This is a genomic window from Arthrobacter sp. NPDC097144, from assembly GCF_044762205.1.
Lineage (GTDB): Bacteria > Actinomycetota > Actinomycetes > Actinomycetales > Micrococcaceae > Arthrobacter_B.
The window spans coordinates 1-56,173 of the sequence record NZ_JBIWDW010000006.1 but is presented as its reverse complement, the minus strand read 5'-3'; the positions used below and the strand labels follow the sequence as shown (position 1 = coordinate 56,173).

Sequence of the window (56,173 nt, the reverse complement as noted above, 5' to 3'; positions counted from 1 at the left end):
GGCACCGCCCCCGGGCCCGGGCAGGTACTTGTCCAGGAACTCGTTGGACAGCATGCTCAGCTCCCGGCGCGGCAGCAGCGACAGTGCCCGCCAGGCCCGGTCCATGGTTTCCTCGAAGGTCCGCAGCTCGTCCCGGCCCTGATTCAGCAGGTCGTGCTCCACCACGTTGCGGAACTCGATGTAGGCATTGTCGGTTTCACTCAGTGCTGCCGTTCCCACCAGCTCGGCCAGTTCCGCTGCGGACCGTGCGCGGGCCATGGCGGAGAGGATCTGCGCCGCGACGTCCAGATGGTCTTCCCGGGTGCGGCCCTTTCCGGCGCCGCTGCGCATCAGGCGGGACAGAGAGGAGAGCTCATCGACCGGAGGATAGATGCCGCGCGCGTCGATATCCGGTTCCAGGACAATCTGCCCTTCGGTGATGTATCCGGTGAGGTCCGGAACGGGATGAGTGATGTCCCCGGCAGGCATGGTGAGCACCGGGACAATGGTGACGGAACCTTCCCTGCCCTGCACCCGGCCGCAGCGCTCATACAGCGTAGCCAGGTCGCTGTAGAGATAACCCGGATAACCCCGGCGGGCAGGGATTTCCCGGCGGGCGGCGGAGACTTCGCGGACGGCTTCGGCGTAGCTGGTCATGTCCGACATGATCACCAGCACGTCGGAGTCATGGTCATAGGCCAGGGATTCGGCCACGGTCAGGGCAATCCGGGGAGTCAGGATGCGCTCGATCACCGGATCATCCGCCGCATTCAGCAACAGCACCAGCTCCCCGGCAGCGGAGCGTTCCTCCAGCCGGTCGCGGATGAAGGCGATGTCCGCGTGCGTCATTCCCATGGCCGCGAACACCACGCGGAACGCCCGGCCCGCGGAGGTGGCCGCCTGGGCTGCGATCTGGGTAGCCAGGGTCAGGTGCGGCAGGCCCGGTACGGAGAAGATGGGGAGCTTTTGTCCGCGCACCAGCGTGGTCAGGGCATCGATCGCGGAGATCCCCGTGATGACCGGATCCTTGGGCGGTTCACGGAAGACCGGGTTCAACGGCCAGCCGCCCACGGGGGCCGAGGTTTCCGCGGTAACCGGCGGACCGCCGTCGAGCGGCTCACCGCGTCCGTTGCACACCCTGCCCAGCCAGCCGGTGCCGGTGGGAACTGCCAGCGGCCGCCCGGAGAAACGGACCTCGATGCCGCCCAGGGACATGCCCTCGGTGCCTTCCAGGATCTGCAGCGTGGTCTCATCCCCGTCCACTTCCAGCACCAGCCCGTGGCGGTCCGGCTGCCCTGCCACGGAAACGGCGGCGAACTCGTCCCAGCCCACTCCGGCGGCGTCGCCCAGGACCAGCAGGGGCCCGCGCAGTTCCCGCACACCGCTGTGGCCCACCCGGGGGACTGCAGTGCCGTCAGGTTCCGCCATGTGCGCCTCCAGGTGTGTTTGCGGCCGTTTCTGCCGGCCCGTCCAGCTGCTGCAGTTCACTCAGGAATGCGCGTCCCCGGGCCACGACGCCGTCGGCATCGGTGGGACCGGTGTCCTCGCGCAGCCTCAAAATCGGCGTGAAGTCAACGCGTTCGACGTCGGCGGGCGGCACCCCGCGCGCCACCAGGGCCTGGCAGACGTCCACCACCTCCAGCACAATCTGCAGCAGGGCGGAGCCCTTTTCGGCGGAGGAGTAGCCGTCATTGGGGCTGAGTGCGTTCTGCAGCAGGACACCGTCGCGGATCAGCCGCCCGCCCAGCAGCACCATCTGCTCATGCCCGGGCAGGGAAGCGGTGCCGATGATGTCCGCCAGCGCGGTCAGCCGGTCCGCTTCGGATAGCAGCAGGGTGGCAGAGGCACGCCGCTGGGCCCAGAGCGGATCCCCGTGTGCTGCGTGCCAGAGGGCCAGCGCCTCCGCATCCCGGGAGAAGGAACCGCGCCAGCTGACGGCAGGGTAATGCCGGGAATAGGCCAGATCACGGTCCAGCACCCAGAGGGAACGCACAAAACGCTGGGTGTCGGTGGTCACCGGTTCGCTCATGTCTCCGCCGGGAGGGGAGACCGCACCAATGATGGTGACCGACGCCGTCGCCCCGCCCAGGGTGCGCACCCGCGCCGCCCGCTCGTAGAACGCCGCAAGCTCACTGGCCAGGGAAGCGGGATAGCCTTCTTCGGCGGGGAGGTCTCCGTTGCGGTTGGCGAATTCGCGCAGGGCTTCGGCCCAGCGGGAGGTGGAGTCGGCAATGACCACGGCGTCGTACCCCATGTCCCGGAAGAACTCGGCCACCGTGACCCCGGTGGCAATGGAGGCTTCGCGCGCCATCATGGGCATGTTGGACGTGTTGGCAATGATCACTGTCCGGTCTATGAGCTTGCCGCCGGTCCGGGGGTCCTCCAGATCGGAGAGCCCGTCCAGCACATCCGCCATCTCGTTGCCGCGCTCCCCGCAGCCCACGTAGACAATGACATCGGCGTCGGACCATTTGGCGATCTGCTGCAGGGTCAGGGTCTTGCCCGTTCCAAAGCCGCCCGGCACAGCTGCTGCGGAACCGCGGGGGAGGGGAAAGAGCAGATCGAGCACGCGCTGGCCCGTCTGCAGCGGCACGGCCTCACTCAGGCGCTCGCCGAAGGGCCGCGGGCTGTGCACGGGCCACTGCTGCGCGAGCGGCACGTCCACTCCGCCTACCCTGGCTACGGGATCCAGCGGACGCACCGGGCCGTCGGCCAGCCACTGGACTTCCCCGCCAAGGCTGGGCGGCAGCAGGACCCGGAACTCCACCGTGCCCGCGGACGGCACCGTGCCCAGGACCTGCCCCGGCTGTACAGTGTCACCCACGGAGACCGACGGCGTGAACCCCCACTCGGTTCCCAGTACGGTTGGGTCTTCTGCTGATGCCTGACGATCCTGGGTCAGCCACAGGGGTGCGGAGGACAGCGGCCGGAGCAAACCGTCAAACACCGTCCCCAGCAGCCCCGGCCCCAGCAAACCGGAGAGCTGGCGGCCGGTGCGTTCCACGGCATCACCGGCTTTGAGCCCGCCGGTGTACTCGTACGCCTGAAGGGTTGCATCCGCACCGTTGATGGCAACGGCCTGGGCGGAAATCCGCTCAGGCCCCACGGCAACAACTTCCAGCATGGAAAGCCCCGGCAGCCCGGTAACCTCCACGAGGGGACCGCTGACCCGCGTGATCGTCCCCGCCGCGGCCGCGGAGCTGCTGCCCGAAGCGCTCACTCCTCGGTCCATAACCGGCTCACCTCCCCGGCACGGTTCTCCAAGGCCTGTTCGGCCAGCGCCGGCAGCGACAAATCCACATGCCGGGAACCGGCCGATCCGGTCACACCGCCTTTGTAGCTCTCCGTCACCGAAGCCAGCGGCCCCAGGATTGCGTCCGCCCGCTCGGTCAGGAGCCGGAGCATCCGGGGATAGCGGGGGTCGCTGCGCAGCTGGCTTGCTTGTTCCATGACGCTGCGGATGAGTTCGGTGCGCAGCGCTTCCTGCTGTGCCAGGACCGTGCGGCGTGCCTGCCGGCGGACGCGTGCCGATCGTCCGGCTGCTTCAGTGCGTGCTGCCTCGCTGCCCTGGCGCACGGCTTCCTGCCGGATGTGTTCTGCCTCTGCCCGGGCCGAGGCGAGAATGTCGGCGCTTTGCCGCCGGGCGTCATCGGCCTCGCCCCGGGCCTGCTTTTCGGCACCGCGGCGCAGGGCGTAACGCACCGGTTCCAAAGCGGCATCAGATCCCGCCGGCAACCGGCTCATCAGGGCAGCACCGCTGACAGGGGTGCTGCCGGGTCATCGCGTTCCAACGCCAACACGTCTGCAGCCGCCGGTGTCAGGATGACGACCGCCACCGTGTCCGGCAGGCTGCTCCACGCGGCGTGCACCTGGACAGCATCCGACGCCGGATACAGGACGGCGCCGGCCAGCTGAAAGCCCTGAAGCAGCGCCGGTTCCCCGAGCGCGGCCACCGTGCCGGGGCTGGTCACGCCTGCCCAATCAGGATGATGGAAATGATCAGGCCGTAGATGGCGATGCCTTCGGCCAGGCCCACCACCACCATCGCCCGCCCGAAGATCTCAGGGCGTTCACTCATGGCGGCCAGGGCAGCGGAGCCGGTGTAGGCCACGGCAATGGCAGCACCAATCGAGGAGCCGGCGACGGCGATCGCGGCCCCGATCAGCGCGGCACCGCTGCTGTCGCTTCCCTCAGTGGCCGCAGCGACGGCGGTGGACGCGGCGCCGCCGTCGCCCACCCCTGCGGAGGCCGGGGCGGCATTCAACGCGGCGGCGAACAGGGCCAGGGCTCCGGCCATGAGCAGCGCGTTCACGCCGAGCAGCGCCTTGATGCCGGTGCGCCGGTTGCGGCGCATCAGCATCACTGCTCCGGCCATCAGCGCTATGACGAGGACGAGGACCAGCGGAAGGCCGGCAAACCAGGGATTCATGGGAGGTGCCTTTCAGCCGGAGACGGGGAAGCTTGCGGTGCCTGTACTGGTGGGGCGGAGCCCGCCGGGGAGGACGCCCCCGGCTGTTCGCCGGTGTCGGGATGCCACGGCTGGAAACGTCGGCCCTCGTCCTGGAAGACACGGGAGAAGAGCTCGTAGTACTCCAGCCGCAGGGCCTGGATGCCGGCCACCAGCCCTTCCAGCGCGAAGGTCAGAATGTTGCCGAAGATGAACACCAGGATGGCCAAAACCGCCCGCCAGTCCGGTGCCCAGAGAGCTGTGGTTGCCTGCCACACCACCATCAGGAGGGCGGCGTGGGTGAGGCCAAAGGCCGCCAGGCGGGCGAAGGACACCAGGTTGGAGCCGAGCTGCACCACGGTGTCCACCAGCTCGACGCTGGCCTGCAGCCCGCCCGTCGCTCCGCCTCCGGACTCGGTGAAGAGGCCAATGAACATGAGCACCAGGGCAATCAGTGCGGCCACGGCCGCAATGACGAGGATGCCCGGATTGGAGGCCAGCAGCCCCCACGCCAGCAGGCCGACTGCAGCGAACAACAGTGCTCCGGCCAGTCCGGAGCGGGCGTACAGTGCATAGGCCCAGCCGCCCTCACGCACCCGGTTGATGGTGCCCAGGGTGTAGGAGCCGGCCAGCAGGACTGCGCCCAGCACCACGGCCGCGATCATCAGCGGGATCGGTTCTTCCAGGGGCTCCAGCCAGAGCACCGGGATCACGCCGGTGGGTCCGAAAAACTCGCCGTAGAGGAAGCCGAAGAAGACGGCGGCTGCCCCGGCCCCGGTAATGAACAGCCAGGTCCGGCGGAACCGTTCCAGCCACGGCACCTTCAGGAACCGGATCAGCAGTCCGGCAATCACCAGCAGGGCGCCCTGCCCGGCGTCGCCGAACATCACGCCGAACATCACCACGTAGGCGACTCCGGCGATGCGGGCCGGGTCGAGGTCTGCGTACGGAACGGTGGTGTAGGTGTCCACGAGCAGGCGGGACAGCACCGGCACCTGGCGGCGTTTTCTGTCGTCGCCGGTCAGGAGGGTGGGCGGCTGCACGCCGCGCGGGCGCCGGAGCACGACGGCGGAGGCTCCGTGCGGTTCCAGCGCCGCCTGCAGTCCCGGCAGTTCGCGGGACGGCGACCAGCCCACCAGGGCCGCTACCGGGCCGTGGATGACGGCGGCTTCCGCTGCCCGGTCGATCTCCTCCGGGCCTGTTCCTGCCTCGTAGGGCAGGTCGAGTTCCACTGCATCGGTGCGCGCCACATCCGCCAGCATGCTGCGCCGTGCCTCCAGCGGCGCCACCAGGGCAACGCGCTCCATCCGCACAGGGCTAAGGGTTTCACGCCACGGCATTGAGCACCTCACTGGATCCGGCATTCACGGCGGCGGCAGCGAGCGCGGCCCTCACCCGCCAGGCGTCCACTGCCAGCACGGCCATGGCGCCCAGCACGACGTCCGGCCCCGGCAGCCCGGCACGGAGCAGGTGAAAACCGTCCGCTTCAACGCGCGTGGCCAGAGCCGCCTCAGCCCGCCACAGGTCCATGGGCTCTGCCACTGGTTCCAGCACCCGGGCAGCTGCCGGCGGCAGGGAAGCGCGCAGGGCCTCGGGGGTATCGGCACCCGTCCATCCGGTTCCGGTCAGCGGGCGCAGCAGAGTCAGCAGCCGCTGGTCCGGGGAAGTCCCGTTCACCAGGACCAGACGGGCACAGAGCAGCGCTCCGGCCGAGGCTGCCCACGGCCGGACTTCAGCGGCTTCGGCGGCCAGCCGCCGGAGCCAGACAACGGTCAGCACGTCTGCCAGGGCGGATTCGGTCCCGGGATCACCCCAGGGCGAAGCAGAGAGGATCAGCCGAAGTTCCTGCTCGGAGCCCGCCGTCCGGAGCCGCGGCCACGCCGTGGCCAGCCCGCCGAGATCAAAGAACTGCTGGTCCCGATTCCCTGCGGCAGCGTTCCGGTCGCCGCCGGGCATGGTTACGGGCGTTGTATCGCCGTCGTGCCGGCCCCCGGCAGGTGCACCCGCACCCGGCACCGCCTGCCCGCGGCGCCGGCGCACATCCAGGGCAACGATGTTGTCCGCCTCAAACGCTGCCGCCGCCGCGCGGACAAGCCGTGCTCCGCCGGCGGGAAGCCAGCCCGCCATGACACGCAGCTGCCACAACACCGTCCGGCGGGTGGCAACGTCCGCTTCCGGCAGCGTTCGTGCCGCGCGCAGCTCGTTGCTGTAGGAACTGTCGGAGAGGCGCTCGAGGCCGGCCTGCAGATTGGGTGCTGCGGCAACAAACCGGCAGGTTCCTGCTCCGGCCCGGCGCTGAGCCATGGAGCGTGCACGCACTGATGCCGCCACCCAGTCGGATCTCATCGCCGGACATCCCTCATGCGCAGGTACCTTTCAGTGGCTGTTCCCCGTGAGTCATATGGTGCTGTTCTCCGCCCCTGCACCTGACGCGGAGCCCAACAGGTCCCGCACCAAGTCGGCCACAATCACCGCTGCCAGCTGCGGCACCCGTGATTCTCCCCGCCGCTTGAGTTCGGTGGCTTCTTCACCGGCGCGCCGCAGCATCTCCTCATCCGCGGCCTCGGCTTCCCGGGAGAGCGTTGCGGCAGCCTCTGCACGCACTGCTCCGGCTTCCATGCGGGCATTTTCCACCATGGCTGCCGCCTCCTCGCGGGCCTGTTGCACAGTCTGCGCTGCCCGCCTCGACGCGTCTGTTGTCAGTGCTTCGGTTTCACGGACAGTGGGATCCAATGCCTCAAAAACCGGGATGAGTTCCGCCTCAGGGCCCTGATTATCCGTGGCCGGAACTCCGGCCGGCCCCGCCGGCCCCGGGGCACCCACAGGACGGAACCGGTCCAGCAAGCTGTTGCGTGCCATCAGGGCACCTCCTGGGAAGCAGTTGTGCTGGTGTTGCGGATTCAGCCGCCGGTTTGTCCGCCGGAACCCCCGGCGCCGTCTTCTGTTGCTTGAGCCTCGGACGCTTCGCCGTGCTGCACAATGTCCCCGTCGGTGAAGAGGATGCCGCGGGCGATTTCCCGCCACAGCGGTGTCCTTCGCAGCAGGAATTCGAGTTCCATGCTGAAATGCTTGAATTCCTCGCCCAGGGAGTCCTGCATGATGGCCCGTGATTCCGCGTCGGGCTCCACTGCCATGCGCTGCACATACCAGCCGATGGCCTCGGCTTCTTCGCTCAGGCTGGCGCACATCCGCGCAAAGGTCCTGGTTTCGGCGGGAAGTTCAGACGGCGGCTCGTGGTACTGCTCTGTTCCCATGATGATCTCCTGGTGCGGCCCGGTTCAGGCGCGTGTCCGGGGTGGAGAAGAGCCCGCAGAGTACGGCACTCTTCCGATGCATCCCCCGTGGTTGCCTGTTATCCGAGGTTAGGGTGGGCCCTGCAGGGAAACAATGGCGCGGGCCCGGGGCCGTCCGGCGGCATGCAAAAAGGCCCGGATGCGCTGATGGGTACAGGGCGTCCGGGCCTTTGATCCGGTCGGAATCCTCCGGTTTGTCAAAGGGCGGGTTCTGAAATGAGCCGGCCGGAAAGCACGGAAATGCTATGCGAGACGTCCATAGGCCGAGGCGAAGTGCACAAGCGGGTCGGCCTCGTCGTCGGCCGAAGCACGGCGGCCCATCGCCACCACTTCACCCACCACCAACTGATGCGTGGCCGCCGTCGTCACCTGGGTGGTGCGGACTTCAAACCAGGCAATGCAGCCCTCGATTACGGCCGCGCCCGTGACGGGTCCGCGGCCGTAGTCCACCTGGTTGAGCAGGCCTTCCAGCGGAGACCCGGGGCTGGCCAGCCAATTTGCTGTGCCGCGCTGGCGGGCGGAGAGCAGGCTCAGCGCCCACGTGCCGCTGTCCACCACCGCCTCGGCGATCCGTGACTCGGCGTACAGGCTGACCAGCAGTGTTGGCGGATCGTAGGAAACCGAAAGGAAACCGCTGACGGTGGCCGCGTAATCCCGTCCGCGCAGCCGGGTGGAGACAACAGCCACGCCGGAGGCAATATCGGCGCTGAGCAGCCGGTAGCTGTCGATGGCCTCATCGGACACTTCCGGGGAGGGCACCAGCTCTCCCCGGAAGACGCCGTGTTCCACCGTGCTAGTTGGCGTTGTCGCCGGAAGCTGAATCCGCGGGAACCAGCTTCACGGACACGGAGTTGATGCAGAAGCGCTGATCGGTGGGCGTATCAAAGCCTTCGCCTTCAAAGAGGTGCCCCATGTGTGAGTCACAGTTCGCGCAGCGGACCTCAATCCGGTCCATGCCCATGCTGCGGTCATGAAGGTAGCGGACCTTGCCTTCGGACAGCGGGGCGAAGAAGGACGGCCAGCCGCAGTGTGAGTCGAATTTCTCGCTTGAGGTAAACAGTTCGCTTCCGCAGGCGCGGCACTGGTATACGCCGGCAGTCTTGGTATCCCAGTATTCGCCGGTGTAGGGGCGTTCGGTTCCGGCCTTGCGCAGGACCTGATATTCCTCGGGGGTCAGTTCCTCACGCCATTGATCGTCGGTCTTTTGTACGGGCACGGTGCCGGTGGTGTCTTCAGTCATACTCGCGTCAACGCTTAAGAGTCGCCAATAAATCCCGAACCGGAGTAGAGATGCAGCACCGGCACTCCCAGACGGTCCTGCGCCTCATTGGCCCAGTCGGTGCGGAAAGTGTCTTCCACCGCGTGCGGCGTGGTGATGACCACCACCTGCTGCGCATTGGAGGCTTTGGCCGCGGTGACCACGGCCTGGACCGGGTCCTCTCCGGTCACAGAGCCGGTGGCATCCAGGCCTGATGACGCGAGCAGCTTCAGTGACTCGGCCAGCTCCACTTCCGCCGCCTTGGTTTCCTGGTCCTTTGTGGGCTTTTCACCCGTCAGGCCGCGGAGTGCTGCGGAGAAATCCAGCAGGCTCAGGTTGTCCAGGACATCCACCAGCAGATTGCGTCCGGTATCAGCCGGCACCAGCACCTCGAACCGGGCCGGGTTGTCCTGGATCAGATACCGCAGGTTGGAGATGTCCACGTCATTAAGGGACTCTTCGGTCAGCACCACGATTGTTGCTCTCATGCGGCCAGCTTAGTACTACCCCGGACATTGCAGATGCCGTCAGCGCATCCAGCCCGCAGCGGACCCTGAATCGTGTGCCATACGCAATTACGGGCTGGTTTTGAAATCTGTGGGGCAGGAAAAGGAATTTCGGAAAATGCTTGTTGTTCCAAATCTTCAAAACGTAGACTCGGTGCCTGCCGCCGTTGGAACGGCTATCCCGAAAGTGGAAGCGAGCAAATACCTTGTCGATTAACGCCGCCGCGAAAGAGCATCAGGCCACGAACGGGGAACAGGAACGGGAACGGAGACTGGCCCCGGAATTCGTGGAGGCACTCAGCAAGGGCTTCACCGCGGATCCGCGGCAGGTGCGCGCGCAGAACGCGGTGACAGCCGTCCCGGTCAATGATGTGGCCCTCAACCGGAGCCGTCTGCTCACGGTTCCCAGGACCGTGTCCCACCGGCTGGATGACTGGGATGCGGCTGACCAGAAGAAAAGCGGCCGTTGCTGGCTCTTTGCCGCACTGAACCTTCTTCGCGCAGACGCGCGGAAGAAACTGTCTGTCAAGAACTTCGAATTCAGCCAGAACCATGCCATGTACTGGGACAAGCTGGAGCGGGCCAACAGCTTCTTGGAGGACATGATCACGCTCGCGGACCGACGCCCCGATGACCGGCTGCTGTCCTTTCTGCTGGGTGACGTCATGAACGACGGCGGTCAGTGGAACATGGCAGTCAGCGTGTTCAAGAAGCACGGCGTGGTGCCGAAGGAAGTCATGCCCGAGACGGAGTCATCCTCCAACACCTCCGCCATGAACCAGTCGCTGAGGAGCTACCTGCGGAAGGAAGCACGCGTGTTGCGCGACGTTGTTGCCTCGGGCGCAGGACCTGCTGAGGTGGCCGCCCACAAGGAGCGGATCCTGAAGGATTTCCATGCCATCCTGACCATTCATCTGGGTACGCCGCCGCAGGAATTTGAATGGGCCTGGAATGATGACAACAAGGAATACCACAATGCGGGATCCTTCACTCCGCAGGAATTCCTGACGGAGTTTACCGAAATTTCCCTGGATGAATACGTCTGCCTGGTTGATGATCCGCGTCCGGAGCATCCCAAAAACGCCCCGCTGACCGTGGCTCATCTGGGCAATGTGCTCGGTGGAGATCCGGTGCTTTACCTCAATGCCGATATTGCCGTCATGCGGGAGCTGACGGCGGCAGCGATCGCCGGCGGCGAGCCCGTGTGGTTCGGCTGTGACGTCTCACCGCAGATGTCCGGCAAAGACGGTGTGTGGGCGGGGGACCTCTTCGACTATTCCGGGGTTTACGGAGTGGACATGGTCTCCACGAAGGAAGACCGGGTGCGGTACCGGGATTCTGCGATGACCCACGCGATGCTGTTCACGGGTGTCGATCTGGTGGACGGAAAGCCGCGCCGCTGGCGGGTCGAAAATTCCTGGGGCACCGAAAAGTTCGACAAGGGCTTCTGCACCATGGATGATTCCTGGTTCGAGGAGTACGTCTTTGAAGTCGTCGTGCATCAATCCCGGCTGACCGGCCCGTTGAAGGCTGCGTTGTCGGAAGAGCCGCTGGTTCTGCCGGCCTGGGACCCGATGGGGGCGCTTGCCTGATCCGCGGACGAGGCAAATGACGGCCGTGCGCCGGAGTATCGGTGTGTCGCCGGTGACAGTTGGGTGCCGGGCGGCACGGGCGCGCTGCATTGCATTAATCCATCGGTAAGAATGGAGGTATGCCTCTCTCCATCCCTTCGCTTCCGTTCCCGGCTGTTACCGATGTTCCCGCACCCCAACCCGCGTCCGGGCTTTCCGCTCCGTGGATTAAATGGACGGCTTTCGGTGCGGGGGTGGGCGGGGCGGCAACAGCGGCGCTGTTGGCTGCGACGTCGGGGCTGGGCGTCTACTTTGCCCGGCAGGTAGTCACTCCGCGCCGTACCCGTGATGCCAATTTGGAGATCCTGGCGGTCTTCGATTCGGAGCACGGGAAGCAGATCATTCTGCCGGCCAATGAGGACACCACCGTGGACGGCACCTACAGCCTGTATTTCGACGGCGGCAAGGGCCATGCGCGGATCGGAGCCATCCGCTCCTACGTTCCCCGCGAAGGAACGGTGCAGCGCGACGTCGAGGAAATCTACAGCGGCGACCTCGCCAAAGCCCTGCGTGGCTGGTGGAGCGGTGCCATCTACCCGTCTCCGTCCGCCGTCGGCCTCGCCGAGGAGGAAGTTCAGGTTCCCGTGGACGGCGGCCTGGCACCTGCCTGGCTGGTGCGTGCGGATCCCGACGCCGCCACCTGGGCCATCATGGTCCACGGCCGCGGTGCCCAGCGGACCGAGTGCCTGCGCGCCGTGCGCACTGCCCGCGAGGCCGGGCTGACCAGTCTGCTCATTTCCTACCGGAACGACGGCGAAGCTCCCTACACATCGGACGGCCGGTACGGTTTGGGGCTGACCGAATGGCACGACGTCGAAGCAGCGATCCGGTATGCCCTGAACCACGGTGCCAGGGACGTTGTCCTCTTCGGCTGGTCCATGGGCGGTGCCGTCAGCCTCCAGGCTGCCGACCGTTCTCCGCTGCGCCGGCACATCCGCGCACTGGTGCTGGACGGTCCTGTCATCAACTGGCTCGATGTGCTCAGCCACCACGCCCGCCTCAACCGCATTCCGGTGCAGTCCGGACGGCTGGGCCAGTGGCTGATCTCGAATCCCGCCGGCCGTGCCCTCACCGGTCTTGCCGCGCCGCTGGACCTCAAGAGCATGGACTGGGTTTCAAGGGCCGAGGAGATCCGGATTCCCACCCTGATCCTGCATAGCGAGGATGACGAGTTTGTGCCGTCCGGTCCCTCGGCCGAGCTGGCAGAGAAGAATCCCGGCGTGGTGACGTTCGAGCGGTTCTCGAAGGCCGGCCACACCAAGGAGTACAACGTGGATCCCGAGCGCTGGGAAACCACGGTCCTGGTCTGGCTCAACAACGTCCTGGGCCGTACCCGGCATCCTGCGGCGCGTCGGCTGGATGCGGAAGGCTAAGCAGGGTCCCGGCTTCCTGAAGTGCCGTACGCCTAGGACGGCTGCGCTGCGATCGGGGCGGTCAGGGCCTGCGTGAGCCGGATGAGGTCAAAAGGAGACAGGCCGATCTGCAAGCCACGCCTGCCGCCGGACACGTACACGGTGTCCAGCAGCTCCACCCGGTTGTCGATCCCGGCGGGAGATGAGCGCTTCTGCCCCAGCGGGGAAATGCCTCCGACCACGTATCCGGTGCGTTTCTCCGCCTCGTGCCGGTCCGCCATCACGGCCTTGCGCGCACCCATGAGGGACGCGAACTTCTTCAGGTCCAGGTTCAGCGCCACGGGCACCATGGCTACCGCCAGGCGGCCGCCCAAGTCCACCATCAGCGTTTTGTAGACGGTTTCGGGCGGCAGGCCCAGCTTTTCGGCGGCTTCCAGCCCATAGGACGGGGCACCGGCCTCATGCTCGTAGTGGCGGACCGTGTACGGAATCTTCTGGTCGTCCAGCAGCTGTGTGGCCGGCGTGGCGCCCTTGCCTGAATGCTTGTCCCGGTTCCCTGCCATGGCTGAGGCCCTCCTGGGTTAGTAGGGGTGCTTTATGCCTGTGCCGGCTTCTCGCTGTCCGTGAGGCGCCGCTTGATCCTGCCAAGCATGGCGGACATTCCGCGCATCCGCAGCGGCGTGATGGCGCGTGTCAGGCCGAGCCGGTCGGGAACATCCGCCGGAACCGCGAGGATCTCCGCGGCCGGCAGGCCGTTGAGTCCTTCATGCAGGACGCTGGCGAACCCGCGCGTGGTCGGTGCTTCCCGCGGTGCCGAGAAGTAGAGCTGGACGCGGCGCTCGGGGGAGTCATCCACCTCGATCGTCAGGAACAGCGGTGACTGGCATTCCACGACCTGTTCGAGCAGCTCGGGCCGGTCGGCAAGGTGCTCGGGAAGGGCCGGGAGGGTCCGCGAGAACTCCAGCAGCAGCTCGAGCCGCTCTGCTTCTTCCAAGGCCTGGAAGTCCTCGATGATTTCCGCAAGCTGCGCGGGGACGGTGGTGGGTGTTGTGGTGCTCATGTGCTTCGGCTTTCCGCTGTGGCGCTGGTCTGCTGGTTGGTTGGAGGTGCGGGTTAGCGTGTGGCCGGTGCTTCGCCGGGAGCTTCACCCTTGACGATGGGAACGCGGACTGCGTTGCCCCATTCGGTCCAGGATCCGTCGTAGTTGCGAACGGAATCAAAGCCGAGGAGGTGCTTGAGGACAAACCAAGTATGACTGGAACGCTCACCGATCCGACAGTAGGCAACGACGTCGTCGCCCTCCCGAAGGCCCGCCTGGTCCTGGTACAGCGCCTCCAGCTCGGCACGGGTGCGGAAGGTTCCGTCCTCTGCGGCGGCCTTGCCCCAGGGCACGGAAGCTGCGGTGGGAATGTGTCCGCCCTTCATGGCACCCTCGTCCATGTAATCGGGCATGTGGGTGCGGTCGCCGGTGTACTCCGCGGGGGAGCGGACATCGATCAGCGGCCCCTTGCCCAAGTGTGCCAGGACGTCCGGCAGGTAGGCGCGGATGGGCGCGTCGTTGCGTTCGACGACGGGGTAGTCGGTGCGCGGCACCTCGGGCTTGTCCTCGGTCAGTTCGCGGCCTTCGGCGATCCACTTGTCCCGGCCGCCGTCGAGCAGACGGACGTCCTCATGGCCAAACAGCGTGAAGACCCAGAGGGCATAGGCGGCCCACCAGTTGCTCTTGTCTCCGTAGATGACCACGGTGGAATCGTGCGAAATACCCTTGCGGGACATCAGATCAGCGAAGGCCGCACCGTCCACGAAGTCGCGGGTATCGGCGTCGTTCAGGTCGGTGTGCCAGTCGATTTTCCGTGCACCCGGAATGTGGCCAGTGTCGTACAGCAGGATGTCTTCATTGGATTCCAAAACCACCAGGCCGTCGGAGCCGAGGTTTTCGGCCAGCCACTCAGTGGACACGAGCCGTTCGGGGTGGGCGTATTCGGAGAACTTGGATGCGGTGTCAGGGGCAATCGACATGTACGGGCGCCTCTTTCGGTGTCGGATTGTCTATTGCCGAACGCAAAAGCGGCGGCACGGGCTTACCTCTAGCCTAACGATGTAAACCCGTGAAAACTTCCTCAGTGTCTGCGGCCGGCCTTCAAAGGAAGATCAGAGAAGCTGCCTGCGGAGTTTACTGAAGGGTTTGGGGGTTTCGCGGCGTTGGCGAGCCAGCCGAATTGGAGGGACCGCAAACCGTGGCGGCGCCCTGTTGGCGTATCGTAGCAACGGCGGCATTTTGCCGGCGGCAGATTGGTACCACTGGCCGCATCAACCGGGGACCATTTTTGACGGCTTTCAACATCGGATGGACGGATTGCGCACAGTGGCACAAGCGGAGCACCTTGTAGAGCGGACTCCCCGGGTCTCGACGGACGAACTGCTAAAGGGTTTCTACCCTTCGCCCCGTTTCGGTGAGGTTTCCTTCGACAGTTACCGTCCTGATCCCTCGCAGCCGTCGCAGGAGCAGGCCGTCAGCGCCATGCGGAACTTTGCCGTCGCCGTCGACATGCCCGAACCCACAGGCTTGCGCAAGCTTTTCGGTGCCAAGAAGCCTGATTCCAAGGCCGGGTTCTACCTCGACGGCGGGTTCGGCGTCGGCAAGACCCACCTGCTGGCCTCACTCTGGCACGCAGTGGAGGGTCCCAAGGCCTTTGGCACGTTTGTGGAGTACACGAACCTTGTGGGTGCACTCTCCTTCCGCAAGACCGTCGACGCCCTGAGCGCCTACAAACTGGTGTGCATCGACGAATTCGAACTCGATGATCCGGGGGACACGGTGCTCATGTCCCGCCTGATGCGTGAACTGGCTGATGCCGGCGTCAAGCTTGCCGCCACTTCCAATACGCTTCCGGGTTCGCTGGGCGAAGGCCGCTTTGCTGCTGTTGACTTCCAGCGTGAAATTCAGGTTCTGGCGGATCAGTTCGACGTCGTGCGCATTGACGGTGAAGACTACCGGCACCGCGGGCTGCCGCAGTCTCCCGATCCTGTCAGCGAGGAGGAACTGGAAAGCCGGGTGGCTGCAGAGTTCAGCGGCAAGGTTGTTGCCGACGACGACTTCAGCTCCCTCATCAACCATCTTTCCAGCGTCCACCCGAGTCGTTACCGCCAGCTCATCGAGGGCATTGACGCGGTTGCCTGGCACAACGTGGGCACGATCACGGAGCAGTCCGTTGCTCTGCGGTTTGTGGTTCTGGCTGACCGGCTCTATGACAAGGATGTTCCCATCCTCGCCAGCGGCGTTCCATTTGATCAGCTTTTCACTGAAGAAATGATGAACGGCGGATACATGAAGAAGTATTTCCGAGCGGTTTCCCGCCTTACCGCCCTGGCGCGTGAAGGCCAGACCGGGGAAGTTGCCTAGATTGTCGGCTCGTTAGCCGGGCCGGCCGAACGTGCTTCGACACTGTAGGCCGGCATTAACGACGAAGGTCCTGGTGCCGCCTCTCGGCGGGACCAGGACCCTTTGTCGTGCTCCGAAAGCTTAAGCGGCCGGAGGAGTCGGTCCGGAATCGGTTCCGGGACCCTGATTGCGGTCGACCTTGTCTACCGCCTCAGAGGCCTTGTTCTGGAAGCCATCGATCTTGTCCGAGTACTTTCCGCCGGTCCTCTGATCGACAAATTTCCCTGCGTGATCGATGCCGCCCTTGATCTTGTCAGCGTTTTCGCCCACGAGATCAGTAGCCTTGTCCTTCAGCTCTCCGGCCTTGCCCTTGAGCCCGTCAAATACAGACACGGACCACCTCCTTTCGCAGGGGAAACCATACGTTTCCCGTTCAGTTCAATGGTAAGCCCCCTGAGCAGCTGGGCCAAGGACTGAAAACAAGAGGCATGGAACCGATCCATGGTCCGGGATGCTCACGGGGTCAACGATCCTGCTTCCGGCGATCCTTGTCCGCCCGGGTGAAGGACTCAGCGACTACAACAATGAACACCAGGACAAAGAGTGCGACGGCGGCCGGAATTGCCGCCTCCGGCGGGATCACTCCATTTCGGTCGAGGACATCCAAGAGAAAAAACGCTGCTAGCAGGATGGCTGCATACCTAATTCGACGATCCATGCGGGACAACTTATCGCGGTGGCCTTGACGCAAAATATCGATGTGCTGGCTCCGTCTGCTTACTCCACAATGAACGGTCCGTGAGAAAGAACTATGAGCAGAGGGCTTCTTGCAAACCAGCCGCTGCAATTGTGGACTCCCTAGGGCTGGTGCCATCTTGGCAACTGATGCACCTGATGCACCTGATGCGCCCGAAGCGAAAGCCTACGCCTGCAGGCTGATGAAAAGTGGTACAGCAGTCCGTACGCCGAAGCCGGCACTTATTTTCACTGCACGGATTCCAATACTCCGGTGAAAATTCACATTGAGCACACATACGCCTCGCGTGAAATGTGCGTGGCGCCCGGGGAAACCCGCCTCTATGCTGATCCAGCCATTGGTGCATTGAAAATGTTTGGGCCATAGGTGCCTGCTAGTTGGCAGGGAAGCTTAAAGCACTGAAGGAGCAGGCTATGTAGCCTGCTCCTTCAGTTGCTGCCAAAGCAGCAATGCGAGCGGACGACGGGATTCGAACCCGCGACATCCACCTTGGCAAGGTGGTGCTCTAGCCAGCTGAGCTACGTCCGCAAAACTAGACAACCAAAGTTGTCCGTGCGCGATACTGGGATCGAACCAGTGACCTCTTCCGTGTCAGGGAAGCGCGCTACCGCTGCGCCAATCGCGCTTGATGCATCAAGCCTCCCTGACGGGGGACCGGTGCAGTCAAGAGAGCGGACGACGGGATTCGAACCCGCGACATCCACCTTGGCAAGGTGGTGCTCTAGCCAGCTGAGCTACGTCCGCAAAACACAGTTGTGCGTCAGAAACGCAAACTGTAGTGCGCGATACTGGGATCGAACCAGTGACCTCTTCCGTGTCAGGGAAGCGCGCTACCGCTGCGCCAATCGCGCCCAAAAGGGCTTGCAAGTCCTCTGTGGAGGTGGGGACGGGATTCGAACCCGCGTATACGGCTTTGCAGGCCGCTGCCTCGCCTCTCGGCCACCCCACCGTGACCGCTGCGTAAGCATAGGCCGACCAGTCAGAATCAACCGGTTTGTACAGTGACTTGCGAGCGGACGACGGGATTCGAACCCGCGACATCCACCTTGGCAAGGTGGTGCTCTAGCCAGCTGAGCTACGTCCGCATGTTGAAGAAGTAAGGTAATTAACCCCCGAATCGCTTTCGCTTTTCGCGGTGAACTCCCGCTTTCCAACGAAGAAAAACTCTATAGGACTATTCGCGGTTCGTCCAATCGGGCTTGATTCTGCTGGGGTCGGCAAACAGGGGAACGCACTGGAAAGAGGCAGGTAAAGCTGCAGGAGAGCATCCGGGTTCACGTCCGTGACGGTTCCTGGGCCGCTCAACGGTGCCGGCGGACCGAGGCAGTCCTGCGCATGACGCCGAAGGGCCGCCGGTGAAGGTTTGCGACGAATTGGGACACTGACCAGGCGCACTTTGACGGAGTTCTTCGCAATGTTGACCGCGCCGGGCACGGCCTGCAGATTTAGTCCATGCAGATCACAGGAAGCCCTCACGTACCGTCCGCAGCGCCGCCGGGAAATCGCCGGCAGGTGTTCTTCGTGTCCCTGGATGACCCGCGGGTCATCCCGATGCTGACTGAGCTGGTAGACGAATACTCGAGCAGGTACGGCAACCGCTTTGGCGGTGCCGAACAGGAAATGCTCCGTTATCCCGCAGCGGACTTTGCTGCTCCCCGCGGCGCCCTCCTGATAGTGGTGCAGGACGGAGAGACAGTGGCGGGCGGGGCATTTCGGGAATTCGATTCGGAGACTGCTGAGCTCAAGCGCATCTGGACTTCGTCTTTGCACCGGCGAAGAGGGCTTGCCAGCTTTGTCTTGGGCGAACTGGAAGCCGAGGCGTCACGGCGCGGTTACAGGAGGTTGTACCTGACTACCGGGCCGCGTCAGCCGGAGGCGGCCGCGCTCTATGGACGGTCGGGCTACACCGCTCTCTTCGATGTGGACGCCGATCCTGAGGAGGTGGGGCTGCTGGCGTTTGAGAAAGTGATCCGGCTGGCTCGCCTCGAAGCTGCCTCGGCCCAGGAAACCAGCTGGTTCGATCCGGCGGAGCCGGTGTCGTGCCCTCGGAACGCAAGCAGTCAGGCAGGGGCCTAAGGTGACCGCAGAGATCCGCCCCGCCCTGGCCCCGGCTCATCCTCGGGCCCGGGCCCTCATCCTATTGGCCACGGTGTCGCTTGCCCTGGCTGGCTGCTCGGATCCGGGGATTCCATCCGGCTCCGGTTCCGAAAGCGCCGGGACCGGCGCACCGGTGCCGGGCACGCCCGTCGTGCAAACATTCAACCTCGACCCGGAGCAGCACCGGCCCGCCTCGGACGTTTCAGCGGATGCCGCTTCGCTGGTTCCTGAGGCGATTGCCGCTGACGGCAAGCTCACGGTTGCAGTGACTCCCAATGTTCCGCCGCTGGCGTCCTACGCCACGGACAACGCCACGGTGATCGGCAGCGAGGCGGACATGGCGTACGCGCTGGGCGACGCCCTGGGCCTGGAGGTGGAGATTGTTCCCACGGCCTGGGCGGACTGGCCGCTGGGCGTGGAATCCGGAAAGTACGAGGCGGCGCTGTCCAACATCACGGTGACGGAAGCTCGCAGGGAAAAATTCGATTTTGCAACGTACCGGAATGATCAGCTGGGCTTCTATGCACAAGCAGACAGCACCATTGGCCCGATCGAGAACGCCGCGGATGTGGCGGGTAAACGCGTGATCGTCGGTTCGGGAACCAATCAGGAGCTCATCCTGCTGGCGTGGGACAGGGAGAATCGAACCAATGGGCGGGAGCCGGTCCGGTTCCAGTATTACGACGACGACTCCGCGGCCTCGCTGGCGCTGCAGTCAGGGCGGGCCGACCTGACATTCGGCCCCAACGCCACGGCCGCCTATAAGGCCGCCGTCGACGGAAGAACAAAACTGGTGGGCCAGGTGAACGGCGGCTGGCCCCTGACGGCACAGGTGGCAGTGACCACGGCCAGGGGGGAACGGCTTCGCGGCAGCAGCTCAGAGCGGGCTCAACCATCTGATTGCCAACGGCATCTACGGCGAGATTCTCTCCCGGTGGGGACTGGGCAGCGAGGGCGTCCGCGAATCGGAATTGAATCCGCCCGGACTTCCACAAACGTGAAGTGCTTGAGCCGCAGGCCGCGAGCAGGCCGGGCACCGCCGCTGCAAATACGGCGCGGCGCCGGCCGGTTTGGAGCCTGCCCCGATCTGGGCTAGCATCTTTAGACGTTGCGGTTGTGAAAACAACACGCAGCGATGGGGGCGATTGGCGCAGTGGTAGCGCGCTTCGTTCACACCGAAGAGGTCACTGGTTCGAACCCAGTATCGCCCACCAGTAACAATGGAGGTCCCGTACGGGGCCTCCATTGTTGTATCAGGACCCTGTATGGATCTGTGGCCGGATGGGGAACTGTGGCCGGATGGCGGTGCAGCCCCGTTCCTGTCGGAATGCCAACCCCCGCAGTGCGCGGGTTGTCCGGCCGTGTCCCGGAGGGCCCCGCCAACTTCTGTCAGAGCGGAGTGGCAAACTGAAGATATGACTGAACCAGCGCTGGCACATGCAACAGAATTCGGGCGGATGTACTCCCGTTCCCTCTCGGAACCGCCTACGGTACCGTCCATCACCACCGTGATCGCGCAGGGATCCACCTCGCTGGACGGCTGGCACAGCCACATGGCGGCCACCGCCGTGGTGAAGGATCCCAAGCTGCCGGCCAGCCTGGGCAACCCGGGCGCACTGCGCTCCCTCGTCAAGGAAGCCTCGCGCGCTTCGGAACGCTACCGGGACCAGGCAGCGGAGCGGGGCACCCGCGTTCACTATTACTGCGAACAGGTTTCCCTGCGCGCATTGGATCTCCCGCACGAGCTGGAAGCAGCACGCACGGCACTGCTGGAACACGGGGAGCACCAGTTTGCCGACCGGTTTGACGAGTGGTGGGACCTCTATCAGGTGGAACCGCTCGCACCGGAAATCACCGTGTGGAACGACGAGCTCGGTTACGCGGGAACACTGGACCTGGTGGCGCGGATCAACGGCCGCCTCTGCCTCATTGACTACAAGACCAAGAACACGGACCGCGACGGCCAGGTGAAGCCCCTGGATGACAAGGTTGTGATGCAGCTGGTGGCGGGCATGAAGGCGAAGGAATCGCTCGTCGACGCCGGCACAGGTACCTGGGAGCCGTGGGCCTACGGCGAGGACCCGCTGCTGCTCGGGGTCGCCGTCGGGCAAACCGAAGTGCGGCCCATGCGTGCCAACCCCGCAGTTCTTCCGCAGCACTGGTTCAAGTTCTGTGCACTGCGCCGGCTCTGGCAGACCTCGTACGATGTCGCGGGGGCGGGCCGTGCACTCCTGCCCATCGCGCCGCCGCCGGTGGGGGCCCACGCCGTCCGCGCACCCCAGACGTCCGCGACGTAAGTCTGCGGCCCAAGCAGGCTCGCCTGTTCGCGCGGGGGCGCAGCAACCTGCCGGGCACAACTAGACTGGTCTGAGCAACAATTCGTTGGCAGCAGCGCAGAAACAGTCAGTAACAGTAAGGAACGAAACCTAGATGGCAATCCTGAACATCCGGATTATCGGCGACCCCGTCCTGCGGACCCGAGCCGAGGAGGTCACGGACTTCGGGCCGGAACTGGCCAAGCTCGTCGCCGACATGGAAGAAACCATGGTGGATGTTGACGGTGCCGGACTTGCTGCACCCCAGGTGGGCGTCAGCCTTCGGGTGTTCACCTACCGGATTGACGGCCAGGCCGGGCACGTGGTGAACCCGGTCCTGGAACTCAGTGAAGACCGCCAGGAAAACCAGGTGGAAGGCTGCCTGTCCATCCCCGGACTGGGCTTTCCCGTTCCGCGCTACCGCTGGACCCGTGTCACCGGCGTGGACAAGGACGGCAACCCCGTAACCCTCGAGGGTGAAGGAATGCTCGCCCGCGCCTTCCAGCACGAAACCGACCACCTGGACGGCGTGCTGTACATCGACCGGCTCGAAGGCGAGGACCGGAAGAAAGCACTGCGCGCCATCCGCCAGACGGACTATGACGCCATTGCCGGACGCACCACGGCCGAACGCGCCCAGACAGTCGGCTCGGCTTTCGGTGCCGGCGCGTCTTTCGGTGCCGGCTCCACCAAAGGCGCCGGCAGCTCCTTCGGCACCGCCGGACAGGCCTAGCGGCCCGTGTCCATGCGCGTACTATTCGCCGGCACCCCCTCCGTTGCCGTCCCCTCACTGAACGCCCTGCTTGAAGCCGGTTTCGACGTCGTTGCCGTGCTCACCCGACCCGACGCGCCGCTGGGCCGCAAGCGCACCCTCACGCCGTCGCCCGTCGCCGCCCGTGCCGAGGAACTGGGCCTGCCGGTGATCCGTGCAGCAAAGATTGACGACGACGCCGTCGCCGCCATCCGCGCTGCCGCCCCCGACGTGGCGGCGATTGTTGCCTACGGCGGACTCATTCCCGAACGTGCACTGAGCATCCCCGAACACGGGTGGATCAACCTGCACTTTTCCCTGCTGCCGGCCTGGCGCGGCGCAGCGCCCGTGCAGCACGCCGTGATCAACGGCGACGACGTTACCGGCGCCTCGACCTTCCTGCTGGAAAAGGGACTGGACACCGGTCCCGTCTACGGCCGGCTGACCGAGACGCTGCACCCGGAGGATACCAGCGGTGCCCTGCTGGAACGGCTCTCATACAGCGGCGCCGTACTGCTGGCGCAGACACTGAGCGCCATCGAGGCCGGCTCGGCGCAGGCCGTGCCGCAGTCCGGGGACATCACCCTGGCACCCAAGCTGACCATTGACGATGCCCGCGTGCACTGGGACCAGCCGGCCCTGGCAATCCGTCGCCGCATCAACGGCGTCACGCCGGAACCCGGCGCCTGGACCACCTGGGACGGTGCCCGCTTCAAGATCGGCGCCGCGGTGCTGCGCCCTGATATTGCCGACCTGGCCCCCGGCCAGGTCCGTTTCACGGGCGGGGCACAGGCAGCAGCCGTTGTTGGCACCGGATCGTACGGCCTGGAACTGGCGCAGGTGCAGCCCGCCGGTAAGAAAATGATGCCGGGGGCCGACTGGGCCCGCGGCCTGGCCAACCGTGAGGATGTGGTCTTCGAATGACCCCCCAGAACAGCACACCGCAGAACAGCAGCTCCTCCAACCGCTCAGCCCAGGGCAACAAGGTGCGCAACGAAAAGGGACATGAGCGCAGCCGTCCCTCCGTGCGCAGCCACACCAAGCAGGCGCCGGGCCAGCGCACCCGCGCGGCCGACCCGGCACGCCTGGTGGCCTTCGAAGTGCTTCGCGCGGTCTCCGAGGACGACGCGTACGCCAACCTGGTGCTGCCCAAGAGCATCCGCAAACATCACCTGGACAAGCGCGACGCCGGTTTCGCGACCGAACTCGCCTACGGCGCCCTGCGCGGCCAGGGAACATACGACGCGATCCTTGCCAAGTGCGTGGACCGTCCGCTGGAAAAGCTCGACCCCGCTGTGCTGGATGCCCTGCGCATCGGCGCGCACCAGCTGCTGGCCATGCGGGTTCCGGCGCACGCAGCCCTGGACCAGACCGTCGGTCTTGCCCGCGCAGTCATTGGGGCCGGACCGTCGGCCCTCATCAACGCGGTGTTGCGTAAAGTCTCGGCCCGTGACCTGGATGCGTGGCTCGAAGAGCTGACCCGCGGCGAAACTGACGCAACCAAGCGTGCGGCCATTGAATACAGCCACCCCGAATGGATTGTCCGCGCCCTGCGCCAGTCGCTCGTAGCCCATGGCCGCAGCGTGGATGAGATCACCGACCTGCTGCAGGCGGACAACGATGCTCCCGTGGTGAACCTGGTGGCCCTGCCCGGACTGGGCACGCTCGACGAAGCCCGAGAAGCAGGGGCCGTGGACGGCGAACTCGTTGTTGACTCGGCTCTGTACTCGGCCGGCGACGTCGGCCGCCTGGACTCCGTCCGCGCCGGCACCACCCGAGTCCAGGACGCCGGTTCCCAGCTCGTCGCCCGGGCACTGGCCGGCGTGGACATCGGCGACCGCACCGCTGACGGCAGCCGCGACGGGGAACAGTGGCTGGACCTCTGCGCCGGTCCCGGCGGTAAAGCGGCCCTGCTGGCCGCCCTGGCCAACGAAAAGGGTGCCATCCTGCTGGCCAACGAACCGGCGGAACACCGTGCCAAGCTGGTCCGCCAGGCCCTGGAAGCAGTTCCGGGAGAAGTCTGGGACGTGCGCACCGGTGACGGCCGCAGCATTGCCGAGCAGTACCCGGACACCTTTGACCGCATCCTCGTGGACGCCCCGTGCACCGGCCTGGGTGCCCTGCGCCGCCGGCCGGAGTCACGCTGGCGCCGCAAGCCCACCGATGTGGGGGAACTCGGTGCCCTGCAGCGCGAGCTGCTCACCGCGGCAGTGGATGCAGTGAAGCCCGGCGGCGTCGTGGCCTACGTGACCTGCTCACCGCATCCCGCCGAGACCACCGCCGTCGTCGCCGACGTGCTACGCCTGCGCAATGACCTGGAACTGCTCGACGCCGGAGCGGCGCTGGACAATGTCAGCCTCACCGGCAACCTTGGAGCCGGGCATGAGCTCACCGCGCAGCTGTGGCCGCACATCCACTCCACGGATGCGATGTTCCTGTCCCTGATCCGCCGCAAGGCCTAATCCAGTCCCGATCTGCCCTGCGGGGCGGGCCTGCACGCGCCGGCCCGCCCCGCAGGGCAGCAGCTACAAGGAGAACCATGAGCACGTGCTGTATCAACCCGAGCATCCTCTCGGCCGACTTCGTTAACCTGCAGGCGGAGCTTGAGCGGATCAGCACTGCCGATGCCGTCCACGTGGACGTCATGGACAACCACTTTGTGCCGAACCTGACCCTCGGACTGCCGGTGGTGGAACGGATCCAGCAGGTATCGGCGCTGCCGCTGGATGCTCACCTGATGATTTCCGACGCCGACCGCTGGGCTCCGCTGTATGCGGAGCTGGGGCTGGCATCAGTGACTTTCCACGTGGAAGCCTCCGCCGCGCCGATCAAGCTGGCGCGGGACCTGCGGGACCGCGGCGCGAAGGCGGGCATGGCCCTGCGGCCGGCCACTCCGGTGGAACCGTACCTGGACATGCTCTCCGAGCTGGACATGCTGCTGATCATGACCGTGGAGCCTGGTTTCGGAGGGCAGAAGTTCCTGGATGTGACACTGCCGAAAATCCGCCGCGCTGCCGAGGCCGTCCGGGGTTCGGACCTGCCGCTGGCCATCCAGGTGGACGGCGGCATTTCGGCCGACACCATTGAGCGCGCCGCCGAGGCCGGGGCCAATGTGTTTGTGGCCGGATCCGCGGTGTACGGCAGCGGGGATCCCAACGACGCCATCAGCAAGCTGCGCGCCGCAGCGGAAGCTGCCTCCCGGCGCTAACCGGTTCCGCCGCCGTCGCAGCGTGACCATTATTACTTGAACCTTCACCGAAATTTGGCGCTTCACCACCCCGGCTGTGTAAGAATGGTCTTAACAATCGTGCTCCGGGGTCGGTGTAATTCCGAACCGGCGGTTATAGTCCGCGACCCGCACTGCAGCTCCCGAACCTCGGGAAAAGCGGTGCGGTTGAACTGGTGAAATTCCGGTACCGACAGTTAAAGTCTGGATGGGAGAAGCACGTGCAGTTTGTTGAACCGACGTTTAACGTCTCCGCATGCGGGGACGACTGAGCGTCGATGCATCGTACTGTCGTACCCCCGGAGCCGCCGCTAAGGGGATAGGAACGACATGGATTTTTTGCGGTGGCTCTTTGACGCTCAGGTGCAGGTAGGGTCTTCATCCCTGCTGGTCCGCGAGGTCGTAGGCAACATCTTTGGGCTCCTCAGTGCCCTCGGCGGTATGCGCCGTAAAGTCTGGGCCTGGCCGGCAGGCATTCTCGGCAACATTCTCCTCCTCACCGTCTTCCTCGGCTCCCTGTTCGGCGACGCGGACTCCGCAACCCTCCTGGGCCAGGCCGGACGGCAAATCATGTTCATCGCCGTCTCCATCTACGGCTGGCGGCGCTGGCAGCAGAGCCGGAACGACGGCGGCAGCGCCGTAACGCCGCAGTGGGCCTCCGGCAGGGAACGGATCGGCCTGGTGGCAGCCCTGCTGATCGGAACCGTGGCACTGACCCCGGTCTTCGCACGGCTGGGGTCCTACGAGCCGGTGTGGGCGGATGCCTGGACTTTCGTGGGGTCCCTGCTCGCCACCTACGGCATGGCCAAGGGCTGGGTGGAGTTTTGGCTCATCTGGGTTGCCGTGGACATTGTGGGCGTTCCGCTCCTGTTCAGCGCCGGCTACTACGCCACGGCGTTCATGTATGTCTTCTACGGCATCTTCACGCTGATCGGGTTCTTTGTCTGGGCGAAAGCCAAGAGGAACGAAAAACCCGAGATTGAGACGGTGATGCCGGATCCCAGGATTGTGCGGTGACCGGTCTGCCCGGTGAAAGCGCGGATGACGGTGCCGCAGCCGAACTCAGTCAGCGCAATGCCATGGCACTCGCGCTGGACCTGGCCCGACAGGGCGTCCGCGGTGCGAACCCCCTGGTGGGTGCAGTGATCCTCGACTCCGCGGGGGCTGTCCTGAGCAGCGGCTTCCACCGCGGCGCCGGAACCGCGCACGCGGAAGCCGATGCCCTCGACAACGCTGCCGCCAGCGGCACAAACGTTGCCGGGGCCACTATGGTGGTCACCCTGGAACCGTGCAACCACACCGGACGGACCGGCCCCTGCTCGCAGGCCATCATCAATGCCGGCATCTCGCGGGTGATTTATACGGCGGCAGATTCCACCGCCGAAGCCGCCGGGGGAGCGGCAGCCCTTGCCGCCGCCGGCATCCAGGTCCAGGGCGGCCTGCTGGCGCAGGAATCCGCCGAGCTGAACCACCGCTGGATCCGCGCCGCGCAGGAGAAGCGGCCCTTCGTGACGCTCAAGGCCGCTCAAAGCCTGGACGGCAGGACTGCTGCCGAAGACGGCAGCAGCCAGTGGATCACCGGCGCCCCGGCCCGCGCCGACGGTCACGCCATCCGCTCACGGGCGGACGCCGTCGTCGTCGGAACCTCAACAGTGCTCGCCGACAATCCGCAGCTGACTGCGCGCGACGCCGCAGGGCGCAGCACTGACCGGCAGCCGCTGCGGGTGGTCGCCGGCCGCCGGCCGGTGCCTGCCGACGCGGCAGTCCGCGGGACTGACGGCAAATTCCTTCAGCTGGAAGAGCATGAACCGGTAAAAATCTGCCGGGAACTCTACGCCCGCGGTGTCCGGCACCTGATGGTCGAAGGCGGCGCCACAGTCACCAGCGCTTTCCTGCGCGCCGGTCTGGCGGACGAACTGGTGGCCTACGTGGCGCCCCTGCTGCTCGGCGCCGGCACCCCGGCATTCGCGAACCTTGGCGTGCACACCCTCGCCGATGCGTCCCGATGGCGCTGGGACCAGACCGACGGCGGCGCCGCCCGGCCTGTGGGCGCCGACCTGAGGCTGCGGCTCGAGCCGGTGCCGGAATCTGCTGAACTTTCTCCCGAATTACTCTAAGGAGCACATGTGTTTACCGGAATTGTGGCTGAACAGGGCAGCGTTGTATCCCTGAATCCGAGCACTGCCGAGCAGTCAGCCGTACTGGTCATCAGTGCTCCCGCTGCGGGAGCGGGACTGGAGCCGGGCGGATCGATCGCCGTGAACGGCGTCTGCCTCACGGCGACGTCCCTGGACGAGGACCGGATCTCCCTGGACGTCATGGGTGAAACCCTGGACCGGACCACCACGGGCAAGCTTCGTCCGGGAATGAAGGTCAATCTGGAACGCTGCGTGCCGGCCGGCGGACGGCTGGACGGCCATGTGGTCCAGGGGCACGTGGACGGTGTCGGGGAACTGCTGGAACGGGAAAACCAGGGCAACTGGGACCGGCTGCGCTTCTCGGTGCCGCAGCAGCTGGCCCGGTACATCGCGGAAAAGGGTTCCATTGCGGTGGACGGGGTCTCGCTGACTGTCACCGCGGTCAGCGGCGCCGAAGAGCCGCAGCAGTGGTTTGAGGTGGGGTTGATCCCCACCACACTGGCGGCGACCGGCCTGGGTGCACTCGACGTCGGGGGAGCGGTCAACCTGGAAGTGGACGTGCTCGCCAAGTACGCTGAACGGCTGCTCGCCTTCACGGCGTCACCGGCTGCGGTACCCGCGGCGGAAGGGGGACAGGCATGAACATCCGGACCCGGCAGGCTGCCGGGCGTGCCGAGGCCAGGGACGGACTGATCCTGCTGGACAGCATCCCCGCAGCAATCCAGGCCATCGCGTCGGGCCGACCCGTCGTCGTCGTGGACGATGAGGACCGGGAGAACGAAGGCGACATCATTTTCGCCGCCCAGCACGCAACGCCCGAGCTGATGGGTTGGACCGTCCGCCACACCTCGGGCGTGATCTGCGTTCCGCTGCCCGGCGACTTTGCGGACCGGCTGGGCCTGCCGCCGATGACCGCCGTGAATGAGGACGCCAAGGGCACGGCGTATACGGTTTCCTGTGATGCCGCGGAGGGCGTGACCACGGGCATCAGTGCAGCTGACCGCGCGCTCACTTCCCGGGTGCTGGCAAATCCGGCCGCGGGCGCGTCGGATCTGCACCGTCCCGGACACATCTTTCCGCTGCGCGCGCACGACGACGGCGTCCGCGGCCGCCGCGGGCACACCGAGGCTGCAGTGGAGCTGGCCCGGCTGGCAAACTGCACCCCGGTGGGCGTCATCGCGGAACTGGTCCATGATGAAGGGTCGATGATGCGGCTGCCGGCACTGCGCGCATTTGCTGACAGCCACGCGGTACCGCTGATATCCATCGACGATTTGGTGGCGTATCTGGACGGTCTGTCCCGGGACCGGGCTGCCAACGGTGCTGCCGGTGCCGCCGGAGCCGGTGTCGGTGACGGCGGGGAGAACCAGCCGTGAGCGGGGCGCAGAACCTGCCCGCCGGCGTCGTTCCCGGCCCCGAAGTTCACCTTCCCACTCCCTACGGCAATTTCATCGCCCAGGCATGGACGGACCAGCGCGCCGGGGCGGAACATCTGAGCGTTTCCGCCCCGGGAACGGGAATCCAGCACGACGCCGCCGGGGCTGAAGCCGACGGCGGCGGCCCGGCCGCCCCGCTGGTGCGGCTGCACTCCGAATGCCTGACCGGTGACGTTTTTGGCTCCTACCGCTGTGACTGCGGCGAGCAGCTGGAGCAGGCGCTGGAACTGATCCACCTGCACGGAGGCACCGTGCTCTACCTGCGCGGACACGAGGGACGCGGGATCGGACTGGCCAACAAGCTGCGTGCCTACGCGTTGCAGGAAGCCGGAGCGGACACCGTGGACGCGAACGAACAGCTCGGCCTTCCCGTGGATGCCCGCGATTATGAGGCCGCCGCGGACATCCTGCACGCCCTCGGGCTGAACCGGATTCGGCTGCTGAGCAACAATCCGGCTAAACGGAACCGGCTCCAGCACTATGGAATCTCCGTGGCGGCGATGGTGCCGTCGGAAGTTCCGGTGCGGGCCGAGAACGAGCGTTACCTGCAGACCAAGCGGGACCGGATGGACCACCGGCTCACGCGTCTGCGCACGCAGCCGGTCCACCAGGGCTAACTTCTTGAACTTCCCAGATCCCAACACCAGGAGAAAATCATGAGCGGACACGGCGCACCGGATAATGACGTCAGCAGTATCAGGGCAGCAGGGCTGGATATTCGCGTGGCCATTGTCGCCGCCAGCTGGCACACCGAAATCATGGACGGCCTGATCGCCGGAGCCCTGCGCGCGGTGGAGGATGCCGGGCTGCTGCCAAAGCTGATCCGGGTTCCCGGCAGCTTTGAGCTTCCCGTGGCCGCCGCCCGGCTGGCACCGCACTATGACGCCGTGGTGGCCCTCGGCGTCGTCATCCGCGGCGGGACTCCGCACTTTGACTACGTCTGCTCGGCTGCGACCACCGGCCTGACGGATGTCAGCATCCGCACCGGAACGCCCGTCGGTTTTGGCGTGCTCACCTGCGACACCGAGCAGCAGGGCCTGGACCGGGCGGGCCTGCCCGGCTCCTCCGAGGACAAGGGCTACGAAGCAGTGGCTGCCGCGGTGAACACCGTGGCAGCACTGCGCGGCGCGGGCGTGTGAGCGGTGCAGGACATCCACGTTCGGCCGCTGGCCGGCAGGGAACTTGAGGCTGCGCTGGACATCCTCGTGACGGTTTTTGCAGCAGACCCCAGCTTCCAGCGTCTCATTCGCATCCGGAGCCTGATCCGCCCGATGCTGACGAGTTATTACCGGCGCTGCCTTCGACAGCTGCTTCCGGAGTCCAACGCGGACGGCGCCTGGGACGGAGACACCCTCGTGGGAGTGGCACTGTGGTATCCGCCGGGCCAGCGCCCGCGTGGGCTGATGGGACGGACTGAGCGGTTGTTTGCGCGGCGGCAGCGCAAGGCACGCGGCGGGTGGCTGCTGGAAGGTATTGCCGTTGCCGAAGAAGGCCGCGGAAAAGGAGTTGGCAGCTCTTTGCTCGAGCACCGGCTGGCTGCATGCACCGATGCCGTCCATCTGCAGTCGACCACCGAGGCCAGCGCCCGGCTGTATGCGCGTTTCGGGTTTCTGGCCGACCAGGGTCAGAGTACCGGCGGCCTCTGGATGACGCGGCCTCCGGCGGCAGGCCAGCGGTAACGGGGGATGACTCTGCGGCTGCCCAGGTCCTAACCCTGTGGAGGGAAACTGCCTGCGGGCTGCGGGTTCCGGATGCCCAGCACAGCGATCAGCGCTGCAGCGAAGAAGAGCACCGCGGTGGCCAGGGCGGTCTGCCGGAAACCCCCGTAGCCCAGGGCTCCGCCGGAAATGGTGCCCACGAGGGCCACTGAGATCAGCCCGGCCACCCGCGACACCGCGTTGTTCACCGCGGAGCCGATCCCGGCGTCGTCCTCCCGCAGGGCGCCCAGGACTGCGGTGGTCAGCGGTGCCACCATGATGCCGAGTCCGGCTCCAAACAGGACCAGCCCCGGCAGCAGTTCGGTCAGGAAGTCCACGGGCGGCTGCGCTGCAAGCAGCAGCAGGAACCCGGTTCCGCAGATGGCAGGTCCGGCCGTCATGAACAGCCGGGGACCGTACTTTCCCGCCAGGCTGCCAATGTACGGGGACAACAGCAGCAGGGCGATCGGCAGCGGAAGCGAGATGAATCCGGCTTCGATGGCACTGAACCCGGCTGCTTCCTGCACAAAAACGGTGAGCGAAAAGGATCCCAGCGAGATGGCTGCGTAGGCAGCGGCCGTTACCAGGTTTCCGTAGCGGAAGTTCCGGGTCCGGAACAGGGACAGCGGCATCATCGGCGCGGGTGCGCGTGCCTCGCGGAGGAAGAAAAGCCCCAGCGCCACCAGCCCCAGGACCAGGGGCACGACGACGGCGGGAGCCCTCCACCCGAGCCGATCCTGCTCAATCAGGGCATAGACCGGACCCGCCAGTCCCGCCACGGCCAGCAGAGCGCCCGGAACGTCGAGTGCGGTGGTACGCCGAGGCGCACCGTCCCGAAGTCCGGCCGTGAGCATCAGCGTCACTGCCACCGGCAGTACATTCACGGCGAAAATCAACCGCCAGCTGGCCAGATCCACCAGTACTCCGCCCAGCAGCGGGCCGATGATAGCTGCCGTTCCCGTTCCCGCCGTCCACTGGCCGATGGCGCGGGCACGCGCGGCGCCCTGGTACGCCGTCGTGATCAGTGCCAGCGAGCCCGGGACCAGCAGGGCCGCCGTCATGCCCTGGACGGCGCGGGCAATGACCAGCAGCGTGGGATCCCACGCAAGGGCGCAGGCCAGGGACGCCGCGCCGAATCCGATCAGGCCAAGACGGAGGATCCGCAGCCTGCCGAAGGCGTCGGACAGGGAGCCGGCCAGCAGGATCAATGCGCCCAGGGTGAGGGTGTAGGCGTTGACCGTCCACTGCTGGGTGGCCAGTCCGCCGCCGAGGTCGGCGCTGAGGGCGGGCAGGGCCACCGTCACGATGGAGCCGTCCAGGAAGGCGACGAACGAGGCGAGGATCGCGACTGCCAGCAAACGTCCCTGTCCTGAAGCGCCGGTGACTGCACCTGCCATTGCGTGGGGTCCTTCCGGATCCGGGGAGTGTGCCTCCATGCTGGCATCCGGTGTCGGCTTTGGACAGGCGGGACGGTGCTGAACGCGAAACGGATGTTCCCGGCTGATGGGTGCTCCGCCGTGTACGCTCGGCTGATGTCCCTCGGCCGTTCCTTCAATGTCCTGTGGGGCGCCAATGCGGCGTCCAACCTGGCTGACGGACTGGCCTTCGTTTCCATGCCGCTGCTGGCCGCATCCCTGACCGATGATCCGCGGTGGGTTGCGGGGCTCGCCACGGTGTACGCGCTGGTACGCCTGCTCGCGGCACTTCCGCTCGGCGTGTGGGTGGACCGCGCGGACCGGCGCTCCCTGCTGGCGGCAGCGAACCTGTGGCGCGGCGGCGCGGTCCTGGTCCTCGCCTTATGCGTCTCTTACGGGGCCGGCGGACTGCTGCTGCTGTACGGGGCGTTTGCGGTTATCGGCATCCTGGAGAGCGCGGCCGACAACGCGTCGGTGTCACTGGTTCCCGGCATCGTGGCGAGCCGTAACCTGGACCGGGCGAACAGCCGCCTTTCGGCCGCCCAACTCATTGCGGATGAGTTCGCCGGCCCGCCGCTGGGCGGGTTTCTGTTTGCCGTGGCCGCTGCGGCGCCGGTGTACGCGATGGGCGGGTTGTGGGCGGCGGCCGGATTTCTGGCGCTGGCGCTGCCCAAGCGCGGCCTGATTCCGTCCCGCGCCGGGGCGGCTCCCGCTGGCACCGTCGAGCTTGGTGCCGGCGGGCTGTCTGTAGCCGGGACTGAGCGGACCTCGCTGTGGAAGGAAGCCGCCGCGGGCATCCGCTGGCTGGCAAAGCACCGCGAGGTTGGCGGGCTGGCCCTTCTCGGAGCCCTGGCCAGCGTCGGCTACATGCTCCCCTTTTCGGTTCTGGTTCTTTTTGCGCAGCAGCAGCTGCACGTCGATACCGTGGGCTACGGCATGATTCTCTCCGTGTCGGCGCTCGGGGGATTGGCTGGATCCTATGCGGCTCCGCGGATCCGCCGGCGGCTCGGATACCGGTGGACGGTCGTGGCGAGCCTGTTGATCGGTGCCGGATCGCTGGGGGCGCTCGCTGCCACCCGCAGTGGAGTAGTGGCTGCACTGCTCCTGGCGGCGTACATTTTCCACGCGGTGGTGTGGGGGATCTGCGCCACATCGATTCGTCAGCGTCTCGTGCCGGATGATCTTCGGGGACGGGTCAATGCGTCCTCCCGGGTTGTGGGGTTGTTGGGACTCGCGCTCGGGTCCGCTCTGGGCGGTGTCCTCGCGTCCTGGCACATTGCTTTGCCTGCGGCTGCCGGTGCGCTGGTGTTCGTCGTCTGTGCCGCCGTCGCAGCCCTGCTACTGTCCGATGTCAGCCGGGGAACCCTTAGAACGGTGAAACAACTAGATTCGTAGCTGCTGCACGTGTCCCTGCGCATATGTAGACCGAAGCTGTCCGTCAGTGCTCCTACCGTGGTTGCTGTCCGGCTGATGCCGGCCAGCGCGGACACCTCTCGTATTCGTGCCCGCCGGGCATCAGCGCTGACGTGTAGTTGCATGCACATAGCTGTAGCGTTCGGGCCACCGCACCGCGCATCCTTGCGGGCGAGGCATACGCAAATCAGCGGCGCCAGCATCGACATAGCTATGTCCGCGGAGGGGAAGCGGTGGTCGCGCGTCGCGCTGGAGGATCGGCTTACGGGTAGTCAAAGTCGTCGATGACATAGAGTCAGCACGTGAGTGAAGCGTGACTAAAAGGAGTGGCATGGGAGCTGGTCGAGGAACGGGCAAGCGAAATGGGCAGCCACCGCTAGCGACAGAGCAGTATTCCGAGTTGAATGCGACTTTCTATTCTTCTGGCGGACCTCACGAGTACATTAGAGCCCGCCTGCAGTCGATCATTTTCACCCTGTCCGATGCAGACGAGGCAGAGGCTATCTTGCAACAAGACCTGTCCATCGGAACGATGCAGGCGGGAGGATCCCGGCGCCTATCTCAAGAGGTCAGACAACGTTACGCGCTCATGGAGAGCACCGTCCTGATACACCACGCTGGCGAAGCACTATTACGGCTATGGATGGCTCATAAAGACTCACCATCATGTCCGTGGCTGGAAGTTGCCAGTCTCACCACCCCGAGAGTTTTCAAAGAGGAAGCAGAAAAACACACCTCGGATGCCGGTCGTATCCCTCGATCGACCATCGCCTCTGTTTTTCTCGGAGGGAACACTCGTGAGGACGCCCATGTGGAAATGACGGAGGGCCAGTGGGAGCGTTCGATCGACGGATTTCAAGAGTTACTCCGGCTCGTGGCGCACACGATTACCAGCGAAGCTACTCTCTACAACGCAGCTAAACATGGGCTGGTAGGTCTGCCTGGCGATCAAGCAGACATCGTGTATGAGGGGAAGCGTGTGGCCGGCGGAGGGGGTATCACCTTCCTTGAAAAAACCCCTGACAATACTAAGTTCCGGTCAGGACCACATAGCTGGTGGCTTACAACATCATTCACAAACCTCGAAGCTAATCTGTTTCTCATCGAATTGACTGTGCGAGCCATCAGTTCGCTATGGGCTGTGGCGAGGAGAAGGTACCTGGGGGTGCCCGGCGAGGTCGTGCTAGTCAGTCTCGATGAGGTACTCACGGCCGTGGCGATGGGTCCCATCGCGGACAACCGAATGCTGTCATCGTTTTCCGAGAGCCTTGTGACCTATACCTATGAGTCTGGACTGCAACAATTTGGCCAACGAGTGCACCGTCCCAGCTTGATCAGGTTGGGGCCAGATGTTGTGGAGGCTTTCGATCGCGTGAGCGGTGAACATGTTCCTATGACATTCGTGGCTTTGCCCCTGCGTGAACAGGACAAGCGCACCCCATCAACATCTAACAGGCAGTTCTTCCGCTCGTCACCTCCAGGCAGTTCAAGCGTCTAGAGCAAGATTCTCCTGAGAACGTGCGCTAGCGGGGGAGTCAGCACAGGGAGAACGAAACAGGATCCTTCGATGGGGTACCGATTCAAGGTTTAGAGGTGCTTCCGCGGCTACGCCGCCTCAAAAACTGACCGTGCCCGCGCCAACAGGGAAGCCCCAGGCAAGGGCGAACCCGGCTGACAAGCAGACGTACCGAGAGGATACTCATTGTGTGAATACAGCCACGGGTACGTTTTGGATCGAGGGACGACCTCAGAGGGTGACGGGCGAGCTTGTGATCAGCGATGATCAGTTCTTCAAGCTCAAACTCAAGCAGTTCCTAGTGATGCCCCAGCAAGTCACTCGGAACGGCAATGGCTTTGCATACAGCGTCAAGCCTGAGCACATTGTTGCTGACTATGAGCCGGTGACCATCTACGGAGAGCTCACAGACGGCACCCCGGTCTGTTTGCTGGACGCACACATGGAGCACGGGCCGGCCATCGGCATGCACTTGCAGGAGTACACGGGGCAGAGACGCATTGTAGGGGCACACATTGCCGATGATTTCGCGCCTATCGACGGCATCCGGTGGGGATGGAACATTGCGCTCACAGAATTCGCCCCAGCCCCCGATGAGACTGTTACCGGCGCTCTCCAAGGAAGCCTGAGCTTTTGGGCACCCGAACGGCAAGATGGAAACCCTGCAGGACTTGCGTTCACAACGGATGATCCCGCCCCACTGCGGGATCTTCTGATATTCGTTCAATCAGCCTGCAATCAACTGGTTGCTCTCTGGGGTGGCAAGCGCCGCGTGCCCCAGGTGGTCGTGACAGAAATCCTGGTGGGGGATAAATGGTGCAGCTACGTCGTCCCGGAGAGCGATGATCCAAAACGCATACGCACGGATCTCCTGCCCTTGAAGGAGCTTTCTCTCAAGACCTTCGCGAAATGGATCCCTTTCGCACGGCGCATTGACCCAAATCCATACATAGCAAACATGGCGACTCCCAACCTCCAAGTAGGCGCACAAGTGCTGGCAACTGCCCTGGAAGGGCTCCACCGCAAGCTAAACGAAGACAAAGAGGTGAGACCATTTGCCGCTGTGAGCAAGGGTGCCGTCACCCGAGCCCGGAGAGCAGCTCAGCGGGCAGGCGTCTGTGCCTTGGAGGAAGCGGGATTCGTGGATTTAGAGTTTGCCCAAAAACGGTTCTCTGACTCACTAGGGCACGTGGACCAGCTTTCATACGCTGAACGCATCTCCGACCTTGCCACCGACGTCACAGGAATCGTCCCTGGGCTGTTCGGTCCTGACCTGGGCAAGTGGGTGGACCTGATCAAGGTCATTCGAAATAACCAGAGTCATCAATTGGACGAAGAATTTCATGAGGTCCGTATTTCCGAGTACTTCGTAGCCGTCCAAACAGTGCAGTGGGTGCTGTCCCTGACGATCTTGCTCAAAATGGCGGAACGAGACCTCCTGGCGTCTGCCCTCGCGAAGTCGAACACGCTCCACTTCACGTTGGCAAACATTGATTCGGAAAAAGTGTGGGAAGGGTTCTCGGCGCTACAAACGTTCGAGCGTGCCGTGTCCGATGACGGTCCCGCAGGAGAAGTGCCCGCGAGCTCCTGACGGCAGAGGAGAGCATTCAACGGATCGTGGCTTGATAACGGGCATATGGCGTTGTCTGCGGGGTTTAAGGGTACTCCCCGCCCTATGGGAGGGGAGTAGGGCGGGCGGGCGCATAGCTGCATTCATTGGTTATCGAGCTTTAAGACTTCTCTACTGCTGATGGCTACGCTGAGTGGATCACTTATCGGCGCGGATAACGATCCCCATCCCCGCGTTATTGGTGCCCAGCAGCCGACCTATGGAGCCTTTCACTGATTCACTGCATTGGGTGCTCTGGGCTGCGCGCGATGAGCTGGTGAAACTTTGCAGTACGTCCCTCGTGAGATACGCCAGTCTGCAAAACAGGAGCCTCAGTTATGTGCGCGTATAACTCGATCACGGTCCCCTGAATGAACCAGACAGCAGACCGGTTGCCGCGTTGATCAGTGCGCTCATCAGGTGAGGGGTCGAATGCATCAGCAATGCCTGCCCGGATCGCGTCATAGCCGGCATTGACGTCGTCAGGAGAGGAATCCGGCTCACCTGCATAGGCGAAAAGGTTCAGATGGAAGAGCTCACCGTTCAGCGCGGACCAGGAAGCGTTCACTGCAGCACCTGGCATGACGAACTGTCCTCGAGTAAGACCTAGAGAGATCTCTTCGTCCGGCTCCAGTGGTGGACCCAAAGCGCAGCCCAGGCGGGCGAAGTAGCTAGCGAAATGCTCTGATCCTGAGGGCCACTGCTCACTCACAATCCGCTCCATCAACTGGATGATCACAGCAGGAGGCGGGTCGAGGGATTCACCGGACGGACACGGACTCATTGCTGAACAGTACGCCGCGACACTCATCAAAACGATCCTCCCGGAAATCAGTCCCGCAAATGGACCGGCTTATGGGCGCAGGAATACGAGCTTCATCTGGCAAGCAGCTGAGATCAGTACTGAACTGCAGCCTGAAGATTGGCGTGTGCTCAGAGCGAGGTCCCTCGGTGGCGTGGTCGGTGTGTGCAAGCGGTCAGCCTGGAGGGTGGATCAGAACTAACTGTCCGAGTCTTCGTCCTCCATCTGCTCGGAACCCTCAGTAACGGATTTCTTCGACAGTCGATCGCCACCGATCGGCCCCACCTTCGGAATACCGGATGCGGGTGCCGTTAGCTTCCCGATGTCCGGCCCGACGATCTTTGTCATATCGAACGCGGGTGCCGTTAGCTTCCCGATGTCCGGACCGACGATCTTTGTCATATCGAACGCGGGTGCCGTTAGCTTCCCGATGTCCGGACCGACGATCTTTGTCATATCGAACGCGGGTGCCGTTAGCTTCCCGATGTCCAGCCCGACGATCTTTGTCATATCGAACGCGGGTGCCGTTAGCTTCCCGATGTCCAGCCCGACGATCTTTGTCATATCGAACGCCGGTCCCGTCAGCTTCCCGATGTCCAGGCCGGCGACCTTCGAAAACTCAGATGAACTGAATTGTTCTATGGTTTCCATTGTCGCCTTGTAATGTTTCAATTCAGCCTCCAACCGTCTTCTTCGAGCGGTCGTAGTCCAGAACGCGAGGCCCGGATCGTTCGGTAGTGCCTGCACGCTTGCAATATCGAACGTACTTGGAACTCCTAAGCGGGAGAGGGTTACCTGACCGCCCACACGTAGTTTTTTGGAGACGACAGCTTCATTGCCGCTGCCCGGGGCTACCTCAAGGTCTACGTCGACATCGACTGAGTAGTTTGCGGCCCAGTAGGTTTCGCCGCGGCCTGCCGCATCGTTGAAGAACCAGTCCATGTCTGACGACCTAGTAGAGAGAATGAGGGCTCTCTCGGCGCTCGGAGTCAACGCCGCCTGAGACGCACTGACGCTACGCCCAGAGAGTCCCTCTCGGAGGAGATCCTCCAGAGCGTCAATCTCGATCACTTTCTGCAGAGCTGCAAGCTCAGTGTCAGAAATGGGCGCGTGATGGGCTGCAAGATGCTGTTCAAGGACCTCCACGCTTACTGCGTACTTAACTCTCTGCGCGAGTCCTCGATCTTTGAGTTCCTGATGTAGCTGGGGATGGAAGTTGATAGGGCAGTCATTACGACTTCCTTGGTTTTCGCCAGTCCAGTGCGGGTTAGAAGGCCCGAAATCCTTGGTGTTGTCGCTGACGAACCAGATCTCGTCATCAGGATGTTCCTCCGCAGCAGCTAAGAGTGTCAACCAGATAAGGGTGTCCCGATAACCGTCCTTTGTGTCTCCTTGATACGGCGCAATCCGGCCAGAGGCACGTTCAGCTATGACTAAATGGCTAACAGCCGGCACCTCGATCACCTGAGCGTCAACAGCTTCAAGACGCTGTGTAAGGTCTGCAGCGAAGGACTGTATGCGCTCTTGCATTTTGTCCCGGATACGTTCAACCTCGTCCTTGACGTCGAACGTACCGAGGCGAAGCGAGAGCAGCTTTTGCAGCTCCTGGAGCCATTTCTTACCTACCAGATTGGTTATCTCCAGCAGCACGACATCCGGCACAAGAATCTGAACTCCCCACTCTTTTCCATTTTCAATCACAGAATTCCAAGCTGGAGCCTGGAGGAAAGGAGAAGTGGCCAAAATATTGGTGTCCGGGACAAGGAAGATCACTGCTTCAGTATCCCCTAAATTTTGGATGCTGCGCGGCTGCCCATAGGAATCGCTGATGCACAGTGCCACACGATGCTGCCAGATCACGCCCCTTAGAGTTGTGATCATGTATAGGGCCTGATCGTGGCGGGGAAGTGGCTCAAGAGCGTCGCGGTGAGGGACCGGCCCAGTCCTGCCCCGCAGAAGGTGTCCCGCTGAGAGACCGGCTAACGGACGCGCAGATCAGTCGCTGAAGGCTAATGTTGGCAATGTGATTTCTCGTTACCACCTACGCTGCCCCGGATGCTCAGAAATCTTTGTGGCGAGGCTAGGCGCAGAGCCGACTGCGCTCACCAAGCTTTACCTACCGTGCCCCAAGTGTCATCTGCCCATTCGCGCTCGAATGTCTGGGCATGAGCTGCGGGACCACCGTATCGATTTCAAGTGTGATGTCGTCACGGAAGAAGATCTGCCCCCAGAGCCACTTACTATTACGGTGAATCCGTTCGTTCCATCCCGATACGATGCCGATTCCTACAGCGGCGTTGGTGCGTTTCCCACCCTCACACTGGCCAGCGTACTGGGACACGAAACATACCTCGTTTTCCGCGAAGATCGAGCGGAAGCAAGTTGCCACGTTGAAGAATTGTGGCCGAGCGCCCGAATGGTATTCGAGTATTACCTCCAGAAAAACTGGGAAATGTTCGACAAGGTCGTGACGACCAAGTTCGATTTGGAGTCCGTGGGGCAAACGTCGCACCAACGAACAACTGTCGCCTACCAGAGCGTCGCCGTCGCCACAGTTAAGATAGTGGGTCAGTCGGGCGACCGCAGTGCAAAACTGTTTAGCCGCTTTGGTCGCAAGCACGTCGCTGCGCTCCAGGAAATGCCTTACACCACAGTGATCAGAACCCGCGGAGCCGATGCTGGACAGCTTGAACACGATCTGTTTCAGGTAGTCGAGCACTTTATTGGTGACTACGAATCGTGGGAGATGGGCAGGCTTGTCCGCTTCATCGACGCTAGCGCTGCAGGCGTGTTGGAGGAACTCGTGCTGTTTCGTGATGAGTTTCCACTAGTGAGGGACCTCTATCAACAGGGATTTGAGATGGCCTGCAAGTGTCTTTGGATCCTGGTCGCGGCGCAAAACGGCACTAAGCGTAAGGATGCAAATGCATTCGGCGACGACCACCCGGCAACCGTGCCAAGAGCCAAGCAAGCCAAAACGCTCGCGCAATATGACAAGCTTCCTAATGCCTACAAGATCGCCTACGCCGCCCAAGTACCCGGTTGGGAGTGTTTAAGTATGTTTCTGAATAGTGGGCGAAGGAACACGATCGGGCACGCCACTGCACGGCACGACCTCAGGTCTGGGCGGATCATCACAGACAAGGATCCGGATGGAATCACTTACATTGACTTTCTCGGTGAAACTTTCGGAGTGTTTGAAGCGCTAGTGGTGTTGATGCAGGTGTTGCGCACAACCCGAGTTGCATCTTCACCGGATTTTTTCCGAAAGAGAACCCCACCGATTTAGCGCCTCCTTAGACGTGTTGATGATCCAAGGGAAGATCCCCCATCTGGTCATTGTGTCGCTTCAGGCCGACCACCGCCGGTCGGGGCTCAGGTATCGAGCGACTCGTCCCACTCCGCGCCAAGGACCCACGACAGGGCTGATAGACGGCCGCTTAGCATTCCCCATTCGAAGTCGTCCCAGCCAAGTTTCTCGCGTCCGTACTTTGCTTCAATTCGCTCGGCTGCTTCACATGCCTGCTTGAGGATCTCTTCTTGTCCTTTTTTGAGTTCTTCGCCGCGCTCCAATTTCTGAAGCCAGACCTGATGTCGATTCCACCAGACCTTGTCCCAAAGCTCGTTGTACGTCCGCAATATCTCCCCGTCGTTTCGACGCAAAAGGAGCGGCCAAGACTCACCTTGGACCTCTTCGCTCGGGACCCATTCGACCTTGTCACCCTCAGATGTGTAACCGATAGGAAATCCGTTTGGGCCGACCGCATCCGGCTCGACCGGGTCGGTGGTCTCAGCCTTCGATCGTCTGAGTCCTGGACCAATGTGAAGCCGAACGAAGTTACGGTTCAACTCCTCGATCTGAGCCATCAAGTCAGGGTCGAATCGAGCAACTTCAATGCCGGCCTCACGTAACCGAAGCTCACCCCTTCCACGGATGTCGTCATTCGGGTCGAGTACGCCGATGACCACCCGCTTGATTCGGCGCTCAATGATGCGTTCTACGCATGGAACCTTTGGAGCGTTCCGGGCGGTGCAAGGCTCCAACGTTGTAAAGAGGGTTGCGCCAGCGAGTGTCTCCTCCGCGAGTTTTCGCTCCAGGAGAGTGAACTCCGCATGCTCACCTTGGCCGAGCTCTCCTCGGAACGCCTCACCTATGAGGACTCCATCCCGACCTACAACTGCGCCAACCTTCGGCGATACACGGCCAGGCTCACTGACGGACTGACGTGCGAGACCAATGGCGCGTTCCATCAAGGCCCGATCACTAAGTGCGTTGGAATTTATTATCACCTAGAGATGCTAGCGGGTGTGGCGTCTCGGATATCACCAGCGGGATCGGGATGTTTAGGGGCGGTGAGGTGTCCCCCTACGGGATCCCCATCCGCGCGTTATTGGTGCCCAGCAGCCGACCTATGGAGCGTTTCACGAATTCAGTGCTTTAGGTGCTCTGGGCTGCGCGCGATGAGCTGGTGATACTTGGCTGTACGTCCCTCGTGAGATACGCCAATCTGCACAACAGGAGCCTCGGTTATGTGCGCGTATAACTCGATCACGGTCCCCTGAATGAACCAGACAGCAGACCGGTTGCCACGTTGATCAGTGCGCTCATCAGGTGAGGGGCCGAACGCATCAGCAATGCCTGCCCGGATCGCGTCATAGCCGGCATTGACGTTGTCGGGCGAGGAATTCAACTCACCTGCGTAGGCGAAAACGTTCAGGTGGAAGAGCTCGCTGTTCAGCGCGGACCAGGAAGCGTTCACTGCAGCACCTGGCATGACGAACTGTCCTCGAGTAAGACCTAGAGAGGTCTCCTCGTCCGACTCCTGTGGTGGACCCAAAGCGCAGCCCAGGCGGGCGAAGTAGCTAGCGAAATGCTCTGATCCTGAGGGCCACTGCTCACTCACAATCCGCTCCATCAACTGGATGATCACAGCAGGAGGCGGGTCGAGGGATTCACCGGACGGACGCGGACTCATGGCTGAACAGTACGCCGCGACACTCATCAAAACGATCCTGCCGGAAATCAGTCCCGCAAATGGATCCCTCCGTGCGGACCGGTGTTGCGCAGGGCGTACTTAGCGCAGCACCCAGGGCAGCAGACTGACGGTGGCACAAGGTCCCTTGTGCGCTCATTCCTTTCGCGCAGGGATGGCTAGGCCATCCAGGGAAGTCTCTGGTGCAAGGCATGCAGGGTCACGGTCCCGCCATAGATGGGAGAGGCTCCAAGCTCCGAAAAACCCCATCGTGTATACATCTCTCGCACTTGGGGTGCTTGCCCAAAAACGCCTAAGACGGCAGCCTGTTCGGTTCGACTCGAGAGAAGTTCGCGGATGCACTGTTTGGCTATCCCCCGGCCTCGAAAGCTTTCGTTGACAGCTAGTTCCTGGACGATGACGGTCCTCGATGCCATGATTGCTGCGTCTCGCGCTGGAAGCATTGCGTCTAGTCGTCGCTGCCAGGAGATGTCTTGGTCAAGCCTTTGAGATAGCGCAAAGCCGACCACTTGCTTGTCGTGGCTCGCCGCGATGAGTCGCCCACCAGGACTGGCAAGTTGGTCGGGACCCCATTGAGTGATGCTTTGAAGGTCGCTTGGTGATTCGTTGTAAGGAGGGGCCGCGAAGCTCGAGACGAAGAGATCCGCGATCTCACCCCAGATTTCGTCCGGGGCAACATTCTCGAACCGGACGTAAGTAACTTTGCGATCGACCCCTGTCATAGTGGCTCAGACTACCTCCTGCAACCCCCGAAGCGGGCAGGCAAATAGACGGTGCGTTAACCGATGAGGAGCAGGTCAAGCTCTCTGGACCACTTTGGAAGCACACGGTGCGACGAGGTGACTTGCACGATGTTTCTGTTGATACGGACAGCGGGATGAGTACTGGCTTGGTGAACTGGCCTGTAACGCGGCGCGAACGAGGTTCTCTTGTGCGGATGAACATGGGCGGCTCCGCCGTCGTCACCTTCTCGGAGAACAGCGGCCGCAGCTATCAGTTCGTCCTCGCGGAACGACGCTCCGCAGAACGAATGGCACGAGCCATCACTGACTGAGGAATCTCGTGGGGTAGCCGACCCGCTTGCGGGACGCTCTGATCGACTCGTATATGGAGGAGGTTGAGAGGGCAGCCCGCCAAACCAACGGACTGCCCTCCTCTGGTTACTTCTTACCGCGCCGCATAGTCCTCGCCCCGGGTGCCCATGCCACCGACGGCCGTCCAAGGCCTACCCAGCAATGAGCTCCTTGACTGGTCCTTCGTGCAAAGCCAGGTAGACATCATCCCGGATCTGGTTGGCCTGGGGATCGGTCATCGTCTTGGTTAGGGGGCGGAGTACTAGCCGGATCAGCGCGTTGGCTTGTCCTTCACAGATCTGGAGCCGCTCCTGCACCTTCAACGGAAGCTCCGCATGGACAGTGATGGCCAGCAGTTCCACGCATTCCAGGTCGTCCGCTTGTCCGTTCAGTGCTGTGCGGACTCGATCCCCGAGTACCTCTGCATCCATGTCAGCGGGCACGACGATCGATATGTCCCGTCGGATGGGCGGCATCTGAGAAATTGGCTGCCACGGTTCCAGGTTCATCATTTGCTGTTCGATGCGCCTGTCCGAGGACCGGAGCAACCTGATGTCCGGGACGCCTTTGCGCAGCATCAGGGCACGGTCCAGACCCATGCCCAGAGCGAGTCCGGTCCACATGGCGGGATCCAGACCGGCTTGGCTGAACAGGTGCGGGGCCATTAGGCCGCACTCGGCAAGTTCGAGCCATTCCCCGTCCATCAGAACATCGACCTGCAAGCCCTGCTCGGTGTAGGGGTGGACTGCCGAAACTGCGCGCCACTGGGCGCCGGGAAGCACAGCATGCACGAGGGCCGCGATCATGTCCTGAAGATCGTCGGCCGTGAGGCGAGCCCGCGAGCTGACCCGCCACAGGTCAACTTGGTGCGGGGTTCCGACATGGGTACGGTCGATGGAATCGCGCCGGTAAACAAGACCCGGGATAGCCCAGAGCTCGTCAATGGATCCACCGGGATCCAAGGCTCGGAGCAGCGACGGGATCGAGGCGGACGTGTGGCTGCGCAGCATGACCGTTGGGCTGATATAGCGGGAGTACCTTTGGTCCCGCGTCACATCTGATGCGCTGAAGCCGAGGTGGTCGTAGTTGTCGGCCACGCTGACCAGGGGACTATGGCGGATGATCCGGCAGGGAGCATCCCACTGTTTGCTGAGCGTGTCGGTGACCGCTTGCAGGAGAGTCTGCATTGCGTGGGGCCCGCTGATGGGATCTGAGAGATCCCGGATGGTCAGTGCGTCATTGAGTTCGGAGTGGCTGAGGTAACCAGACATAGTGGGGTCCTTATTTCTTGGATTGAGGAGGGGTGAAGTTCTCCCCCGACTCAGATCCGACGCCAGGACCTAGGCGCGCGCCAATAAGCCCTGGCGACCGGAAACCGGTCGGGGGCAAGTAAATCGGCGCACAGAAAGCATGAGGCCGAGTGTACCCCTACAATCCCGACGACCATCTCCGCGGAACAGGCCGATCAGAGACTGAACTTGCAAAACGGAGTGCTGCGGCGCCCGGTAAAGGATCCCGGAACGGACGCGAGAGCATCCAAAGATCCATCCCTTTTCGGATATTACTTGGGGACCCTTGAGAAAGTTATTCAACAGCAGAATGCTGAAGATCCTTCAGATCATGTGCTTCTGAGCAGGAGCAGATGCTCGAGGAACTCAATGACGGGGGCAGTCACTCGGAGGTCTTCGAGATAGTAGTCGTACCGGGCCAGCCTTTAGTAGCCTTTGAAGTAAGAGATCAGTCATTCACGGCTTCTCACTAAATAGCCCAACTTGAAGGGGGTTCGATCAGACGATGATTCAACCCAGCTCGAGCCCCGATTCCTCTCACTCCACACAAACCCTCAAAGCATCACTGTGGTTCGTGGTGGTCTTATGCGTTGCATCATGGGTCATATATTTTTACGTAGCAGCTAGCACAAACTCCTGGCCTTCCCTCGCACTTCCGGGCATATGTACAGCTGTTTTAACGTACTCGATATTCAATTACCGGCGTAAGCGCTAGGGGCCCCTTCTGTTGCGCTAAGGACCGCTTGATCTTCAGCCCCACCAGGGGGCAGAGGCAGGTATGGGTTCCTGCCGCGCTCAGGGACCGGCTTACGAGCGCACTGCGGTGCCCGATGAAATGCGTTTGTCCAAAGGTTCATACCCGTTCCATCGCCGCTCGAACCAGCATCGCAATACGCCCGGCAGTCTCCTCAGGTGTGTCCGCTCCTGTAAGGGCCGTGCTGGTGGCGAGTGAGCGCCAGCAGTTCACCGACAGTCAGATCCGCACCGCCCGCCGACTCGTCGAGGCGGGGGGAGCCAGTGATGCATGTGGCCCGGGATCTGGGAATGTCCAGGGCCACCCTGGATTGGAGCATGGCCGAACTGCGCAATAGTAGGTAATGACTACGGAAGTGATAGATCCGCTAAACCTGCCTCCGGCGCAGAGGCCAACCGCTGAGTATCGTCTGGGTACCTTCTCCTTCTCCGGTCCCGGGCCATGTGTGGCGCTTCTTCCGTCACCACGTGCAAATCGACTGATGGCAGTTGATACCAACCAAGGAAATAGTTAAGGGGCCGACAATATATCGACCCCCTTATCTATTTTCGGAAATATTGTGAGTTAGCTTTCCGAATCCCTTGAAGGTTTTCTATTTCTCTTATTATCGATTAGCTCTTGTAAGTTTTTCTCATTTTCCAGTGATTTCCTATTGCCCCACTGGTATGCATAATGGCCTGCGATGAACATGCCTGCAACAAAAATCACTCCTCCAACCAGACCGAAGTCCAGGGAGTACAGCCAAACAAGAACTGCAACTGTGACAATCATTACCGCGGTGATAATAAACCTTTTGATGCCGTCTCCTTCAAATGCATTGCAGTTATATTCCCCCGAGTCATTGAACCTGCCGTAGTCGACCGTACCCAGCGACAGGCTGCCGCTGGCGATGTCGGGTCTCTTGCCGGGCCTCTGGGGTGGCTGACGGAGTAGGCGAAACTACCCAACAAGCAGCGGCGAATATTGCGATACCCTTCGTTGCGGATCCCTCGTCGGAGACCCGCTGAGGGATCCCTTAGCCGGTGCCACCGGCCGACGGACTTACCCAGGGCTGGCCACCACCCTAGGACTCGCGTGTCGCTATAGCTTGCTTCTATTGGTAGGACAGCCTTGAATCAAGTCATGTTCGTTCCCGATTCTCTGCACCCGGATAATAGCGAGGTGAGTGCCGCGATCGCGGCGGCAGCGCGCGATCAGAGCGGCACCTGTTGGTGGTGTGGAAGACCGGCAGACTCACGGGAGCACAAGTACAAGAAGACTGACCTCAAACGCATGGCACAGGGAGACGATCTGTTATGGGGAGGAGACAGCTCGGAGCTGCGCACTGTCCGTAGTCACCGGAAGTCCAAAGAAGTACTATTTGGTCTCGTTTTATGCAAACGATGTAATGACACGCGAAGCCAGCCGTTTGACCGCGCCTACGAGATCTATGCAGCCTATGTCAGCCAGAATCTTAATCGATTATGGCGTGCAGGCGGTATCCGCTTCGACCGAGTGTATGGGGAAGACTGGTCGAACCAAACGAAGAATCTCGCCCGGTACTTTGCAAAACACTTTGGCTGCTTAATAGCGGATTCTGGGTTCCCACCCCCGGACACGCTCCGGAATTTCCTCTCAGGCGCCGACGATTGTCCAGATGTATCGATGTGCCTCGTCAAAGAAGAAGGGCTCTGGCTCCTGCATCGCGAGTTGAGGCGCGACAGCGACACTGATGGTGGTCTATGGATCTCACCAGGACAGGGGTGGATGACGGAGAATCGCCTCAGCGGATACAAGGTAAGGACGTCGATTGGATACGTAGGGGTCCTGTTCGAATGGCAGGAGAATTGGGGCACTCAGGACTCCTTCTTCAAGCATCCTCACCCAGTGCTCAACCGAAGGAAAGCGCCGAAAGAGTTGCGCCGTTCATTTCAGCGAAGGGTAAGGGGGTCGCGCGGGAGCGCATCTGAGGGAGGCTTGGAATGAAGACGTTCGTCCCCTCACGTGCCTGCACCGCCCTGGTCCGGTACGCCCTGATTGCAAAGGGCTGTCATTCGTGCCGGCACATGCGATCGATGAAGGTACCCCAGATGGCATAAGAGGACCGGCTTACGGGCCGGCAGCAATGGCACTTTTGGCGCCTGAAGAGAGAGTTCGGTCCTCCGGATCAGCTGCATCGTCCTCCAGGAAGAGGGAAAAGCTCATCCTCCGGGGGGAACCTGACGATGAATGGCCTATTTGACAGCAACGCCCGCCTAGGGTGAAACCATGTTTACGTCCCGGTCTCGCTTCCACTCTTTCCTAGGCCCATTTATGGCGCCTGCATCCGCAACTATTTTGTTGCTCGCACTATTCGCCGTCGAGAATCGTGGATTCAACAGTGGCAGCGCCCTCTTAATCGCATTGGCAGCAGCCATGGCTGCTGCTCGGGAGTTGCCGACAGCGTCACTTTCTTTCGCGCTGGCCTCGCTGGCTGGCCAGACATTGGGTCTGTTCCCCGGCGTTCTTGAGTCGGGCGCCCTGACATATACGGCCGTACCGCTGTTGGTGTTTTTCGCTGTCCTTGGACTGCCGTCGCACAGACGTTGGTTTGGCCTTGTTGCGGCAGTAGTTTTGGCCGTACTGACTACTGCTGCGTGGTTCTTGGACAGTACATGGATCAACTACCTCTTCGGCAGCCAGGTACGTGAAGGCTCCGCAGCACGCATCGCGCTTCAGATATTCCTCGTTTTTGCCGCGTTCCTGGTCCTTGCCCTGGCTGCTTGGACTGCCGCGTATGCGGTGCGAAAAGCTTCGGCTAGCGCCCGGGCACAGGCCGAAGCGGAAAGCCGACTCGAGCGGACCGCCACAGCCCTGGAAGTAGAGCAGGACCGCAACAGGATTTCCCGCGAGTTGCACGACGTGCTGGCACATTCCTTGGCGGTGATCATCGCTCAGGCCGAGGGACTGCGCTACATCCATCGAAGTGAACCGGAGGCGGTGGACGAGGCAGCCTCTGTGATTGCCGACGCTGCCCGCAAAGCCCTTACGGAGACCCGCGATGTCCTCACCGGCCTCCAAACGGATTCCAACGATCCGCTGGAACAGCGCCTGGCTGCCCTGGCAGTCCAGTTTTCGACCAGTGGTATGCCCGTCACCCTGCGTCCCGCTGCAGGCCTCGCCCTGTCCACCTCGCCGGAAACCAGCCATGCGGTCTACAGGCTTATCCAGGAGAGCCTGACCAACGCCTTCAAACACGGCGACAGGGAGGCCGGCGTCGAAATTTTCCGTACCTGGACGCCGGACGGCCTTGAGTTGGGCATTTCCTCATCAACGGATAACAGTCGACAGCCGGGACGGCCACTGCCACCGCCTGGACAGGGAATGCGGGGGATGGAGCGACGGGCAGCTGATGCCGGCGGGTGGTTCACAGCCACGGCGGACGGCGGCACCTTCCTCGTGCGGGCATTCCTGCCTCTGTCAGCAGGAAAGCTCGAACTTGAGGAGGTAGGCGCATGACGGCCCCTGCCGGTATCCAGTCAGTGTCCACCATTCGGGTCGCGATGGCTGATGATCAACCGCTGTTCAGCGCAGGGTTGAAGATGATTCTGCGCAGCCAGCCGGACATCGAGCTGACAGGCGACGCAGTCAACGGTGAGGACGCCGTGCGGCTGGCCGAGGAAACGAGTCCCGACGTCATGCTGATGGATATCCGCATGCCTGTGCTGGATGGATGCGAGGCCACCCGCAGGATTGGGGAGTCCTGTCCCCAGACCCGGGTCATTGTCCTGACCACCATCGCACACGACCAGGCCGTGGTGCGCGCCATCCAGTGCGGGGCCGCAGGATTCCTCACCAAAGATGCGACGCCGGAATTCCTTCTCGCTGCCATCCGGACCGTGCATTCCGGACAGTCGGTCATCGCCCCTGCCACTACCCGGGAACTGCTGCGGGACTACAGCATGCCTACCAGGCGGAACACCCAGGCATTGGCACCTTTATCCGAACGGGAGCGGGAGGTCTTCCGGCTGGCAGCAACCGGGCTGGGCAACACCGAAATTGCCTCGACACTGGTCCTGGCCGAAACCACCGTGAAGTCCCACGTCGGCGCAATCCTCGCCAAACTCAAGCTGCGCAACCGGATCCAACTTGTCGCCTTCGCGTACCAAAACGGACTGGTCTAACCCTTTCCCATTCGCTATCTCAATCCAAACCGAGGAGTTCTGACATGCAAAACTACGGCCACCGGACAAGCAGAAAAGCCTTTCCCATCAAGCGCCTGGCTGCCGCGGCTATTCTCGTCGCCGGCGGCGCCGCGACTCTCATTGCAGCCGCCTTGCCCAACACTCCGCTGGCGGCCGCACCGGAACCCATATCAGGGATTGTGCGCGACGCCGAGGCCTACATGGCACCAGACCCGGTCGCCGAGGAAGGTGTGCGGCAGGTGGTTTCCGAATGCATGGCCAACGCCGGATTCGATTACACGCCGGCCGCTGAAACAGAAGGCACGGGGGGCCTCAGTGAATGGATCGGTTTCGAGCGCCTTGATGCCGCTGTCGCAAAGGCGGAGGGCTACGGCGGTCCTGTAGCGGGTACTGAACCGGCACCCGGCAGTGATCAGACAATCATGTTCAGCGACCCTGCCTTCGATGCGGCGCTGTACGGTCCGGCTGATGAGTTTGCCGAAACAGGAAGTTATGGAACCCGGGCCGGCGGCTGCCGGGGTGAAGCTGTGACCGCCATCTATGGGGACGTAGAGAGGTACACCCTGGCCACAGTCGCCTCCATGAACGCCTTCCCTGCATCGAGGGACGCTGCCTCCCGGGACCCTGAAATCCAGGCCGCCAACCAAGATTGGCAGGACTGCATGGCGCAGACTCCCTACAGTTCACTTCGGACCCCGGGCGAGGCCAGGACAGCCGGTGAGGCGGCAGGTGGCCAGGAAGAAATCAAGATAGCTGTCACCGACGCCGTCTGCCGCGAAGAAACGAATCTCCAAACCCGCATCGACGCAGTCTTCGATAAATACCTGACTACCGAAGTGCAGCAAATGGCGCCGGGGATGGCAGAAGTAACGGAAATCAAGACTCAGGCCGCCCAGCGGGCTCTGGAAATCAGTAGGTCCTCCAGCTGATCTTGTGGCCGATATAGGGGAGGCGGCGGGACCACAATGGTCCCGCCGCCTCCCTCGTTCCTGACGAGTTTTTTCTCCTGCCCCTGCCAGCGAGCGATGTCCGCTGAAGGATCCATAACAAAACCGGCCCCGATGGTGACCCTCGTCAATTGAGCCAACACCTATTTACCCGTCCCAATCAGGGCTCTGGCTGGGTCGATCCGTTAGGGCCTGTCCCAGGCTTTCGTCCGCCGGGCCGCCGCGGATGCGCTCAAAGCAACGGCATGGATAATAATAACTATGATTATCCTAATTACCTTCGGTGCAATTTTGATCACAATTTCGATCGGAGCTTCCGTGTATACAATAGTTCGCCGTGGAGTGATCCTAGGTGAGGATAAGGGCACAAAGTTTGTAGCCATAATATTGGGAAGTCTGCTGGTAGGTGCCGCACTATTCCTAACTGGAGTTTTGTTTGAATGGAAATAAGATCCTGCCCGTTAGCACGATCACAAGAAGACTGTGACCGGTAGCCACCCAGCCATTCTGGTAGCCGGATAACGATCGTTTCCAAGGCATCCTTCAACCGCTTGCTTTGTCGCCGATGTCGGCGCGCGTAAGCCAGCCTGCCAGGAAACTCTCACGGCCAGTGCTATGGATTGCGTATGTTATTTTGATCAACCGAGGGAGGGGCTTCCAAGTAAATGGACACAGAGCCAGAAGTGTCAGAAATACAGGGACACCGCACCTACACCGGTATGACCTCGGAAGGAGAAGCTGCTGTAGGCCGCATCGCTATCTGGGCCGCAAGGGTGGAGCAGAACCTCGTGCGCCTATGCGTGCGGTTGATCAACAGCGATGATCACCGCATCGGCTACGCGGTGACTGCAAACATGGGTGCGTCAGCAGTGATCGAACTGGCAAAGAAATTAGTCACTGGCTCAACCTCAACCAGTGACGAGGACAGGGCCGACATCCTGGCAATGCTCATGGACGCGAGAGCAGTGCTGGTCCAACGTAACCAGATCCTGCACGCGAGCGTGTCAGAGATCAGGTTCGGAGATAAACCGTCCTTCATCCGTCGGAAAAAGGGACCGGGGGACGATGGGCAGGATCCGTTCTGGGATTGGACTTCGCGCGGACTAGATGAGCTTGATCAAATCGGTGCGCAGCTTTTTAACGTATCGGAGGACCTTGAGGCACGCCTTGAGTTCGGGTGACAAGTGACGGGCTACGCCGACTAACAATCCCGGGATTTTTACAGGTTGTCGACAATATGTAATCGCAACCAATACCTCAGGGACTGGTCCAAGCCGGCACCGTTGAGTTCAGGTGGTTTTCTTTGGCCTGTAGCAGCCGGCTTGTGCGGAGGTAGTGCCGTTGGCGTTCGACCCATACGGCCAAGACTTTCTCTAAAAGATCGCTGATGCGACGGCGGCGATCTCCGCGGCGCTCCACCGGAAGAGATCTGTGCCCTTGGGTAAGTATTGGCGGAGGAGCCTGTTGAGATGCTCGTTACTGTCGCGCTGCCAGGGACTGTTCGGACCAGCGAAATAGACAAGCAACTCGATCTCGGTTGTGAGCAAGCGGTGCGCGGAGAGCTCTTTACCGCGATCCCAGGTTAACCATCTGGGTTTTGAGGAAACGGGCATCAGGCGGGCCCCTATCTCGATCCTGTTGATCGAGTTGGGGTTTCCGTCCTGGTAGTCGCTGAAGACCATGATCAAGTTAATGGGCGTCAAGTCTTCGCCGGAAACGTTTGTGATGTCGTACCAGGATGCGATCACCGGTTTCGAGCCGTATTCGTTGATCACATCACCGGCGTGAATAACCCGGTGCTCGGTGATCACGTTTTTCATATCAGGGGTCGTCAGAACGCCATGGACGAAAGCGGACCCCGTCCCAACAGGCTCCGCAGATTATAGGGGTGCTGGGCGCTGCATTGCAGTGCGAAGATCGAACCAGGGGCCCTTCCGGGTCAGAGCTCGCGCCCGTTGGCAGAAGCCGGGCCCGGGTCTACGGCCGGCTTTGGAATGGGCGGGTTGTAAGTGTCATCACGCAGGACATGTTCTTGGGGAGCTTGCAAGATCCTGCCGTACTCCGAGTTCACCTTCAGCGTTTCGGCTTGGGCCGGCGGTGCCGGCCACACCTCGATCAGGTAATCCTCGACCGGATCTTCAACGATCAGGTCCGGCGCAGCATCGCGGTTGCGGGCATGGATACGCGCTCTATACCAACCCGGCCCAAGGAAATCTAGGCGAACTCCCGGCGGTGGTTCATGCCCTTCTATGCTGCCGGGGACTATGGGGTCAGTCCCTGCCAGGAGGCTAACTTCTGCAACATCCTCCCAGCCCGCGGTGTTGGCCTCGGGCTGGGAGTCACAGTGGACGACGCTGATGTTTACTGGTCCGTGCGCGACGCCGGTCAGGATCATGGGAAAGCTGAGGGACAGCGCGCCCACCAGGCCGCCAACGTAGTCGAAGGGTTCTGACGGGCAGTACCCCGGCGACAGAAGCATCTGGTGCCCGAGTGTGTAGCCCACATAGGTCAGCTGCTGCACGAAATTCCCCTAGCTCGCAATCACTTCGTTCAGGATTCCCTGAATTCTGACATAGAAAGGGTCCGTCGAGGATCGGCTTGCGGGCACCACGCTGCGAAGTTGCGAAGAGCTCGGACGCCGCCGGTGCGGCATCTTAAACGTAGACCCCATATGCGAGTACCAAAGCTACGCCCGATCCCAGTGCTAAGAATCCGGGTAGGCGACGCTCGCCCCTGAATAAACCGAAGCCGCCGACAACAGCTGAAGCTAAGCAGAAAAGTATCGCCGCGTAGAGTGCCAAAACCGATAACAGAAGAGTTCCCTCGACCTCCCGACAGTGGGGACCAATTGGGCCATACTCTTCGGGGCACTTAATCCAGACAGTCATTGCCAAGTACGAAATCACGCAAATGAGCAACGAACCAAGGGCCCCCCACATGCCGACAATCCCATATTTTGTACTGGAGTAACCTGCAGTTCTTCTCATGGCAAGGAATCTACCCTCTACAGCAATTAACTATCCCTGGGCCAGGACCGCCGTTCTGGACAGCAGACCTAAGCTAGTGACGGACGAAGGTCTTCTACCTAGGCAGCAGGCACACTACCCGCGTTGGCCGGGATTCCGATCGTACTGCGGTATGGCCGCACGGGGTGGACGGATGAATCTCGCCAGGACTCGACGTGGAGTCAATATCCATGACTTCCTCGCCCGTTAGTCAGTGGGTTTTCCGGTGGAATCGACGGGGAAGCTCTCAATGATTTCGTGAGTTTCCGTGTCGATGATGACGACTGATTGCTTGGGCCACGCTGGGTCCGCTGCCACCGTGTATTCGACGTCGTCCGGGTGTACTGATTCTGCCTGTCCGTTGGCATTCCGGGTCGAAGCATCCACAATTTCACCGGTGTCCGTGAGCACCGCAACTGTTTCGTCGGGCAGTCCTGTGGTGCCGCCTGATACCGGCGTTGCGTTCCACCATCCCTCATACCCACCGATGGGTTCCTCTGTGGGTGCGGGTTCCAGAGCAGCGGCCGCTCGGGTTTCGCTGCTGCAGCCGCCTAGGACAAGCGTTCCGGCTATCAACAGTGCTGTCGTTATTACTCCACGCGTATCCATTGTTCCCCCGTGTCATTGAGCCTGTCGGAGTCGACCGTACCCCAGCGACAGGCGGCCGCCGGCGATATCGGGTAGGTCAGCCCTCTCCCTGTCGGCCGTCTCGGGTGGCTGACAGAGTAGTCGACACTACCCGACCTACAGCTACGACAATCGCGATAAGTTCGTTGCCGATCAGTTGCGGCAAGGGATCCTTACCTGGGACATTTACTGACTTCCGATCAGAAAAATTCCTGGGTGGGAGAACTAACGTGGATTTCCATGAAGATGTGCCCGTGTCTCCCGTTCTAGGGTGGCTGCGCGCCCGATCAAAGCCCAGAAGCTCCCACCAATGACGATCGCAGGCAGACTTAGAAATAGCGATAAGGAGTAAAGAATTTCCAGATTCGCGGACTCTGCGCTCGACGATGCGTCAAGCCTGCCCTGGACCGTCACCAGGACGACCCACGCGATGACGGCAAGGCCCACCATCCACATGTATCGCACCCAGGCTCGCATGCCGGGTTCCCTCCAGAGAACGAGGAGCCCGACGATTAGAACGCCGGCTGGCAACGCGGCGAATCCTACGATGAACCAGATGGCTTCCATTGAATTCATAGTTCACCATATCTATACCGGTCTGCAGGCGACGTTTTCCTAGTGCCCGCATGCCGGTCCCTAAACGGAATGCGTCAAGTGCGTCATCCGTCGCTGCTAAGCGTCGGACTGGGCGACCGGTTTCCGGAGATGGTCCTATCTGCCTCTCTGGCTAGGCTCACGGAACATCATCCAATCCAGATTCCCGCATCTTGGTGTCGACCAATGGCGGCGCCCGCTTCATGTTTCAAGATTTCGATGCTGGCTGGATACCGTCAATGAATGATCAATCTTGCGCGTGCAACTGATTCCGATATGACTGAGATTTCAGAGCTCCTGCGTATCGCTGACCTAACTTTGAGTGGACTTGCTTCGCCAACGGTGCATTTGTGGATCTCGCGGGACGAAACGACGGAACGCATTTTCGCCACGACTGGATACGAAAGCAGCGAGGACGGCAAGCATGCCCTCATCCGGAGCGTCGCCGTTGATCAGGCACTTCGCGGGGCAGGGATCGGGCTGGAACTCGCCCAATTCGCGATGGACCGAGCTGTCGAGGCGGGCGCCAAACAGGCCTGGCTGTTTAGCCGTAGGTCAGGCCCGTTCTGGCAGAAAGCCGGGTTTATGCCAGCAGACACGAATGAGCTAGCGGCAGCCCTTGCTTCAACTCACCAAGTCAGACTGTTTACTCAAACTGGCCAACTCGGACGTGAAGTGGCCTGGAGCAGACAGCTCTGAATACCTCTAACGGCCCGCTCCGTAAGCCGGTCCTTCAGCGGACAGTGGCTGTTACCGAAGCATGGGCGCGCTTCCCTGCGTCTTGGCGCGTCTCAATGTCTAGGACGTCGAAACCAGCGTTGCCTAGCAGATGCCCCATCTCTTCAACGGACCAGTAATACGCGGTTGTGACGGCGTGTTGGAAGGGTGTACCCGGCGAACCTTCGAAGAATCCAATGAGCAGTCGCCCTCCTGGGACAAGAACTCGGGCGAATTCCTTCAACGCCTGGGGAACTTCATCTGGAGGAATGTGGATCAGTGAATACCACGCCAGCACGCCCTGCAAGGTCTTATCTGAGAAGTCCATCTGCCGGAAGGATCCCACTCGAAAGGGAACGTCTGGAAAGTGCGCACGGGCGTTATCGATTCAGGGACAAGGTCGATGCCTTCTATCGCGGCACCTCCTTCGTGCAGATAATTTGTCCAATGGCCCGGACCACACCCGGCGTCGATCATTTGCCCGTCAATGCTTGATCCCCAACGTCCGATGCGCTGCCGGTCAAGCTCGTGCATGTCATCGACAGAACCAAGAAGGCGTGTGTACTCGGCGGCGCGGGATCGGTACGCGGCCCGAGTACTTTCATTCGTCATGTCGACGAGAGTATCCCTCCAGCTGGAAGACTCAAATGAAACCGAGGAGGTATGCCCGTAAGCCCGGGCCCCTTACTGCGATACCTGGCCAGAGCGATGAGAGTTAGCGTTGAGTGCCCCACTCATGGATCGGCCTATCGGACGTCGTTCACACCCTTATCGAAGCGAAACACCGCTGCCGTCGACCACTAACGCTTGACCATCGCGAAGACCCCAGTAGGGCTCGTCCGCCCGGGAGTAAGCAGCAGCCACCCGTGTTAAAGCCTCGCGCTCGGGATGTTCTGGAGAATCGAGGTGGGGGACGAAGGGCCGATCCAGGATGCCGAGACCGTCAAATTGAACGGCTCCGTACGTGGACAGGGCATCCTCGGTTGAGTC

Annotated in this window: 55 protein-coding genes, 7 tRNA genes, 2 pseudogenes and 1 riboswitch (1 of these 65 cut by a window edge); of the genes and pseudogenes, 29 read left to right on the top strand and 35 right to left on the bottom strand. The window is 62.5% G+C overall.

All coding sequences use genetic code 11. From position 1 onward, the window contains the following. From ACIQXM_RS14315 to ACIQXM_RS14260, 12 genes are all read right to left on the bottom strand, one after another. Positions 1-1,407, bottom strand: partial view of a V-type ATP synthase subunit B gene (locus ACIQXM_RS14315; protein ID WP_400932627.1) — the 5' portion only. The gene continues 6 nt to the left of window position 1, outside the view; only the first 1,407 of its 1,413 coding nucleotides appear in the window; it begins with the start codon at positions 1,405-1,407; the stop codon falls past the left edge of the window. After that, positions 1,394-3,199, bottom strand: coding sequence for a V-type ATP synthase subunit A (locus ACIQXM_RS14310; RefSeq protein WP_400932625.1), 1,806 nt, complete (start codon positions 3,197-3,199; stop codon positions 1,394-1,396). Before ACIQXM_RS14310 ends, ACIQXM_RS14315 begins: the two co-directional genes overlap by 14 nt. Next, positions 3,196-3,723, bottom strand: a complete 528-nt coding sequence (locus ACIQXM_RS14305) for a hypothetical protein (RefSeq protein WP_400932623.1) — start codon at positions 3,721-3,723, stop codon at positions 3,196-3,198. The genes ACIQXM_RS14310 and ACIQXM_RS14305 overlap by 4 nt, the downstream gene beginning before the upstream one ends. Beyond that, positions 3,723-3,950, bottom strand: a complete 228-nt coding sequence (locus tag ACIQXM_RS14300) for a hypothetical protein (protein WP_400932621.1) — start codon at positions 3,948-3,950, stop codon at positions 3,723-3,725. The genes ACIQXM_RS14305 and ACIQXM_RS14300 overlap by 1 nt, the downstream gene beginning before the upstream one ends. Continuing rightward, on the bottom strand, positions 3,947-4,408 hold the full coding sequence (locus ACIQXM_RS14295; protein WP_400932619.1) for a hypothetical protein: 462 nt from the start codon (positions 4,406-4,408) through the stop codon (positions 3,947-3,949). The genes ACIQXM_RS14300 and ACIQXM_RS14295 overlap by 4 nt, the downstream gene beginning before the upstream one ends. Then, positions 4,405-5,766, bottom strand: coding sequence for a V-type ATPase 116kDa subunit family protein (locus ACIQXM_RS14290; protein ID WP_400932617.1), 1,362 nt, complete (start codon positions 5,764-5,766; stop codon positions 4,405-4,407). The genes ACIQXM_RS14295 and ACIQXM_RS14290 overlap by 4 nt, the downstream gene beginning before the upstream one ends. Continuing rightward, positions 5,753-6,772, bottom strand: coding sequence for a hypothetical protein (locus ACIQXM_RS14285; RefSeq protein WP_400932615.1), 1,020 nt, complete (start codon positions 6,770-6,772; stop codon positions 5,753-5,755). The genes ACIQXM_RS14290 and ACIQXM_RS14285 overlap by 14 nt, the downstream gene beginning before the upstream one ends. A gap of 51 nt (positions 6,773-6,823) precedes the next feature. Next, positions 6,824-7,285, bottom strand: coding sequence for a hypothetical protein (locus tag ACIQXM_RS14280; protein WP_400932613.1), 462 nt, complete (start codon positions 7,283-7,285; stop codon positions 6,824-6,826). 41 nt (positions 7,286-7,326) lie between these two features. After that, positions 7,327-7,680, bottom strand: a complete 354-nt coding sequence (locus ACIQXM_RS14275; RefSeq protein ID WP_400932611.1) for a hypothetical protein — start codon at positions 7,678-7,680, stop codon at positions 7,327-7,329. 282 nt (positions 7,681-7,962) lie between these two features. Continuing rightward, on the bottom strand, positions 7,963-8,478 hold the full coding sequence (locus ACIQXM_RS14270; protein ID WP_400932609.1) for a flavin reductase family protein: 516 nt from the start codon (positions 8,476-8,478) through the stop codon (positions 7,963-7,965). A gap of 34 nt (positions 8,479-8,512) precedes the next feature. Beyond that, positions 8,513-8,959: a peptide-methionine (R)-S-oxide reductase MsrB gene (msrB, locus tag ACIQXM_RS14265; protein ID WP_400932607.1), complete on the bottom strand. Its 447-nt coding sequence runs from the start codon at positions 8,957-8,959 to the stop codon at positions 8,513-8,515. A gap of 14 nt (positions 8,960-8,973) precedes the next feature. Beyond that, the gene (locus tag ACIQXM_RS14260; RefSeq protein ID WP_400932605.1) at positions 8,974-9,465 is read right to left on the bottom strand and encodes a hypothetical protein; all 492 of its coding nucleotides are present in this window, start codon (positions 9,463-9,465) and stop codon (positions 8,974-8,976) included. A 224-nt stretch (positions 9,466-9,689) separates the two neighbouring features. Between ACIQXM_RS14260 and ACIQXM_RS14255 the strand changes: the two genes are divergently transcribed. Both ACIQXM_RS14255 and ACIQXM_RS14250 read left to right on the top strand, forming a co-directional pair. Continuing rightward, positions 9,690-11,075 (top strand): aminopeptidase C, encoded by a 1,386-nt coding sequence (locus ACIQXM_RS14255; protein ID WP_400932603.1) that lies wholly within the window; start codon positions 9,690-9,692, stop codon positions 11,073-11,075. 119 nt (positions 11,076-11,194) lie between these two features. Continuing rightward, positions 11,195-12,487 (top strand): alpha/beta hydrolase family protein, encoded by a 1,293-nt coding sequence (locus ACIQXM_RS14250; RefSeq protein WP_400932601.1) that lies wholly within the window; start codon positions 11,195-11,197, stop codon positions 12,485-12,487. 32 nt (positions 12,488-12,519) lie between these two features. Here ACIQXM_RS14250 and ybaK read toward each other — a convergent pair whose 3' ends face one another. The 3 genes from ybaK to ACIQXM_RS14235 are packed head-to-tail and all read right to left on the bottom strand — an operon-like array spanning position 12,520 to position 14,485. Next, on the bottom strand, positions 12,520-13,029 hold the full coding sequence (gene ybaK, locus ACIQXM_RS14245; protein WP_400932599.1) for a Cys-tRNA(Pro) deacylase: 510 nt from the start codon (positions 13,027-13,029) through the stop codon (positions 12,520-12,522). A gap of 32 nt (positions 13,030-13,061) precedes the next feature. Further along, on the bottom strand, positions 13,062-13,526 hold the full coding sequence (locus ACIQXM_RS14240; RefSeq protein ID WP_400932597.1) for a SufE family protein: 465 nt from the start codon (positions 13,524-13,526) through the stop codon (positions 13,062-13,064). A gap of 53 nt (positions 13,527-13,579) precedes the next feature. Beyond that, positions 13,580-14,485, bottom strand: a complete 906-nt coding sequence (locus tag ACIQXM_RS14235; RefSeq protein ID WP_400932595.1) for a sulfurtransferase — start codon at positions 14,483-14,485, stop codon at positions 13,580-13,582. A gap of 346 nt (positions 14,486-14,831) precedes the next feature. Here ACIQXM_RS14235 and zapE point away from each other — a divergent pair, with 346 nt between their 5' ends. Continuing rightward, positions 14,832-15,869, top strand: coding sequence for a cell division protein ZapE (gene zapE / locus ACIQXM_RS14230; protein ID WP_400932593.1), 1,038 nt, complete (start codon positions 14,832-14,834; stop codon positions 15,867-15,869). Positions 15,870-15,989: 120 nt separating this feature from the next. Here the strand turns inward: zapE and ACIQXM_RS14225 are convergent, their stop codons facing one another. Both ACIQXM_RS14225 and ACIQXM_RS14220 read right to left on the bottom strand, forming a co-directional pair. Beyond that, positions 15,990-16,241 (bottom strand): antitoxin, encoded by a 252-nt coding sequence (locus ACIQXM_RS14225; protein ID WP_400932591.1) that lies wholly within the window; start codon positions 16,239-16,241, stop codon positions 15,990-15,992. Positions 16,242-16,371: 130 nt separating this feature from the next. Further along, the gene (locus ACIQXM_RS14220; RefSeq protein WP_400932589.1) at positions 16,372-16,566 is read right to left on the bottom strand and encodes a hypothetical protein; all 195 of its coding nucleotides are present in this window, start codon (positions 16,564-16,566) and stop codon (positions 16,372-16,374) included. 210 nt (positions 16,567-16,776) lie between these two features. Between ACIQXM_RS14220 and ACIQXM_RS14215 the strand changes: the two genes are divergently transcribed. Further along, a complete protein-coding gene (locus tag ACIQXM_RS14215; RefSeq protein WP_400932983.1) occupies positions 16,777-16,971 on the top strand; it encodes a DUF6355 family natural product biosynthesis protein in 195 nt (64 codons plus the stop codon). A gap of 88 nt (positions 16,972-17,059) precedes the next feature. On the opposite strand, the gene ACIQXM_RS14210 is transcribed toward ACIQXM_RS14215, so the two are convergent. The 6 genes from ACIQXM_RS14210 to ACIQXM_RS14185 form a co-directional block, all read right to left on the bottom strand. Next, a tRNA-Gly gene (locus tag ACIQXM_RS14210) sits at positions 17,060-17,133 on the bottom strand. 25 nt (positions 17,134-17,158) lie between these two features. Next, positions 17,159-17,230: transfer RNA gene (locus ACIQXM_RS14205), tRNA-Val, on the bottom strand. Between the two features lie 45 nt (positions 17,231-17,275). Next, a tRNA-Gly gene (locus ACIQXM_RS14200) sits at positions 17,276-17,349 on the bottom strand. Between the two features lie 35 nt (positions 17,350-17,384). Continuing rightward, a tRNA-Val gene (locus tag ACIQXM_RS14195) sits at positions 17,385-17,456 on the bottom strand. A gap of 24 nt (positions 17,457-17,480) precedes the next feature. Then, positions 17,481-17,554, bottom strand: a tRNA-Cys gene (locus tag ACIQXM_RS14190). A gap of 62 nt (positions 17,555-17,616) precedes the next feature. Next, positions 17,617-17,690, bottom strand: a tRNA-Gly gene (locus tag ACIQXM_RS14185). Positions 17,691-18,126: 436 nt separating this feature from the next. On the opposite strand from ACIQXM_RS14185, the gene ACIQXM_RS14180 reads away from it, so the two are divergent. The 15 genes and pseudogenes from ACIQXM_RS14180 (at position 18,127) to ACIQXM_RS14110 (ending at position 30,247) form a co-directional block, all read left to right on the top strand. Then, entirely contained in the window at positions 18,127-18,681 is a 555-nt protein-coding gene (locus ACIQXM_RS14180) for a GNAT family N-acetyltransferase (protein WP_400932587.1), read from the top strand. Positions 18,682-18,706: 25 nt separating this feature from the next. Then, a pseudogene (locus ACIQXM_RS14175) lies at positions 18,707-19,703 on the top strand (ABC transporter substrate-binding protein). Between the two features lie 138 nt (positions 19,704-19,841). Then, positions 19,842-19,916: transfer RNA gene (locus ACIQXM_RS14170), tRNA-Val, on the top strand. Between the two features lie 201 nt (positions 19,917-20,117). Beyond that, entirely contained in the window at positions 20,118-20,999 is an 882-nt protein-coding gene (locus tag ACIQXM_RS14165; RefSeq protein WP_400932585.1) for a cytochrome, read from the top strand. 133 nt (positions 21,000-21,132) lie between these two features. Beyond that, positions 21,133-21,750 carry a peptide deformylase gene (gene def, locus ACIQXM_RS14160; RefSeq protein WP_400932583.1) on the top strand — a complete coding sequence of 206 codons (618 nt, stop codon included), beginning with the start codon at positions 21,133-21,135 and terminating at the stop codon, positions 21,748-21,750. 12 nt (positions 21,751-21,762) lie between these two features. Next, positions 21,763-22,692, top strand: a complete 930-nt coding sequence (fmt, locus tag ACIQXM_RS14155) for a methionyl-tRNA formyltransferase (protein ID WP_400932581.1) — start codon at positions 21,763-21,765, stop codon at positions 22,690-22,692. After that, positions 22,689-24,230 carry an RsmB/NOP family class I SAM-dependent RNA methyltransferase gene (locus ACIQXM_RS14150; protein WP_400932579.1) on the top strand — a complete coding sequence of 514 codons (1,542 nt, stop codon included), beginning with the start codon at positions 22,689-22,691 and terminating at the stop codon, positions 24,228-24,230. The genes fmt and ACIQXM_RS14150 overlap by 4 nt, the downstream gene beginning before the upstream one ends. Before the next feature lie 77 nt (positions 24,231-24,307). After that, complete coding sequence (gene rpe, locus ACIQXM_RS14145; protein ID WP_400932577.1) at positions 24,308-24,976, top strand: ribulose-phosphate 3-epimerase; 669 nt, start codon at positions 24,308-24,310, stop codon at positions 24,974-24,976. Between the two features lie 96 nt (positions 24,977-25,072). Beyond that, positions 25,073-25,218: riboswitch (FMN riboswitch) on the top strand. 106 nt (positions 25,219-25,324) lie between these two features. Next, positions 25,325-26,011 (top strand): nicotinamide riboside transporter PnuC, encoded by a 687-nt coding sequence (pnuC, locus tag ACIQXM_RS14140; RefSeq protein WP_400932575.1) that lies wholly within the window; start codon positions 25,325-25,327, stop codon positions 26,009-26,011. Beyond that, the gene (gene ribD / locus ACIQXM_RS14135) at positions 26,008-27,111 is read left to right on the top strand and encodes a bifunctional diaminohydroxyphosphoribosylaminopyrimidine deaminase/5-amino-6-(5-phosphoribosylamino)uracil reductase RibD (protein WP_400932573.1); all 1,104 of its coding nucleotides are present in this window, start codon (positions 26,008-26,010) and stop codon (positions 27,109-27,111) included. Before pnuC ends, ribD begins: the two co-directional genes overlap by 4 nt. Positions 27,112-27,120: 9 nt before the next feature. After that, positions 27,121-27,774: a riboflavin synthase gene (locus tag ACIQXM_RS14130; RefSeq protein WP_400932571.1), complete on the top strand. Its 654-nt coding sequence runs from the start codon at positions 27,121-27,123 to the stop codon at positions 27,772-27,774. Next, positions 27,771-28,508 carry a 3,4-dihydroxy-2-butanone-4-phosphate synthase gene (gene ribB, locus ACIQXM_RS14125; protein ID WP_400932569.1) on the top strand — a complete coding sequence of 246 codons (738 nt, stop codon included), beginning with the start codon at positions 27,771-27,773 and terminating at the stop codon, positions 28,506-28,508. Before ACIQXM_RS14130 ends, ribB begins: the two co-directional genes overlap by 4 nt. Next, entirely contained in the window at positions 28,505-29,185 is a 681-nt protein-coding gene (gene ribA / locus ACIQXM_RS14120; RefSeq protein WP_400932567.1) for a GTP cyclohydrolase II, read from the top strand. The genes ribB and ribA overlap by 4 nt, the downstream gene beginning before the upstream one ends. 39 nt (positions 29,186-29,224) lie before the next feature. Further along, complete coding sequence (ribH, locus tag ACIQXM_RS14115; RefSeq protein WP_400932565.1) at positions 29,225-29,707, top strand: 6,7-dimethyl-8-ribityllumazine synthase; 483 nt, start codon at positions 29,225-29,227, stop codon at positions 29,705-29,707. A 3-nt stretch (positions 29,708-29,710) separates the two neighbouring features. Then, positions 29,711-30,247 carry a GNAT family N-acetyltransferase gene (locus ACIQXM_RS14110; RefSeq protein ID WP_400932564.1) on the top strand — a complete coding sequence of 179 codons (537 nt, stop codon included), beginning with the start codon at positions 29,711-29,713 and terminating at the stop codon, positions 30,245-30,247. Positions 30,248-30,276: 29 nt separating this feature from the next. On the opposite strand, the gene ACIQXM_RS14105 is transcribed toward ACIQXM_RS14110, so the two are convergent. Then, positions 30,277-31,662, bottom strand: coding sequence for an MFS transporter (locus ACIQXM_RS14105; RefSeq protein WP_400932562.1), 1,386 nt, complete (start codon positions 31,660-31,662; stop codon positions 30,277-30,279). 120 nt (positions 31,663-31,782) lie between these two features. Between ACIQXM_RS14105 and ACIQXM_RS14100 the strand changes: the two genes are divergently transcribed. The 3 genes from ACIQXM_RS14100 (at position 31,783) to ACIQXM_RS14090 (ending at position 36,200) form a co-directional block, all read left to right on the top strand. Then, positions 31,783-33,075, top strand: a complete 1,293-nt coding sequence (locus ACIQXM_RS14100; RefSeq protein ID WP_400932561.1) for an MFS transporter — start codon at positions 31,783-31,785, stop codon at positions 33,073-33,075. Between the two features lie 349 nt (positions 33,076-33,424). Further along, the gene (locus ACIQXM_RS14095) at positions 33,425-34,591 is read left to right on the top strand and encodes a hypothetical protein (protein WP_400932560.1); all 1,167 of its coding nucleotides are present in this window, start codon (positions 33,425-33,427) and stop codon (positions 34,589-34,591) included. Positions 34,592-34,799: 208 nt separating this feature from the next. Continuing rightward, a complete protein-coding gene (locus ACIQXM_RS14090) occupies positions 34,800-36,200 on the top strand; it encodes a HEPN domain-containing protein (protein ID WP_400932558.1) in 1,401 nt (466 codons plus the stop codon). Between the two features lie 256 nt (positions 36,201-36,456). Here ACIQXM_RS14090 and ACIQXM_RS14085 read toward each other — a convergent pair whose 3' ends face one another. Beyond that, the gene (locus tag ACIQXM_RS14085; RefSeq protein WP_400932556.1) at positions 36,457-36,930 is read right to left on the bottom strand and encodes a hypothetical protein; all 474 of its coding nucleotides are present in this window, start codon (positions 36,928-36,930) and stop codon (positions 36,457-36,459) included. Between the two features lie 288 nt (positions 36,931-37,218). Next, positions 37,219-38,901, bottom strand: coding sequence for a PIN domain-containing protein (locus ACIQXM_RS14080; protein WP_400932554.1), 1,683 nt, complete (start codon positions 38,899-38,901; stop codon positions 37,219-37,221). A 274-nt stretch (positions 38,902-39,175) separates the two neighbouring features. On the opposite strand from ACIQXM_RS14080, the gene ACIQXM_RS14075 reads away from it, so the two are divergent. Next, complete coding sequence (locus ACIQXM_RS14075) at positions 39,176-40,309, top strand: hypothetical protein (protein WP_400932552.1); 1,134 nt, start codon at positions 39,176-39,178, stop codon at positions 40,307-40,309. Positions 40,310-40,395: 86 nt separating this feature from the next. On the opposite strand, the gene ACIQXM_RS14070 is transcribed toward ACIQXM_RS14075, so the two are convergent. The 3 genes from ACIQXM_RS14070 to ACIQXM_RS14060 form a co-directional block, all read right to left on the bottom strand. After that, positions 40,396-41,271, bottom strand: a complete 876-nt coding sequence (locus ACIQXM_RS14070) for a hypothetical protein (protein WP_400932550.1) — start codon at positions 41,269-41,271, stop codon at positions 40,396-40,398. A 179-nt stretch (positions 41,272-41,450) separates the two neighbouring features. Continuing rightward, entirely contained in the window at positions 41,451-41,924 is a 474-nt protein-coding gene (locus ACIQXM_RS14065) for a hypothetical protein (protein ID WP_400932548.1), read from the bottom strand. Between the two features lie 248 nt (positions 41,925-42,172). Further along, entirely contained in the window at positions 42,173-42,736 is a 564-nt protein-coding gene (locus ACIQXM_RS14060) for a GNAT family N-acetyltransferase (RefSeq protein WP_400932546.1), read from the bottom strand. A gap of 155 nt (positions 42,737-42,891) precedes the next feature. Here ACIQXM_RS14060 and ACIQXM_RS14055 point away from each other — a divergent pair, with 155 nt between their 5' ends. Next, entirely contained in the window at positions 42,892-43,068 is a 177-nt protein-coding gene (locus ACIQXM_RS14055) for a hypothetical protein (RefSeq protein WP_400932544.1), read from the top strand. Positions 43,069-43,239: 171 nt separating this feature from the next. Here the strand turns inward: ACIQXM_RS14055 and ACIQXM_RS14050 are convergent, their stop codons facing one another. Continuing rightward, complete coding sequence (locus tag ACIQXM_RS14050; RefSeq protein ID WP_400932542.1) at positions 43,240-44,358, bottom strand: hypothetical protein; 1,119 nt, start codon at positions 44,356-44,358, stop codon at positions 43,240-43,242. A gap of 3,064 nt (positions 44,359-47,422) precedes the next feature. Between ACIQXM_RS14050 and ACIQXM_RS14045 the strand changes: the two genes are divergently transcribed. From ACIQXM_RS14045 to ACIQXM_RS14030, 4 genes are all read left to right on the top strand, one after another. Beyond that, positions 47,423-48,607, top strand: coding sequence for a sensor histidine kinase (locus ACIQXM_RS14045; protein WP_400932541.1), 1,185 nt, complete (start codon positions 47,423-47,425; stop codon positions 48,605-48,607). Next, positions 48,604-49,272, top strand: a complete 669-nt coding sequence (locus ACIQXM_RS14040) for a response regulator (protein WP_400932539.1) — start codon at positions 48,604-48,606, stop codon at positions 49,270-49,272. The genes ACIQXM_RS14045 and ACIQXM_RS14040 overlap by 4 nt, the downstream gene beginning before the upstream one ends. Positions 49,273-49,316: 44 nt before the next feature. Continuing rightward, positions 49,317-50,222: a hypothetical protein gene (locus tag ACIQXM_RS14035; RefSeq protein WP_400932537.1), complete on the top strand. Its 906-nt coding sequence runs from the start codon at positions 49,317-49,319 to the stop codon at positions 50,220-50,222. 683 nt (positions 50,223-50,905) lie between these two features. Then, positions 50,906-51,421, top strand: a complete 516-nt coding sequence (locus tag ACIQXM_RS14030; protein WP_400932536.1) for a hypothetical protein — start codon at positions 50,906-50,908, stop codon at positions 51,419-51,421. A 198-nt stretch (positions 51,422-51,619) separates the two neighbouring features. Here the strand turns inward: ACIQXM_RS14030 and ACIQXM_RS14025 are convergent. From ACIQXM_RS14025 to ACIQXM_RS14015, 3 genes and pseudogenes are all read right to left on the bottom strand, one after another. Next, a pseudogene (locus tag ACIQXM_RS14025) lies at positions 51,620-51,832 on the bottom strand (IS30 family transposase); the annotation flags it as partial. A 347-nt stretch (positions 51,833-52,179) separates the two neighbouring features. Next, entirely contained in the window at positions 52,180-52,761 is a 582-nt protein-coding gene (locus ACIQXM_RS14020) for a hypothetical protein (protein ID WP_400932534.1), read from the bottom strand. Between the two features lie 691 nt (positions 52,762-53,452). Then, the gene (locus tag ACIQXM_RS14015; RefSeq protein ID WP_400932532.1) at positions 53,453-53,854 is read right to left on the bottom strand and encodes a hypothetical protein; all 402 of its coding nucleotides are present in this window, start codon (positions 53,852-53,854) and stop codon (positions 53,453-53,455) included. A gap of 855 nt (positions 53,855-54,709) precedes the next feature. Here ACIQXM_RS14015 and ACIQXM_RS14010 point away from each other — a divergent pair. Further along, the gene (locus tag ACIQXM_RS14010; protein ID WP_400932530.1) at positions 54,710-55,165 is read left to right on the top strand and encodes a GNAT family N-acetyltransferase; all 456 of its coding nucleotides are present in this window, start codon (positions 54,710-54,712) and stop codon (positions 55,163-55,165) included. Between the two features lie 34 nt (positions 55,166-55,199). On the opposite strand, the gene ACIQXM_RS14005 is transcribed toward ACIQXM_RS14010, so the two are convergent. Together ACIQXM_RS14005 and ACIQXM_RS14000 are read right to left on the bottom strand one after the other, a co-directional pair. Then, positions 55,200-55,511 carry a class I SAM-dependent methyltransferase gene (locus ACIQXM_RS14005; protein WP_400932528.1) on the bottom strand — a complete coding sequence of 104 codons (312 nt, stop codon included), beginning with the start codon at positions 55,509-55,511 and terminating at the stop codon, positions 55,200-55,202. 440 nt (positions 55,512-55,951) lie between these two features. Continuing rightward, positions 55,952-56,173 (bottom strand): Type 1 glutamine amidotransferase-like domain-containing protein (locus ACIQXM_RS14000; RefSeq protein ID WP_400932527.1); only part of this gene is annotated, 222 nt, incomplete at its 5' end.

Bases quoted from the DNA above. Each gene is read 5' to 3' on its own strand.
- ACIQXM_RS14080 (WP_400932554.1), bottom strand. From the start codon at position 38,901: ATGATCACAACTCTAAGGGGCGTGATCTGGCAGCATCGTGTGGCACTG.
- ACIQXM_RS14275 (WP_400932611.1), bottom strand. From the start codon at position 7,680: ATGGGAACAGAGCAGTACCACGAGCCGCCGTCTGAACTTCCCGCCGAA.
- ACIQXM_RS14150 (WP_400932579.1), top strand. From the start codon at position 22,689: ATGACCCCCCAGAACAGCACACCGCAGAACAGCAGCTCCTCCAACCGC.
- ACIQXM_RS14055 (WP_400932544.1), top strand. From the start codon at position 42,892: ATGAGTACTGGCTTGGTGAACTGGCCTGTAACGCGGCGCGAACGAGGT.
- ACIQXM_RS14070 (WP_400932550.1), bottom strand. From the start codon at position 41,271: ATGGAACGCGCCATTGGTCTCGCACGTCAGTCCGTCAGTGAGCCTGGC.
- ybaK (WP_400932599.1), bottom strand. From the start codon at position 13,029: ATGGCAGGGAACCGGGACAAGCATTCAGGCAAGGGCGCCACGCCGGCC.
- ACIQXM_RS14250 (WP_400932601.1), top strand. From the start codon at position 11,195: ATGCCTCTCTCCATCCCTTCGCTTCCGTTCCCGGCTGTTACCGATGTT.
- ACIQXM_RS14045 (WP_400932541.1), top strand. From the start codon at position 47,423: ATGGCGCCTGCATCCGCAACTATTTTGTTGCTCGCACTATTCGCCGTC.
- ribB (WP_400932569.1), top strand. From the start codon at position 27,771: ATGAACATCCGGACCCGGCAGGCTGCCGGGCGTGCCGAGGCCAGGGAC.
- rpe (WP_400932577.1), top strand. From the start codon at position 24,308: ATGAGCACGTGCTGTATCAACCCGAGCATCCTCTCGGCCGACTTCGTT.
- ACIQXM_RS14295 (WP_400932619.1), bottom strand. From the start codon at position 4,408: ATGAATCCCTGGTTTGCCGGCCTTCCGCTGGTCCTCGTCCTCGTCATA.
- ACIQXM_RS14260 (WP_400932605.1), bottom strand. From the start codon at position 9,465: ATGAGAGCAACAATCGTGGTGCTGACCGAAGAGTCCCTTAATGACGTG.
- ACIQXM_RS14010 (WP_400932530.1), top strand. From the start codon at position 54,710: ATGATCAATCTTGCGCGTGCAACTGATTCCGATATGACTGAGATTTCA.
- msrB (WP_400932607.1), bottom strand. From the start codon at position 8,959: ATGACTGAAGACACCACCGGCACCGTGCCCGTACAAAAGACCGACGAT.
- ACIQXM_RS14290 (WP_400932617.1), bottom strand. From the start codon at position 5,766: ATGCCGTGGCGTGAAACCCTTAGCCCTGTGCGGATGGAGCGCGTTGCC.
- ACIQXM_RS14075 (WP_400932552.1), top strand. From the start codon at position 39,176: ATGTCTGGGCATGAGCTGCGGGACCACCGTATCGATTTCAAGTGTGAT.
- ACIQXM_RS14035 (WP_400932537.1), top strand. From the start codon at position 49,317: ATGCAAAACTACGGCCACCGGACAAGCAGAAAAGCCTTTCCCATCAAG.
- ACIQXM_RS14095 (WP_400932560.1), top strand. From the start codon at position 33,425: ATGGGAGCTGGTCGAGGAACGGGCAAGCGAAATGGGCAGCCACCGCTA.
- ACIQXM_RS14050 (WP_400932542.1), bottom strand. From the start codon at position 44,358: ATGTCTGGTTACCTCAGCCACTCCGAACTCAATGACGCACTGACCATC.
- ACIQXM_RS14015 (WP_400932532.1), bottom strand. From the start codon at position 53,854: ATGGATACGCGTGGAGTAATAACGACAGCACTGTTGATAGCCGGAACG.
- ACIQXM_RS14235 (WP_400932595.1), bottom strand. From the start codon at position 14,485: ATGTCGATTGCCCCTGACACCGCATCCAAGTTCTCCGAATACGCCCAC.
- ACIQXM_RS14240 (WP_400932597.1), bottom strand. From the start codon at position 13,526: ATGAGCACCACAACACCCACCACCGTCCCCGCGCAGCTTGCGGAAATC.
- ribH (WP_400932565.1), top strand. From the start codon at position 29,225: ATGAGCGGACACGGCGCACCGGATAATGACGTCAGCAGTATCAGGGCA.
- ACIQXM_RS14060 (WP_400932546.1), bottom strand. From the start codon at position 42,736: ATGACAGGGGTCGATCGCAAAGTTACTTACGTCCGGTTCGAGAATGTT.
- ACIQXM_RS14285 (WP_400932615.1), bottom strand. From the start codon at position 6,772: ATGAGATCCGACTGGGTGGCGGCATCAGTGCGTGCACGCTCCATGGCT.
- ACIQXM_RS14280 (WP_400932613.1), bottom strand. From the start codon at position 7,285: ATGGCACGCAACAGCTTGCTGGACCGGTTCCGTCCTGTGGGTGCCCCG.
- pnuC (WP_400932575.1), top strand. From the start codon at position 25,325: ATGGATTTTTTGCGGTGGCTCTTTGACGCTCAGGTGCAGGTAGGGTCT.
- ACIQXM_RS14040 (WP_400932539.1), top strand. From the start codon at position 48,604: ATGACGGCCCCTGCCGGTATCCAGTCAGTGTCCACCATTCGGGTCGCG.
- ACIQXM_RS14165 (WP_400932585.1), top strand. From the start codon at position 20,118: ATGACTGAACCAGCGCTGGCACATGCAACAGAATTCGGGCGGATGTAC.
- ACIQXM_RS14030 (WP_400932536.1), top strand. From the start codon at position 50,906: ATGGACACAGAGCCAGAAGTGTCAGAAATACAGGGACACCGCACCTAC.
- ACIQXM_RS14305 (WP_400932623.1), bottom strand. From the start codon at position 3,723: ATGAGCCGGTTGCCGGCGGGATCTGATGCCGCTTTGGAACCGGTGCGT.
- ACIQXM_RS14220 (WP_400932589.1), bottom strand. From the start codon at position 16,566: ATGGATCGTCGAATTAGGTATGCAGCCATCCTGCTAGCAGCGTTTTTT.
- def (WP_400932583.1), top strand. From the start codon at position 21,133: ATGGCAATCCTGAACATCCGGATTATCGGCGACCCCGTCCTGCGGACC.
- fmt (WP_400932581.1), top strand. From the start codon at position 21,763: ATGCGCGTACTATTCGCCGGCACCCCCTCCGTTGCCGTCCCCTCACTG.
- ACIQXM_RS14005 (WP_400932528.1), bottom strand. From the start codon at position 55,511: ATGGACTTCTCAGATAAGACCTTGCAGGGCGTGCTGGCGTGGTATTCA.
- ACIQXM_RS14105 (WP_400932562.1), bottom strand. From the start codon at position 31,662: ATGGCAGGTGCAGTCACCGGCGCTTCAGGACAGGGACGTTTGCTGGCA.